General features: G+C 70.8%; 42 protein-coding genes, 3 tRNA genes and 2 pseudogenes (1 of these 47 running past the window's edge). 26 read left to right on the top strand and 21 right to left on the bottom strand.

Annotated features, from left to right (window positions below; genetic code table 11):
- The 9 genes from ACZ4WS_RS12825 to fxsT all read left to right on the top strand — a co-directional run.
- Positions 1 to 1,058 carry the 3' portion of a VMAP-C domain-containing protein gene (locus ACZ4WS_RS12825; protein ID WP_467979795.1) on the top strand. The gene continues 595 nt to the left of window position 1, outside the view, so only the last 1,058 of its 1,653 coding nucleotides appear in the window; the start codon falls outside the window, past its left edge; the stop codon is at positions 1,056 to 1,058.
- Between the two features lie 67 nt (positions 1,059 to 1,125).
- A complete protein-coding gene (locus tag ACZ4WS_RS12820; protein ID WP_467979794.1) occupies positions 1,126 to 2,205 on the top strand; it encodes an AAA family ATPase in 1,080 nt (359 codons plus the stop codon).
- Positions 2,195 to 7,222 (top strand): SAV_2336 N-terminal domain-related protein, encoded by a 5,028-nt coding sequence (locus ACZ4WS_RS12815; protein WP_467979792.1) that lies wholly within the window; start codon positions 2,195 to 2,197, stop codon positions 7,220 to 7,222. The genes ACZ4WS_RS12820 and ACZ4WS_RS12815 overlap by 11 nt, the downstream gene beginning before the upstream one ends.
- Before the next feature lie 145 nt (positions 7,223 to 7,367).
- Entirely contained in the window at positions 7,368 to 8,405 is a 1,038-nt protein-coding gene (locus ACZ4WS_RS12810; RefSeq protein WP_467979790.1) for a rod shape-determining protein, read from the top strand.
- A 25-nt stretch (positions 8,406 to 8,430) separates the two neighbouring features.
- The gene (locus tag ACZ4WS_RS12805; protein ID WP_467979788.1) at positions 8,431 to 9,984 is read left to right on the top strand and encodes a sensor histidine kinase; all 1,554 of its coding nucleotides are present in this window, start codon (positions 8,431 to 8,433) and stop codon (positions 9,982 to 9,984) included.
- Between the two features lie 525 nt (positions 9,985 to 10,509).
- On the top strand, positions 10,510 to 12,696 hold the full coding sequence (gene fxsBH / locus ACZ4WS_RS12800) for a radical SAM/SPASM protein FxsBH, inactivated beta-hydroxylase extension form (RefSeq protein ID WP_467979786.1): 2,187 nt from the start codon (positions 10,510 to 10,512) through the stop codon (positions 12,694 to 12,696).
- The gene (locus ACZ4WS_RS12795) at positions 12,689 to 13,483 is read left to right on the top strand and encodes an AAC(3) family N-acetyltransferase (protein ID WP_467979784.1); all 795 of its coding nucleotides are present in this window, start codon (positions 12,689 to 12,691) and stop codon (positions 13,481 to 13,483) included. Before fxsBH ends, ACZ4WS_RS12795 begins: the two co-directional genes overlap by 8 nt.
- A 91-nt stretch (positions 13,484 to 13,574) precedes the next feature.
- Entirely contained in the window at positions 13,575 to 14,888 is a 1,314-nt protein-coding gene (locus tag ACZ4WS_RS12790) for a TIR-like protein FxsC (RefSeq protein ID WP_467979783.1), read from the top strand.
- Positions 14,885 to 18,820 (top strand): FxSxx-COOH system tetratricopeptide repeat protein, encoded by a 3,936-nt coding sequence (fxsT, locus tag ACZ4WS_RS12785; RefSeq protein ID WP_467979781.1) that lies wholly within the window; start codon positions 14,885 to 14,887, stop codon positions 18,818 to 18,820. Before ACZ4WS_RS12790 ends, fxsT begins: the two co-directional genes overlap by 4 nt.
- A gap of 159 nt (positions 18,821 to 18,979) precedes the next feature.
- Here fxsT and ACZ4WS_RS12780 read toward each other — a convergent pair whose 3' ends face one another.
- Positions 18,980 to 19,855 (bottom strand): alpha/beta fold hydrolase, encoded by an 876-nt coding sequence (locus ACZ4WS_RS12780; RefSeq protein ID WP_467979779.1) that lies wholly within the window; start codon positions 19,853 to 19,855, stop codon positions 18,980 to 18,982.
- 212 nt (positions 19,856 to 20,067) lie between these two features.
- Between ACZ4WS_RS12780 and ACZ4WS_RS12775 the strand changes: the two genes are divergently transcribed.
- The 3 genes from ACZ4WS_RS12775 (at position 20,068) to ACZ4WS_RS12765 (ending at position 24,116) form a co-directional block, all read left to right on the top strand.
- The gene (locus tag ACZ4WS_RS12775) at positions 20,068 to 20,817 is read left to right on the top strand and encodes an SDR family NAD(P)-dependent oxidoreductase (protein ID WP_467979777.1); all 750 of its coding nucleotides are present in this window, start codon (positions 20,068 to 20,070) and stop codon (positions 20,815 to 20,817) included.
- A 297-nt stretch (positions 20,818 to 21,114) separates the two neighbouring features.
- Entirely contained in the window at positions 21,115 to 22,416 is a 1,302-nt protein-coding gene (locus ACZ4WS_RS12770; protein ID WP_467979775.1) for a hypothetical protein, read from the top strand.
- 644 nt (positions 22,417 to 23,060) lie between these two features.
- On the top strand, positions 23,061 to 24,116 hold the full coding sequence (locus tag ACZ4WS_RS12765) for a glycoside hydrolase family 5 protein (RefSeq protein ID WP_467979773.1): 1,056 nt from the start codon (positions 23,061 to 23,063) through the stop codon (positions 24,114 to 24,116).
- A gap of 121 nt (positions 24,117 to 24,237) precedes the next feature.
- On the opposite strand, the pseudogene ACZ4WS_RS12760 reads toward ACZ4WS_RS12765, so the two are convergent.
- Positions 24,238 to 24,441 (bottom strand): annotated as a pseudogene (locus ACZ4WS_RS12760) (MFS transporter); the annotation flags it as partial.
- Between the two features lie 96 nt (positions 24,442 to 24,537).
- Between ACZ4WS_RS12760 and ACZ4WS_RS12755 the strand changes: the two are divergent.
- Positions 24,538 to 24,765, top strand: coding sequence for a hypothetical protein (locus ACZ4WS_RS12755; protein WP_467979771.1), 228 nt, complete (start codon positions 24,538 to 24,540; stop codon positions 24,763 to 24,765).
- A 425-nt stretch (positions 24,766 to 25,190) separates the two neighbouring features.
- On the opposite strand, the pseudogene ACZ4WS_RS12750 reads toward ACZ4WS_RS12755, so the two are convergent.
- A pseudogene (locus tag ACZ4WS_RS12750) lies at positions 25,191 to 25,614 on the bottom strand (transposase).
- A gap of 454 nt (positions 25,615 to 26,068) precedes the next feature.
- On the opposite strand from ACZ4WS_RS12750, the gene ACZ4WS_RS12745 reads away from it, so the two are divergent.
- Positions 26,069 to 27,139 carry a DUF3500 domain-containing protein gene (locus ACZ4WS_RS12745; RefSeq protein ID WP_467979769.1) on the top strand — a complete coding sequence of 357 codons (1,071 nt, stop codon included), beginning with the start codon at positions 26,069 to 26,071 and terminating at the stop codon, positions 27,137 to 27,139.
- Positions 27,140 to 28,097: 958 nt separating this feature from the next.
- On the opposite strand, the gene ACZ4WS_RS12740 is transcribed toward ACZ4WS_RS12745, so the two are convergent.
- Genes ACZ4WS_RS12740 through ACZ4WS_RS12730 form a run of 3 tightly spaced genes read right to left on the bottom strand, consistent with a single transcriptional unit; the run spans position 28,098 to position 29,680 of the window.
- The gene (locus tag ACZ4WS_RS12740; RefSeq protein WP_467979767.1) at positions 28,098 to 28,952 is read right to left on the bottom strand and encodes a helix-turn-helix domain-containing protein; all 855 of its coding nucleotides are present in this window, start codon (positions 28,950 to 28,952) and stop codon (positions 28,098 to 28,100) included.
- 25 nt (positions 28,953 to 28,977) lie between these two features.
- Complete coding sequence (locus tag ACZ4WS_RS12735) at positions 28,978 to 29,505, bottom strand: DUF6879 family protein (RefSeq protein WP_467979765.1); 528 nt, start codon at positions 29,503 to 29,505, stop codon at positions 28,978 to 28,980.
- Positions 29,480 to 29,680 carry a hypothetical protein gene (locus ACZ4WS_RS12730; RefSeq protein ID WP_467979763.1) on the bottom strand — a complete coding sequence of 67 codons (201 nt, stop codon included), beginning with the start codon at positions 29,678 to 29,680 and terminating at the stop codon, positions 29,480 to 29,482. Before ACZ4WS_RS12730 ends, ACZ4WS_RS12735 begins: the two co-directional genes overlap by 26 nt.
- Between ACZ4WS_RS12730 and ACZ4WS_RS12725 the strand changes: the two genes are divergently transcribed.
- Together ACZ4WS_RS12725 and ACZ4WS_RS12720 are read left to right on the top strand one after the other, a co-directional pair.
- Positions 29,658 to 29,855, top strand: a complete 198-nt coding sequence (locus ACZ4WS_RS12725) for a hypothetical protein (protein ID WP_467979762.1) — start codon at positions 29,658 to 29,660, stop codon at positions 29,853 to 29,855. The genes ACZ4WS_RS12730 and ACZ4WS_RS12725 overlap by 23 nt on opposite strands.
- A complete protein-coding gene (locus tag ACZ4WS_RS12720; RefSeq protein ID WP_467979760.1) occupies positions 29,852 to 30,052 on the top strand; it encodes a hypothetical protein in 201 nt (66 codons plus the stop codon). The genes ACZ4WS_RS12725 and ACZ4WS_RS12720 overlap by 4 nt, the downstream gene beginning before the upstream one ends.
- 215 nt (positions 30,053 to 30,267) lie before the next feature.
- On the opposite strand, the gene ACZ4WS_RS12715 is transcribed toward ACZ4WS_RS12720, so the two are convergent.
- From ACZ4WS_RS12715 to ACZ4WS_RS12705, 3 genes are all read right to left on the bottom strand, one after another.
- Positions 30,268 to 30,344: transfer RNA gene (locus ACZ4WS_RS12715), tRNA-Ile, on the bottom strand.
- A gap of 164 nt (positions 30,345 to 30,508) precedes the next feature.
- Positions 30,509 to 30,581 (bottom strand) — tRNA-Asn (locus ACZ4WS_RS12710).
- A 5-nt stretch (positions 30,582 to 30,586) separates the two neighbouring features.
- Positions 30,587 to 30,659: transfer RNA gene (locus ACZ4WS_RS12705), tRNA-Asn, on the bottom strand.
- 158 nt (positions 30,660 to 30,817) lie between these two features.
- Between ACZ4WS_RS12705 and ACZ4WS_RS12700 the strand changes: the two genes are divergently transcribed.
- The 4 genes from ACZ4WS_RS12700 to ACZ4WS_RS12685 all read left to right on the top strand — a co-directional run bounded on the left by ACZ4WS_RS12700 (position 30,818) and on the right by ACZ4WS_RS12685 (position 36,538).
- On the top strand, positions 30,818 to 31,123 hold the full coding sequence (locus ACZ4WS_RS12700; RefSeq protein WP_467979759.1) for a YtxH domain-containing protein: 306 nt from the start codon (positions 30,818 to 30,820) through the stop codon (positions 31,121 to 31,123).
- A 76-nt stretch (positions 31,124 to 31,199) separates the two neighbouring features.
- Positions 31,200 to 32,654, top strand: a complete 1,455-nt coding sequence (locus ACZ4WS_RS12695) for an FGGY family carbohydrate kinase (RefSeq protein WP_467979758.1) — start codon at positions 31,200 to 31,202, stop codon at positions 32,652 to 32,654.
- A gap of 222 nt (positions 32,655 to 32,876) precedes the next feature.
- Positions 32,877 to 34,610 (top strand): ABC transporter ATP-binding protein, encoded by a 1,734-nt coding sequence (locus ACZ4WS_RS12690; RefSeq protein ID WP_467979756.1) that lies wholly within the window; start codon positions 32,877 to 32,879, stop codon positions 34,608 to 34,610.
- Positions 34,610 to 36,538 carry an ABC transporter ATP-binding protein gene (locus ACZ4WS_RS12685; RefSeq protein WP_467979754.1) on the top strand — a complete coding sequence of 643 codons (1,929 nt, stop codon included), beginning with the start codon at positions 34,610 to 34,612 and terminating at the stop codon, positions 36,536 to 36,538. Before ACZ4WS_RS12690 ends, ACZ4WS_RS12685 begins: the two co-directional genes overlap by 1 nt.
- Before the next feature lie 140 nt (positions 36,539 to 36,678).
- On the opposite strand, the gene ACZ4WS_RS12680 is transcribed toward ACZ4WS_RS12685, so the two are convergent.
- From ACZ4WS_RS12680 to ACZ4WS_RS12660, 5 genes are all read right to left on the bottom strand, one after another.
- Positions 36,679 to 38,001: an RNA polymerase sigma factor gene (locus ACZ4WS_RS12680; RefSeq protein ID WP_467979752.1), complete on the bottom strand. Its 1,323-nt coding sequence runs from the start codon at positions 37,999 to 38,001 to the stop codon at positions 36,679 to 36,681.
- Positions 38,002 to 38,217: 216 nt separating this feature from the next.
- Positions 38,218 to 40,119 (bottom strand): DNA primase, encoded by a 1,902-nt coding sequence (dnaG, locus tag ACZ4WS_RS12675; RefSeq protein ID WP_467979750.1) that lies wholly within the window; start codon positions 40,117 to 40,119, stop codon positions 38,218 to 38,220.
- Between the two features lie 46 nt (positions 40,120 to 40,165).
- Positions 40,166 to 41,431 carry an NAD(P)/FAD-dependent oxidoreductase gene (locus ACZ4WS_RS12670; RefSeq protein WP_467979749.1) on the bottom strand — a complete coding sequence of 422 codons (1,266 nt, stop codon included), beginning with the start codon at positions 41,429 to 41,431 and terminating at the stop codon, positions 40,166 to 40,168.
- A 93-nt stretch (positions 41,432 to 41,524) separates the two neighbouring features.
- Positions 41,525 to 42,886: a deoxyguanosinetriphosphate triphosphohydrolase gene (locus tag ACZ4WS_RS12665; RefSeq protein ID WP_467979747.1), complete on the bottom strand. Its 1,362-nt coding sequence runs from the start codon at positions 42,884 to 42,886 to the stop codon at positions 41,525 to 41,527.
- A gap of 50 nt (positions 42,887 to 42,936) precedes the next feature.
- Complete coding sequence (locus tag ACZ4WS_RS12660; RefSeq protein ID WP_467979745.1) at positions 42,937 to 43,845, bottom strand: sirohydrochlorin chelatase; 909 nt, start codon at positions 43,843 to 43,845, stop codon at positions 42,937 to 42,939.
- A gap of 277 nt (positions 43,846 to 44,122) precedes the next feature.
- Between ACZ4WS_RS12660 and ACZ4WS_RS12655 the strand changes: the two genes are divergently transcribed.
- Together ACZ4WS_RS12655 and ACZ4WS_RS12650 are read left to right on the top strand one after the other, a co-directional pair.
- On the top strand, positions 44,123 to 44,815 hold the full coding sequence (locus ACZ4WS_RS12655) for a SanA/YdcF family protein (protein ID WP_467979743.1): 693 nt from the start codon (positions 44,123 to 44,125) through the stop codon (positions 44,813 to 44,815).
- Positions 44,816 to 44,964: 149 nt separating this feature from the next.
- Positions 44,965 to 47,148 (top strand): molybdopterin oxidoreductase family protein, encoded by a 2,184-nt coding sequence (locus tag ACZ4WS_RS12650; protein ID WP_467979741.1) that lies wholly within the window; start codon positions 44,965 to 44,967, stop codon positions 47,146 to 47,148.
- 189 nt (positions 47,149 to 47,337) lie between these two features.
- On the opposite strand, the gene ACZ4WS_RS12645 is transcribed toward ACZ4WS_RS12650, so the two are convergent.
- Both ACZ4WS_RS12645 and cutA read right to left on the bottom strand, forming a co-directional pair.
- Positions 47,338 to 47,745: a gamma-glutamylcyclotransferase family protein gene (locus ACZ4WS_RS12645; protein WP_467979990.1), complete on the bottom strand. Its 408-nt coding sequence runs from the start codon at positions 47,743 to 47,745 to the stop codon at positions 47,338 to 47,340.
- Positions 47,746 to 47,804: 59 nt separating this feature from the next.
- On the bottom strand, positions 47,805 to 48,131 hold the full coding sequence (cutA, locus tag ACZ4WS_RS12640; RefSeq protein ID WP_467979739.1) for a divalent-cation tolerance protein CutA: 327 nt from the start codon (positions 48,129 to 48,131) through the stop codon (positions 47,805 to 47,807).
- A gap of 197 nt (positions 48,132 to 48,328) precedes the next feature.
- On the opposite strand from cutA, the gene ACZ4WS_RS12635 reads away from it, so the two are divergent.
- Positions 48,329 to 49,972 (top strand): M4 family metallopeptidase, encoded by a 1,644-nt coding sequence (locus ACZ4WS_RS12635; protein ID WP_467979737.1) that lies wholly within the window; start codon positions 48,329 to 48,331, stop codon positions 49,970 to 49,972.
- 81 nt (positions 49,973 to 50,053) lie between these two features.
- On the opposite strand, the gene ACZ4WS_RS12630 is transcribed toward ACZ4WS_RS12635, so the two are convergent.
- Positions 50,054 to 51,001, bottom strand: coding sequence for an alpha/beta hydrolase family protein (locus ACZ4WS_RS12630; protein WP_467979736.1), 948 nt, complete (start codon positions 50,999 to 51,001; stop codon positions 50,054 to 50,056).
- Positions 51,002 to 51,462: 461 nt separating this feature from the next.
- Here ACZ4WS_RS12630 and ACZ4WS_RS12625 point away from each other — a divergent pair, with 461 nt between their 5' ends.
- Positions 51,463 to 51,639, top strand: a complete 177-nt coding sequence (locus ACZ4WS_RS12625) for a hypothetical protein (RefSeq protein ID WP_467979734.1) — start codon at positions 51,463 to 51,465, stop codon at positions 51,637 to 51,639.
- Between the two features lie 281 nt (positions 51,640 to 51,920).
- On the opposite strand, the gene ACZ4WS_RS12620 is transcribed toward ACZ4WS_RS12625, so the two are convergent.
- A complete protein-coding gene (locus ACZ4WS_RS12620; RefSeq protein WP_467979732.1) occupies positions 51,921 to 52,571 on the bottom strand; it encodes an NADPH-dependent FMN reductase in 651 nt (216 codons plus the stop codon).
- 365 nt (positions 52,572 to 52,936) lie between these two features.
- Between ACZ4WS_RS12620 and ACZ4WS_RS12615 the strand changes: the two genes are divergently transcribed.
- Together ACZ4WS_RS12615 and ACZ4WS_RS12610 are read left to right on the top strand one after the other, a co-directional pair.
- On the top strand, positions 52,937 to 53,455 hold the full coding sequence (locus tag ACZ4WS_RS12615; protein WP_467979731.1) for a hypothetical protein: 519 nt from the start codon (positions 52,937 to 52,939) through the stop codon (positions 53,453 to 53,455).
- Between the two features lie 275 nt (positions 53,456 to 53,730).
- Positions 53,731 to 54,345 (top strand): class F sortase, encoded by a 615-nt coding sequence (locus tag ACZ4WS_RS12610; RefSeq protein ID WP_467979989.1) that lies wholly within the window; start codon positions 53,731 to 53,733, stop codon positions 54,343 to 54,345.
- Between the two features lie 105 nt (positions 54,346 to 54,450).
- On the opposite strand, the gene ACZ4WS_RS12605 is transcribed toward ACZ4WS_RS12610, so the two are convergent.
- The 3 genes from ACZ4WS_RS12605 to ACZ4WS_RS12595 form a co-directional block, all read right to left on the bottom strand.
- A complete protein-coding gene (locus ACZ4WS_RS12605; RefSeq protein ID WP_467979730.1) occupies positions 54,451 to 55,233 on the bottom strand; it encodes a sulfite exporter TauE/SafE family protein in 783 nt (260 codons plus the stop codon).
- Between the two features lie 227 nt (positions 55,234 to 55,460).
- Complete coding sequence (locus ACZ4WS_RS12600) at positions 55,461 to 56,108, bottom strand: response regulator (RefSeq protein WP_467979728.1); 648 nt, start codon at positions 56,106 to 56,108, stop codon at positions 55,461 to 55,463.
- Positions 56,109 to 56,197: 89 nt separating this feature from the next.
- The gene (locus ACZ4WS_RS12595) at positions 56,198 to 57,475 is read right to left on the bottom strand and encodes a sensor histidine kinase (protein ID WP_467979726.1); all 1,278 of its coding nucleotides are present in this window, start codon (positions 57,473 to 57,475) and stop codon (positions 56,198 to 56,200) included.
- Positions 57,476 to 57,671: the final 196 nt, after the last annotated feature.

Here is a 57,671-nt window from a genome sequence, read left to right as displayed (position 1 = left end):
CCACACCCGACCACCGGCCCGACGCGAAGCAACGGCTGCGTGCCCTGGTGGAGCGGGCACAGGCCACCCGGCTCACCTGCGATCCGGACCAGCTGTACGGCGACGCCGTGGGCCCCTTCGGTCCGGAGCTGCCGGGGAAGGGGTTCGAATCGCTGTGGGCAGCGGCCTGGTATGTGCTGTGCGATGTGCCGGACCCGGAGGCCGTGACCCGGTTCGCCGACCGGCTGGCGGACCTGCTGGACGCGCCCCCCGTCCGCTCCCGTGCCTCGTCGTGGGCCCCCATCCTCGTCGAGATCGACCGCAGCGGCGCGGGCGGCGACCAGGTGAACGTCGAGGTGTCCGCGTACCGCGACGGACTGCGCCGCCCGGTGGGCGCCCGCCGGCTGCCGCGGTCCGGCGTACGGGCGTACGTCCAGGAGCAGATCGACGAGGCGTTCTCCCAACTCTCCTCGGACGCGGAGGAGTTGATCGCGTTCGTGCTGCCCCGCGAGTGGCTGAACGAGCCGGTCGCGCAGTGGGCGCGCGGCGCGGACGACGACACGCCGCTGGGCTGCGCGTACCCGCTCGTCGTGACCGACCGGACGCGTCGCCGGGGCGGTGTACGGCATCAGCTGGCCCGCAAGTGGGAGGAATTGGAGGGACGGCCCGGTGCGTCCCTGCACCGCATCGACTGCGGGACCGATGAGAAGCCGACCAAGCTCCGGTTCCGGCTGCGACAGGAGGACACCCACGTGGCCGCCTTCTCCCTGCCGCCCGCCCGTACCGGGCCGCTCTTCGACGTGACCCTCACCGCCCCGGTCCCGGTGCTGCTGTGGACGCGGACGGGCTGCGCGGGCGGCCCCGAGCACGCCGGGAGCTGTGCGTTCCTGGACGAACTCACCGCCTACGTCACCGATCTCGCGCCCGCCGAACTCCCGCGCCACATCCTGGCGTTGCGCGAGACCGTCGAGGCCTCGGACGCCCCCGACCGGCACTGGGCCAAGGACGTCCAGCTCCTGTGGGACGACCCCCGCCGCTTTCCCGAACCCGCCGCCCCGCTGAGCTCGCCCGTCGCCTGAAGCCGCCTGAAGTCACGTGAAGCCGCCTGAAGCCGTGAACGCCCTCGATCCCACGGAGAACCGTCACATGCCCCTGTGGCCCGTCTACACCGGCACGAACGAGCCGCACGACGGCATCACCCAGCTGCCCCCGCCCCCGCCCTGGCGGGCCTTCGACGGCGGTCCGCCCCTGGACACCCCGGCCGACGGCGACGACAGCTCGGCCACCTCTCCCGACCGCCGACACCGCGCCCGCACCTACCAGGCCACCGAGCGCAGCGTCCAACTCGTCAACGCGGCCCTGTATTTGCGCCGTCCGCTGCTGGTGACAGGACCGCCCGGCACCGGAAAGTCGTCCCTCGCGTACGCGGTCGCCCGCGAGCTGCGCCTGGGTCCGGTGCTGCGCTGGAACATCACCAGCCGCAGCACACTGCACGACGGCCTGTACCAGTACGACCCGCTGTCGCGGCTGTACGCGGCGAGGTGGGCCGGGGAGCCGAAACGGGCGTCGGAGCCGGAGCCGGGCCCCGACTCCGGCCCCGACTCCGGCCCCGAGTCGGGATTCGCGTCGGGAATCGAGTCGGGAATCGAGGACCATCTGCGGCTCGGCCCGCTCGGCACCGCGCTCCTCCCCTACTCCCGCCCCCGCGCCCTCCTCATCGACGAGATCGACAAGAGCGACCTCGACCTGCCCAACGACCTGCTGAACATCCTGGAGGAGGGGCAGTACGAGATCCCGGAACTGGTCCGCGCGGCCCGGCACACGCCCGAAGCGCGCGTGATGGTCGACGGCACGGACGAACGGGTTCCGGTGGTCCGGGGCCGGGTGCGCTGCCGCGCCTTCCCCTTCGTCGTCCTCACCAGCAACGGAGAGCGCGAGTTCCCGCCCGCGTTCCTGCGCCGCTGTGTCACCCTGCGCCTGCGCCAGCCCGACGACGGGCACCTCGCCGGGATCGTCCGCGCGCACCTGGGCGAGCCCGACGACTACGCGCAGACACTCATCACCCGCTTCCTGTCCCGGGCGTCCGGCGGCGACCTCGCCACGGACCAGCTCCTCAACGCGATCTACCTGGCCGGCGCCTCGGGCCTGACCCCGGAGTCGCTCGACGAACTGGCGGAGGAGCTGATGCCGTACCTGAGCGAGGCGCCGGAGACCGATGCGTTCTGAGCCGACCGGTCCGCAGCTACTGGGCCGCCTGGCCGCAATCCTGGCCGAGGCGGGCGACGACGCGCGCCCGACACCGGTCGAGCTGGCCGAACTCCTGTGGCTGGCCCGGCACATGGAGGACCCGGACCGGGAGACGCAGGACGCGTCGACGACACCTGCGCCCGCCCCCGAGGGCGTACGGGAACAACCGCGGACCCCGCCCCCGCCTCCCGCCGAGAAGCCGCTCCACGAGGAGGAGCCGGAGGTCCCCGGCCCGCCGCGCGACGACAGACGTGTCCCGCTCCATCTGCCGTCCCCCTCCGGCCGGGGCAAGCCCCACGCATCGCTGCTGGCCCCCGCTCCGCCGATGCTGCGCCGCCGCCTGGAGTTGCAGCGCGCCCTGCGCCCGCTCAAGCGTCGCACCGACGCGCCCGTCGGCCGCGAACTCGACGAGCGGGCGACCGCCCACCGCATCGCCCACCTCGGCGGCCACCCCGAGTGGTGGCTGCCGGTCATGCGGCCCACCCGCGAACGCTGGCTGCGTCTGAACCTGGTGTACGACGCCGGTCCCACGATGCCCGTCTGGCGCCCCCTGGTCCGCGAACTGCACACCGCGCTCGCCCAGTCGGGCGTCTTCCGCACGGTGACGGTGCACCGCGCCCGGCCCGACGGCACGATCACGGGCACCGGCGCGCACGCCCCCGCCGACGGCCGTACCGTCACCCTGCTGGTCAGCGACTGCATGGGCCCGCAGTGGTGGGCCGGCCCGGCAGGCGACCGCTGGTACGCCACGCTCCGCCGCTGGTCCCTGCGGATGCCGCTGGCCGTCGTCCAGCCCCTCCCGGAACGCCTGTGGCGCGACACGGCGCTGCCCACCGCCCCCGGCCTCCTCTCGGCACCGTTCCCGGCGGCCCCGCTCGCCTCGCTCACCTTCACGCCGTACGACACCTCGGACGGACCTCCGGCCACCGGGACCGTTCCGCTCCCGGTACTGGAACCGGACGCGACCTGGCTCGCCCACTGGTCGACGCTGGTGGCCAGCCAGGGCGGCAGTCAACTCCCGGTCTCGGTCGCCCATTTGACGCCACGGCCCGTCCTCCTGGACGAGTCCGGGAACCGCAGCGACGTCACTCGGCTGCCCGCCGAGGAGCTGGTCCTGCGTTTTCGCGCGACGGCGTCCCCCGAGGCCTTCCGCCTGGCCGGCCACCTCGCTGTGGGCCGCCCCGACCTGCCCGTCATGCGCCTGGTCCAGGCCGCGGTGGAGCCGCGCCCACGCCCGCAGCACCTGGCCGAGGTCATCCTCAGCGGCATGCTCACCACCGTGCCGGGCCCGCCGGGTTCGTACGCCTTCCGGCCCGGCGTACGGGATCTGCTGCTGCGCAGCCTGCCGCGCACCGCCCGGGGACGCACGACCCGGCTGCTCGGCCGGATGGGGGCGTTGATCGACGAGCGGGCGGGCGTCGCGGCCGGAGAGTTCCGGGCGAGCACGCCGATGCCGTCCGGTACGGAGACGGCGGCCGAGGGCGAGCCGATCGCGACGGTGAGCTCGGAGAGCGTGCGGCGGCTGCTGGGGGCGGCGGGGCCGGGGCGCGCACCGGCGCTGGCCGACCGGTATCGAACCCTCGAGCGCCTCGGACCCAGCGGCACGCTGTTGCGGGCCGAGGACACCCAGCTCGGGGGGACGGTGGTGGTGCGGCTGCATTCGTCGCAGGCCGATGTTCCAGCTTTTCTGCGGGATGCGCGGGCCCTTTCGGCAGTGGAGCACCCGAACATCGTGAAGATCCACGACTACGGCGTCGAGGGCGGAGTGCCTTACATCGCCATGGAGTACCTGGACGGGATCGCGCTGAACTCCCTGGCCTCGGCGGGTGGTTACCGCATTCCGGCACCGCTGCTGGTGTCGCTGGGACGGCAGCTCGCCGATGCCCTCACGGCCCTCCACGAGGCCGGTGTCGCGCACGGCGGACTCGACATGACCAGGGTCCTGATCCTGCCCGACGGGACGGCCAAGCTCACGCTCCCACGGGTATCGGGGCAGGGAGCGGTCTGGAGGGATCTACGGACGCTCGGACAACTGCTCTTCCATCTGTCCTCGGGTAATCCGGCATACGCCGGTACGCCTCTCTCGCCCGATCGGTTGACCTTGCTGCCGACGCGGTTGCGTTCCTCTTACATGTCAGCCCTCCGCCTGCTGCTGAACGAGCATCTCACCGCACAGCAACAGGGCGTCTCCCTGCTCAGGGACAACGACCTCTTCAGCCAGGCTCAGTCGGAATACCCCCGGCTCAGCTACTCCCTCCTCGGCCCGCCCGAAGTCCACCGCGGCACCGAACACCCCGTCGCCACCGGCTCTCCCCAGGAGCAGGCGATGCTCTGCATGCTCCTCCTCCACCACGGCCGCAAGGTGAGCCACACGGAACTCGCCGAGGGCATCTGGGGCCGCAAGCCCCCCTCACGCGCACAGGCCCTCCTGGGCACCTACGCGTCCAGGCTGCGCAACGCCCTGGGCCCCGGCGTACTGGCCACCCTGTCCGACGGCTATGCCCTGCACACCAGCGCGGACTTCGTGGACGTGGTCCACTGCCAGCACCTGGTGGCGCGGGCGGAGGAGGAACGCACCGCCGGGAACACCGAACTGGCGCGCGCCGTCGTGGACACCGCCCTGACGCTCTGGCGCGGCACCGCCCTGGACGGCGTCCCCGGCCGCGCCGCCGACGCGGCCCGCACCCGGCTCCTCCAACTCCGCCTCTCCCTCTTCGCCACTCGCGCCGAACTCGACCTGGATCTCGGCGAGTTCGAGCGCGCCGCGAACGACCTCGCCGACCTCGTCCGCGCACACCCGTCCCGCGAGGACTTCCGCGGACTGCACATGGTCGCGCTCCGACGCCAGGGGCGCATCCAGGAGGCCCTGGATGCGTACGAGGAGTACGAGGACTCCGGCGGCCGAAGCCCCCAACTGCTGCTCCTCGGGCGCGAACTGCGCGAAGAGCTCGGCGAACTGCCGGGCGAGGAACGGCAGTCGACGTACGAGGGCGCGTACGAGGAGTCGTACGAGGAGACGCCGACCGACGACACGTCGTACAACGGCCTGTACGACGGCCTCGTCTCGGCGCTGGACGAGCTGCCGGAGGGTCCCTATCCCACGGAGGACAGGCTGCCGACACACCTCCTGTCCCCCCAGGAGGAGTCGGCCGAGGACGCTTCGCCCGCCGAGGACGAGGGCGACGGCTCGAAGACCCTCTTCCCGGCGGAGGAGGAACTCCCCGAACCGACCGATGACGGCCCCGGGGAGACGTACGGCGGCCTCCCGGACGACCTCTGGGGGGAGGCCGTCACCGCCAACCGCACTTGCGCCGTCTTCAACTTCGCCGACGGCCCGGAGACCCCCGGGACACATGCGGCGCTGGGACGCGCCCTCACCCGTCTGCTCACGGCGAGCGGCCTCGAACCGGAGGAATACCGGCTGCTCACCCATGACGAGGGCTACACCGTGCTCACCGAACCGGACGTCTCCGCTCTTCCCCTGCTCTCCGTCATGCTGGACCAACTACCGGACCGGCTCGTGGAGTTGGGCGGAACCGTGCTGCGCGTCATCTTCTGGCGCACGGGGCCGGACGGGCGCGCCGAGCGGCCCGACCCCCTGGCCGTCGAGGACGCGCTGGACCGGACGAACGCCCACGCCATCGTGGCCGTGGCGCCGTCCCTCCGGGACGAGCTGCCCCAACCGGCGCTCTCCGAAGAGAGGTTGGAACCTCTCTCCGGCCCCGATCACAGCCCGCCCACCGGCTGGTACAGCCTCTTCTTCCTGCCTCAGCCGTACGACTACGGCCCCCGTCCCGTGCCTCCGGTGCTGGGGCCCTATCCCCTGCCCGCCCAAGGCCTGTTCTCCTTCCTGAAGGGCAGGAACAAGGCGATCGTCTACGCACTCCCCAACGGCCAGATCACCGCCACCCGAACCCCGGCCGCCCAGAGCTACTACGAGGTGGACCTCACCGAGCACCGCACCGACCTGAACGTCCCCGGACCGGCCACGGGAGGGCCGCCCGTCTTCACCGGACGGGGCGAGGTGCACTGGCGGGTCACCGACCCGGTCGAAGCAGTGCTGCGCGCCCCCACCGACGTACCGCGCGCTCTGGAGCGTCACATGCTCTCGGAGCTCCGCCGGCTCACGCTCAACTATCCCCCGACGCACATCAGAGGGGCTGAGCACGCCCTCAACGACCGGCTGAGCCGCCGGTTCGTGCCCGGCTACGCCCTCCACTGGTCGGTCTCGCTCAGCACTCCGACGCCGCCCTCGGTCCCGCCGCCGCCCCACGGCGATTCGGCCGTCGCCGACGCCCTCGGGGCCGCCGAGTGTGTGATCTTCGGCTTCGGCGGTCCTCTGACGAGGCTGTACGTACAAGGGGCGGAATCCGAGGCGGTCCGCGAGCTCGCCCGGCTCGTCGTGGAGCGGCGCAACCCCGAGGACGCGCTGTCCGGGCGGTCGTTCCTGCCGCAGGACGGCCCGGTCGCGCCTCTGGAGGGATACTCCAACCCGCTCGATCTGCTCCGCGCGTTCGCGGGGCACGAACTCGCCGGAGAGCTGAACGACCGGCTCACGGAGATCGAGACCCGAGCCGCCCGCACCGCGGAGCCCAGGGACTACTCCGACCTGTTGGTCCGCACCCTGGACGCCAAGGGCGTGGAGCTGGCCGTGGTCACCGATCACGCGACGGTCGCGGCGGAGACGTACCTGCGCGAGCGCGGGCTGACCTCCTCCGTGCGCGGTGGGGTGCACGGCCGCGCCGGGAATCTCGCCCTCCTGATGCCGAACACCCCCAACCTGCACCGCGCCCTCGACCGGCTCGGGGCGCGTGCCGCCCGCTGCCTCATGATCGGGTACTCCGTGGCGGAGCGGCAGGCGGCCTACGCCGTCGGGATGCCCTTCATCGCCTTCGCCCGCGACGAGCAGGCACAGCGGCCACTGAGCGGCAGGGACGGCGCGCGGCTGCTCGTGTCGGGGCTACGCCCCCTCCTCACCGCCGCCCAGTCCCTCTGACCCCGGCGTGTCGCCAAGTCCACCCGTCCAGCCGCACCCCACCCGGCCCCCCACAAAGGGCGCCCCGCCCCCACCCCCCGCACGATGCGAGAGAGGACCGCCGCCCGGCGGAGCCCCACGGTCTGCGCTCTCGGGAGGACCTGCCATGACCGACAGTCTGGAGCAGCTGCGCCGCTGCCACTTCGCCGTCGACCTGGGCGCGGCGAGGACCCGTGTGTATGTGAAGGGTGCGGGGCTGGTCGTCGACCAGCCGAGTGTCGCCGCGATCAACACGAAGACGGGCGCACTGATCGCGGTCGGCGAGTTCGCGGAGAAGATGACGGGCCGTACGCCCGACTACATCCGGGTCATGCGGCCCGTGTCCGGCGGCACGGTCGTCGACATCGAGATGGCGCAGCGCATGCTGCGTCAGCTGCTCGGCGACAAGGTCCGCCGCACGCTGCGCCGCAAGCCGCGGCTGCGGGCCGCCGCCTGCACACCGCACGACGCGGACCCGCTGGCGCAGCGTGCCGCGATCGAGACGCTGGTCGGGCTGGGCGCGCGGAGGGTCGAGCTGGTCGACACGCTCATCGCCGCCGCCGTGGGCTGCGGACTGCCCGTCGAGCGGCCGGAAGCCACCATGGTCATGGTGTGCGGGGCCGCCGCGACCCAACTCGCCGTGCTGTCGCTGGGCTCGATCGTCACCGCCGAACGCGTCCCGGTGGGCGGCGAGGCCGTCGACCACGCGATCGTGCAGCACCTGCGCCACCAGCACGAGCTGATGCTGCCGAGTCAGGCCGTACGCCCCCTGCAGCTCGCCCTCTCCGGGAACGGGCTCACCCCGCACGGCCCGGCGTCGACGGAGATCCACGGGAGGGACGTGGCGACCGGCCTGGCCCGTTCCGTGCAGGTCGACACCGCCGCCGTACGCCATGCCATCCAGACCCCGCTGACCGCCGTACTCGACGGGATCGGCAAGGTGCTGCGCGCCTGCCCGCCCGACCTGGTGGCCGACCTCGCCGACCGCGGGATCATGATGGTCGGCGGAAGCGCTCTGCTGCCGGGGCTCGACCAGATGCTGCGGCAGGCGACGGGGATGCCGGTGCACATCGCCGAACGGCCGGATGTGTGCGCGGTGCAGGGCCTGGGCTACATGCTGGAGGGCAGGATCGAGCCGCTGGCCCTGGACCCGCTGGCGGGCTGACGCCCCGGATTCCGTGGGGCCCCGCATGACCGACCCCCTCCCGCGCCTCCCGGCTCTGCTGGAAGCCGTCCTCACCGTCGGCACCGACCTCGAACTGCGGGCCACGCTCCAGCACATCGTGAACGGTGCCGCCGAGCTGACGGGGGCGCGGTACGCGACGCTCGGGATGACCGACCCGGCGCACGACGGGCTGGTGGTGATCCGCACGGCGGGGCATCCCGCGACCGACCGGAGCCTGGTCGGGCGGACGGACGACTCCCTGGGTGTACCGATCCGCGTCAATGACGAGGTGTTCGGGAACCTGTATCTCGCCGAGAAACGCGGGGGACCGTTCACGGACGTGGATGAGAAGCTGCTGCGGGCGCTGGCCACCCAGGCCGGCATCGCGATCGCCAACGCCCGGCTGTACGAGACGGCCCGGCAGCGCGAGCGCTGGATCGAGGGCGCGGCGGCCGTCACGACCGCGCTGCTCAGAGGTGAGTCCGCCGAGGAAGCGCTGATGACCGTCGCCGAGCGGGCCAGGATCCTCGCGGACGCCTCGGCGGGTGTCATCCTGCAGCCCACGGCCGAGGGCGGCATGGAGATCGTGACCGCCGCCACGCTCGACGACCCCGGCGACATCGTCGGCACCACGATCGCGCCGGGCAGCCCCGTCCTCGAACAACTCCTCGGCGGCGAACCGGTGTTCATCGAGGACTCCGCGACCGACCCGCGGATGACGACGCACGTTCGGGCGCGCTTCGGGCCGAGCATGATGCTCCCCCTCCAGGCCGAAGGGCGGCTCATCGGCACGCTCGCCCTCCCCCGCCGGCGCGGCGACCGCCCGTACACCGCGGTGGAACGGCTCCTCGCCACACAGTTCGCCTCCCAGGCCGCGCTGGCGCTGGTCCTCGCCGACACACAGCAGCGCCGGGAGCGGCTCGCGGTCTACGAGGACCGCGACCGGATCGCCCGCGACCTGCACGACCTGGTCGTGCAACGCCTTTTCGCCACCGGCATGATGCTCGAATCCACGCAGCGGAAGAGCACGGCCGAGAGGGAAGGGGCTGCCCCGGAGGCCGACGCCGAGACCGAGAGCGGCACCGGCACCTACGCCAACACCGACGCCGACGCCGACGTGCACGCGACCCTCGGCCGGGCCATCGACGAGTTGCAGTCCACCATTCAAGAAGTCCGCACGGCGATCTTCGCGCTGCAACAGCCGCCCGCCGACGCCCCCACCACCTTCCGCGGCAAGGTGCTGCGCGAGACGGCGGGCGCGGCGGGCGTCCTCGGCTTCCAGCCCTCCACCCATTTCTCCGGCGCCGTGGAGAGCCGGATCTCGGAGCCCGTCGCCGGTCATCTGCTCGCCACCCTGCGTCGCGCGCTGGCCGCCGCCTCGCGCCGCGCCGGTGTGGCCCGCATCGAGGTCACGGTCGACGCGACGGCGACACTCCCCGACGGCCGCTCCGGCGTCCGCCTGACCGTCCGCGACGACGGGGCCAGGGACGACGTGGCCAGAAATGACGGGCCCGCGGACGACGCTTCCGGAGACGCCGGCGACGCGGGCACCACGGTCATCTGGCAGTCACCACTGTGAGCAACCGACACCCGCCGAACTGACGTCTCCCCGAGCACGGCCGGGTAACGGATTCACACGGTCAGCGGCGCTCGGATTGCGAAAACCCGAGCTCGGCGATAAGCCTGAACTCTAGGGAGAATCAGCCCTCGCGCCGGACCCAACTGCTACCCTGCGCGTCAATAGCCAGCTTTCCAACCCAGACGGAAGTCTCAAAATGAACCTTTCGGTGACGCCGGCGACGCATCGTTCCGCCGCCCCCCGACCCGTGCGCCGGCCGCACACGCCCCTGTCGGCCATCGACCCGCTCGGGACCGCCGCCGTCAGGTCCGCCGGACGAGTGACGGACATCCCCGGACGGCGTCCGGTCAAGCCGATCACTTTCGACTCCGCGCTCTAGGGCGCGGACACCTCGGCACAGGGCGCATCCGGCGGTACGACGACCGCCCGATGCGCCCTCGCTCATGCGCCGGAGCCCTCAACCGCCTTGAGTGATCAAGAAGTTGGTGGTACACGCGACCCCCCACTGGCACTACCCTTCGCCGAGTGAAGCTGCAGCAACTCGTTCTCAAGATCCACAGCAGATGCGATCTCGCCTGTGATCACTGCTATGTGTACGAGCATGCCGATCAGAGCTGGAAAGGGCGCCCGACCTTCATTTCCGAGGAAACGGTCGGGAAAGTGGCCCGCCGATTCGCGGACTATGCGCGGGCGCATAAACTCCCTTCCGTTTCCGTGATCCTTCACGGCGGTGAACCCCTTCTCGTGGGTCCCGTCCGTATGAGAAACATCTGTACGGAACTCACTCGCACTATCGCCCCGGTCACCGCGCTCGATCTCCGTATTCACACCAATGGCGTGCAGCTGAACACCCGCCATCTCGATGTGTTCAAGGAATTCGGCGTCAAGGTCAGCATCTCGCTCGACGGCGACCGCGCCGCCAACGACCGGCACCGCCGCGACCGCAGACGGCGGAGCAGTTACGACCGGGTGCTGCGCGCGATCAACCTCCTGCGCACCCCCGAGTACCGGCACCTCTACAGCGGCCTGCTGTGCACCGTGGACGTGGCCAACGATCCCGTCGCGGTGCACGACGCGCTCGCCTCACTGCACCCGCCCCGCATCGATTACCTGCTCCCGCACTCCACCTGGGACAGCCCCCCGCCCCGACCGGCCAACTCGCCCACCGCGTACGCCGATTGGCTGCTCAAGATCTTCGACCGATGGGACGGGCAGGGGCGCACCGTCGCGGTGCGGACCTTCGAGTCGGTGCTCAGCACCCTGCGGGGCGGGCCGAGCCTGACGGAGGCGATGGGGCTCGCGCCGAGCGATCTCGCGGTGGTGGAGACCGACGGCAGCTTCGAGCAGGCGGACTCGCTGAAGACGGCCTACCCCGGGGCGCCCGAGACCGGCTACGACGTCTTCCGGCACAGCTTCGAGGAGTTCGCCCGGCATCCCGGCGTCCGCGCACGCCAGCGGGGCCTCGCGGGCGTCAGCGCGACCTGCCGCCGCTGCCCGGTGATCGAGTCGTGCGGCGGGGGGCTCTACGCGCACCGCTACAGCAGCGGCCGCGGTTTCGACAACCCGTCCACGTTCTGCGGCGACCTGCGCGCCTTCGTCGACGGCGTCGCCGAGCGCATCACGGAGCACGCCCTCAGCCCGGCCGTCCGCAGCGGTGACGAACTCCGGTTCGCCCAGGACGAGTTGACCCGTCTCTCGCTCTCCCGCGTCGCGGCCCGGCACGCCGGGGAGCCGGACTGGGACGAGGTGTGGCGGGCCTTCCTGGCCCTGGACGCCACGACGGGCGGCACGCCGTACGTCGACGAGATCCTCGCCCACCCCTACCTGTACACCACGCTCAAGCACTGCCTGCACGACCGTGTCACCACCCCGGCACCGCTCGCCTCGGCGGTCGCCACGGTCGCCGTCCGCGCGCGGGCGGACATCAAGCTCGCCTGGGACCAGCCCACCCCCGAGCTGCACCTCCCGACGCTTGGAACCCTCACCCTCCCGGAGCCCGGCCGCGTCGAGGTCACGGTGACCGAGGGCCGCCTTCAGGTGCGCACGGACACGGGCGAGGAGTACGCCCCCGAGGACGGCCCCGCCGTACGGCGCCCGGACGACAGCCCCACCCCATGGCGCCCCTTACCGACGCTGGACCTCGCGGACGGCACCTCTCTCCTCCTCGACGACGCGGACCCCCTCCGCGACTGCTACCCCGTGCCCGTCGCCCCTCCGCTCAGCCCCAGCGACCTCACCGAGTTCGGCAAACGGCTGCGGACGGCGTACGAGCTGCTGGACGAGCGCGAACCCGGCCGCCGTGCCGACGTCAACGCGCTGCTCGTCACCACGGTCACCCCACTCGCGGCGGGCGCGGGGGTGCGGCTCGGTGCCCACGGCCTCGGCGCACTCGGGGTGGCCGTCGACTTCGAGCCCGAGGAGTTCGTGCGGGAACTGCCGCGCACCGGGCGCCTCGCCCGGCTCACCGCGCTGCGCGAGACGGCGGATCTGAACGTGCCGGGCAACAGGGCCGGGCGCCTGCTCGACGAGGCGAGCCGCGAACTCGGCAACGCCACGTACTGCGAGGACGACACTGCTTCGCGGACCGCCGCGCTGGAGCGGGCGGGCCGTGCCCTGGAGCGGCTGGCCGCCCTGCCCGAACGTGAACTCACCGAGACCGGCACGGCGTTGGTGAACGAACTGCGGGCCGAATGGGCGGAGTACCGTGGCTGAGGCTTCCCAACTTGCCACTCTGTTCGCGGAATTGGGCGTGCGGCCGGGCGGCATCCTGATGGTGCACGCCTCCCTCGGCGGCACCGGCCTGCGCGACACCGACGTACGGGACGCGCTGCTCGACGCGCTCGGCCCCGAGGGGACCCTCGTCGTGCCGTCCTTCTCGCCGGAGAACTCGGTCACCTCCCGGGCGTACCGGGCGCTCACCGACGGCATGTCCGAGCCGGAGAAGGCGGAGTTCCAGGCGTCGATACTTCCGTTCGATCCCCGTACGACGCCCTGTCCGACGATGGGCGTGCTCGCCGAGTGCGTACGGAGCACGCCGGGCGCCGTGCGCAGCGGGCATCCGCACACCTCCCTGGCCGGGCTCGGCCCCCGGGCCGCCGAGCTGCTGGGCGCGCACGATCCGCACTGCCATCTGGGCGAGCGCTCCCCGCTCGCCGGGTTGTACGCGGCGGAGGCCCAAGTCCTGCTGTTCCGCGTGGGGTTCGAGGTGTGCAGCGCGTTCCATCTCGCCGAGTACCGGATGCGGCCCGCGCCCGCGAGGCGGACGTACCACTGTGTGGTGGGCGAGCAGGGCAACTGGATCTCGTACGAGGATCTCAGCCTGTACGACGGGGACTTCGCGGCGATCGGGGCCCGGCTGCCGCGTGATCTCGTGACGGAACGGGAAATGGCGGGGAAAGCGGTGCTGCTCTTCGGGATGCGGGAGGCCGTCGACCTGGCGGGCGTCCAGATGTGCCGGGCGGGTGTCCGGATGTCTGGATATCGCCAGGGATTGACGTGAAACAGGCGACCCGTGCAGGCCCGCGGTCGGGAAGATTGTTGGTTCCGGCCGGTGACATCCCGTAGGGGCTCATCCGCAGGCAGGGGGGCGCGTGGACATACCTGAACGGGCATCGGACAACCGGCCTTATTTCTTCCTGAGTTACGCCCACACACCGGCCTGGGGGCCCGGCGGCGGCGATCCGGACCACTGGGTGCAGGTCCTCTTCACGGATCTGTGCGACCACATCATGGCGCTCACGGATCTTCCGGCGGGCGCGCCCGCGGGTTTCATGGACCGGGAGATGCGCTCGGGGGACGGATGGCCGGAAAAACTCAGTGAGAATCTCGCGACCTGCCGGGTGTTCGTGCCGCTGTTCTCGCCGCGGTACTTCACGAGTGAGAGTTGCGGGCGGGAATGGTTCGCGTTCAACGAGCGTATTCTGCGGGCGCGGGCCACCGGTTCCGGTGCCGTTCCCACCATCGTGCCCGCACTGTGGACGCATATCGACTATGCCCAACTCCCGGACTCCGTACGGCACATACACGTGGATCACGCCCAGTTCGGGGACCGCTACGCGGCCAACGGGATCTACGGGCTGATCAAGCTCAACCGGCTGCGCGACGAGTACGAGGAGACCGTGCTCGGGCTGGCGCAGCGGATCGTGCAGATCGCGCACGAGTCGCCGCTGCCGTCCAGCAGGCCCCGGCCCTACGAGAGCACACCGAGCGCGTTCAAGCCGCGCGGCGAGGGGCCCCGGAGCATCCATCTGACCGTGGCGGCACCCACCCGGCACAGTCTCCCCGAGCATCGCGACGCCCGTCCGTACGGCGAGGACGCCCAGGACTGGAACCCCTACCACTCGGAGTCGACCCGGCCGCTGCCCTCGCTCGCCGAGGAGCTGATCCGCTCCCTCGACTACCGGATCACGGTGTCGTCCTTCGACGACGAGGACACCGGCGAGAACCTGGTGGCCGACGACTCCGACAAGGCGGCGCCGAGCCACCCGGGGATTCTGCTCATCGACCGGTGGGCGCTCACCGACGAGGAACGGCGGCGCAGACTCAAGGCGTTCGACGCCAACGCCCGCCCCTGGGTCAGCGCGATCGTCCCCTGGAACCGGGCCGACATCCAGTGCCACGGCGACGAGGGCCGGCAGCTGACGGCGGAGCTGGAGCGGACCCTGCCGCTGATCCTCGACCGGGGCCGGCGCGCCGACTGCCGGGTCGCCGTCAACGGCGTACCCACCCTGAAGGCCTTCACCGACGTCCTCCCGGCTGTCGTCGCCCATGCGACCCGCCAGTACCTCAAGCACGCCGAGGCGCATCCGCCCGCGGGCCCGCCGATCCGCAGGCCCCGCCTGATGGGCCCCACCCACCCGCCGCTCCCCGACGGCGGTTCCGACCACGGAGGAGAAGAAGCATGACGGCCGCCCAGGACGGACGCATCATCACCTTCTACTCGTACAAAGGGGGCACCGGCCGCACGATGGCCCTGGCCAACACGGCGTGGATCCTCGCCGCCAACGGCAAGCGCGTGCTGGCCGTCGACTGGGACCTGGAGGCTCCGGGGCTGTTCCGTTTCTTCCACCCCTTCCTCGACCCCAACTCGCTCGCGGCGACCACCGGTGTCATCGACATCATCAACGAGTACGCCTGGGCCGCGACCACCGGAACCCAGCGCTCCGGCCCGTGGCACCTGGACTACGCGCGCGTCGAGCAGCACGCCATCTCGCTGACGCCCGAGCAGCTCGGGCTGCGCTTCCAGGACGGCGGTTCGCTCGACTTCCTCTCCGCCGGGCGCCAGGACCGCTCGTACTCCGCGACCGTGTCGTCCTTCGAATGGGACAACTTCTACGAGCGGCTGGGCGGCGGCCTCTTCCTCGACGCCTTACGGGACGACATGAAGGCGTCGTACGACTATGTCCTGATCGACTCGCGCACCGGGCTGTCCGACAACGCCGACATCTGCACCATGCAGATGCCCGACGTGCTCGTGGACTGCTTCACGCTCAGCGACCAGTCCCTGGACGGCGCGGCGGCCGTGGCCCGCAGCGTCGAGGACGGCTACCGCAAGCGCAAGATCCGGGTACTGCCCGTGCCGATGCGGATCGACGAGGGCGAGAAGGAGAAGGTCGACGCCGGACGGGCGCTTGCCCGGCTGAAGTTCGACGGGCTGCCCAAGGGGCTCGGCGGCGAGGAGCTCGGCACCGACGACCTGAGCGCGTACTGGGGCGCCGTGGAGATCCCGTACCGCCCGTACTACGCGTACGAGGAGACGCTCGCCACCGTCGGCGACGAGAGCGGGATCGCCAACTCGCTGCTGTCCGCCTTCGAACGGCTCACCGCGGTCATCTCGGACGGCGAGGTCACCACGCTGCCGCCGGTGCCCGAGCCGGTGCGGCTGCGCTGCCGCGACGCGTTCCTGCGGCGGCGGCCGCTGACCACCGCGACCGACGTCGTCATCGCGTACACGGCGGAGAACCGCATGTGGGCCGACTGGGCCGAGGCGCTCCTCAAGCGTGCGGGCTGCAACGTCATCCCGCACGACATCTCCACCGGGCCCGTCGAGCACCCGGACCCGGCGACGCGCACCCTGGTGCTGCTGTCGAACGCGTTCCGCAAGTCGCGGTACGCCGACGCCGTCTGGCGCGCCCTCACCGACTCCGGCACTGAGGCCCTGGGCGCCACGCTGATCCCGCTGCGGGTCGACGAGGTCCGGCTGCCGGAGTCGTATCTCGAATACAACCCGGTCGACCTGCACCGGCTCGACGAGACCCAGTGCGTCACCGCGCTGCTGAGCAGCCTGGAACTGCCCGGCCGCCCGGTCGACGGCGGCCCCTCCGGTCCCCGCTTCCCCGGCAGCACCCCGGCGATCTGGAACGCGCCGCAGCGCAACAACACCTTCACCGGCCGCAATGTCATCCTGGACCGGGTCCGCGACCAGCTCGGCGGCGGGATGTCCGTCGTGCTGCCGCAGCCGCAGGCGCTGTTCGGGCTCGGCGGCGTCGGCAAGACGCAGGTGGCGCTGGAGTACGTCCACCGGTTCATGGCCGACTACGACCTCGTGTGGTGGATCTCCGCCGAGGACACCGGCAACGTCGTCGCCTCGCTCGCCGAACTCGGCGCCCGCATCGGCGCGCCCGGCGGTGAGGACATCAACCTGGCCAGCCAGGAAGCCGTGCAGATGCTGGCCCGCGGGGCGCCGACCAAGCGCTGGATCCTGGTCTTCGACAACGCCGACGACCCGACCCGGCTCACCCGCTACTTCCCGGCCGGAGGCGGCGGGCACATCCTCGTCACCTCGCGCAACCAGGCCTGGGCGCAGCAGGGGGCGTCGCTGCCCATCGACGTGTTCCTGCGCGAGGAGAGCATCGAACACCTCACCCGGCGCGCCTCGGGCCTCACGGTCGAGGAGGCCGACCAGGTGGCGACCGCGGTGGGCGACCTCCCGCTGGCGGTGGAGCAGGCGGCGGCCTGGCTCGCCGAGACGGCCACCCCGATCGACGAGTACCTGCGCCAGCTGGCCGAACAGACCACCGAGGTGCTGGACCTCAACCAGCCCTCCGACTACCCCAAGACGGTGGCCGCGACCTGGAACATCTCGATAGCCCGGCTCAGGGAACGGTCCCCGGCCTCCGTGCGGCTGCTCCAGCTCTGCGCCTTCCTCGCTGCCGAACCGATCTCCTCCCACCTGCTCTACAGCAAGGAGATGATCGACGCCCTGAAGCCGTACGACCCCGCCCTCCAGGAGAGTCTGCTGCTCGGCCGGGTCATCCGCGAGATCGGCCGGTTCGCGCTCGCCAAGGTCGACCAGGTCAGCAACAGCATCCAGGTCCACCGGCTCGTGCAGGCGGTGATCCGCTCGCAGCTGACCGAGGAGGAGCAGCGGCAGGCCCGGCACGTCGTGCACACGGTGCTCGCGGGCTGCCGTCCCGACGGCGACGAGCCGATCGACGACCCCGAGACCTGGCCGCGGTTCGCGGTCATCTGGCCGCACCTGGCCGCCTCCGACGCCCGTAACTGCACCGAGGCCGAGACCCGCCGGCTGCTCATCGACCGCGTCCGCTATCTCTGGAAGCGCGGCGAGTTCCCCGGCGCCCAGCAGCTCGCCGAGGACCTCCTGGCGCATTGGAAGCCGATCCTCGGCGAGGACGACGTGCAGTACCTGTATCTGCGCTGCCAGCTCGGCAACGTCCTGCGCTCCCAGGGGCGTTACGTCGAGGCCCGCGAGATCAACACCGAACTCCTCGAGCGCCAGAAGCGGGTGCTCGGCGCCTCGCACCCGCACACGTACGTCACCATGTCCGGTCTCGCCAGCGACCTGGCGGCACTCGGCGTGTACGAATCGGCGGTGGAGTTCGCACGCGACGCGCATGAAGGCTTCAGCCAGATCTTCCACGAGTCGCACCGGCGCACCCTCAGCGCCGCCAACAACCTCGCGCTCGCGCTGCGCATGGTCGGCCGCTACGGCGAGGCGCGCGTCATCGACCAGGACACCTACGACCGGCGTATCGAGGTACTCGGCCCCGACCACCCGTACACGCTGGCCTCAGCGGCGCGCCTGGGCCGCGATCTGCGCGAGGTGGGCCGGTACACGGAGTCCGTATCCCTCCTCTCCCGCGCCTACGACGCCCACAAGCGGATCCTCGGCAAGGAGTTCCCCGGCACACTGAGCTGCGCCAAGTCGCTCGCCGTGTCGCTGCGCAGGGCGGGCCAGTTCGAGGACGCCCGCCGGCTGACGACGGCGACCCGCGGGCAGTACCGGGCCCAGTACAAGGCACCGACCCCCGACTCGCTCGCCTGCGATCTGAACATGGCCGCCGACCTGTTCGCCGCCGACGAGCGGGAGGCCGCACGCGAGGTCGCCCGGGAGGCACTCGCCGAGTACATGAAGGTGCCGGGCGAGGCCCATCCCTACACCCAGGCCGCGCTCAACAACCTCGGGATCTTCCACTGGGGCTGCGGCGACACGGAAGAGGCGGAAACAGTGTTCCGCCAGGTACTGGACCGGATGGGCCAGGTACTCGGCAAACAGCACCCGCACACCCTCTTCACCGGCATCAACTACGCCAACGTCCTCGCCGACCAGGGCCGCCTCCCGGAAGCCCGCAAGCTCGAGGAGAACGCGGTCGTCACCCTCCGCAAGGTCCTGGGCCCCCACCACCCCGAGACCCTGGCCATCGTCACCAACTCCGCCCTCACCCTCGCCGCCCTCGGCCGCAAGGACGAGGCCCGCCGCATGCGCGAGGAGGCCCTGGGAGAGCTGCGCACGCTGCTGGGCGACGAGAACGGGATGACACGGGTGGCTGCGGACGGCAGGCGGATCTACCGGGACTTGGAGCCGCTGGCAGTGTGACGTCCACCTTTCGGCGCCGGGCGGCATCTTTCAGCCCGTCCGGCGCTTGAGGACGAGCGCGAAGCGCGATACGGGGGTCTGGGGGCGGAGCCCTCAGGGACGGGAAGGGAAGGGGCGGCGGGGGCGAAAAGAGTCGGTACCCTCACCCGCGCCCACCGGTCACGCAGGCGAGTCCGCAAGCAGCCAACTCAGCACCTTGGGCAGGGCCCGCAACGCCGCGAAGTGCGCAGCACCGGGCTCAAGCACCGCCGTCGCCCGAGGAATCCGCGCAGCCAGCCAGGACGAGTGCGACGCCGGCGAGAAGACATCCTTCGCCCCGTGCCACAACAGCACCGGCACCCGGATATCAGCCGGGTCGAACCCCCACGCACCGGTCAGCGCCAGCGCGTCATCAACCCACCCGTACGGCGAAGTCCGCAACGCCTCCCGGTAGTTGCGCAACAGCATCGAACGAATCGCGTTGTCCGAGACGATCAACCGGTCGTCGTCGGTGAGTTCCCCCCTCAGGTCCTCCAACAGCCGTACGGGATCACGGCGGATGGCGGCGGAGCGCGGGATCAGCCGGGCCACGAACCGCTCGGGGTCGTTGAACGCGGTCCGGAACTCGTTGACATTCGACGGCGCCATCCCCGCGAACCAGTCGAGCCCCTCCGCGTTCCGCGGCGCGAGCCCGACCAGCGCCGCGGCCCGGGTCACCCGCTCCGGCATCAGCGCGGCACACGCCAGCGCGTGCGGGGCGCCTCCGGACCGCCCGGCCACCGCGAACCGCTCAAGGCCCAGCGCGTCGGCGAGGACGGCCACGTCCGCCGCGACGTCGACGACACGACGCCCCGGCTTGCGGTCGGAACCCCCGTACCCGGGGCGGTCGTAGCTGATGAGCCGGGTGCCGCGCTGGTAAAGGAACATGGGCCGCGGCCGGGGTCCGACCCGGCTGCCCGGCATGCCGTGCAGCAGGAACACCGGGCGACCGCGCGGATCGCCCGAGATCTCGACGCGCAGCAGCCGCCCGTCCGCCGTCCGCACATGGTCACGCACAGCGCTCCCCCTCCCTCGGTCCGGTGGACCGGGACAAACGCTGCCCGATCCCTGCCCACGCACCCGTGCGACGAAACGAATCCGCAGGTCAACCGAGCTTCATATCAAGCCACTTGACGGTGCTCCCGGGACCTCCGTAACGTCCCACTCTGTACGCGGATATGACCGTGATTCACATCCAAGGACGAGGACGAGGGCGAGGACGGGTGGCCATGACCCAGCGACGTGTGGTGGTGTCCGGCGGCGGTACCGGGATCGGCCTGGCGACGGCGGAGGCGTTCGCCGCGGACGGGGACCGGGTGGTGCTCCTCGGCCGACGCGAGGACGTACTGCGCAAGGCGGCGGACGCGCTGAACGACCGGTACGGGGAGTCCACGGCGACCTGGTGCGCGGCCGACCTCGCCGACCCCGAACAGGTCGGAGCCGTAAGGGAGTTCATCACCGCGGACGAGACCCCCGTCGACGTCCTGGTCGCCAACGCGGGCGGCAACGTGGCTCCTTCGCACGACGGCAGCCCGGCCTCCATCGCCGACAGCTACCGCCGCAACTTCGACGCCAACGTCCTTACCGCGGTCCTGCTCACCGAGACGCTGCTCCCCCACGTCCGCCGCCCCGGCGGCCGCATCGTGCAGCTCTCCTCGATCGCCTCCCTGCGGGGCCCCGGCTCGTACGGCGGCTCCAAGGGCTGGATCAACACCTACACGTACGACCTCGCCCAGCGCGTCGGCTCCGAGGGCATCACCGTGAACGCGGTCGCCCCCGGCTTCGTCGGCGACACCGAGTTCTTCGGCGACCGCGCGACACCGGAGTTCGTCGCGTCCCGGGTGGCCCAGTCCCTGACGGGGCAGCCGGGCCACCCGTCGGAGATCGCGGCAGCCATCCGGTACGTGGCCTCACCGGAGGCGGCGTACATGACGGGGCAGCTGCTGCACATCAACGGCGGTGCGGCGCTGGGGCGTTAGCCTCCAAGCCCCGTACCGCCCGCACCACGCGCACTGCCCGCACCACGCGCACCGCCCATACATTCCTCGGCCTCCGAGGACCGTCAGACCGGCGGCCGGGGCATCACGGTCACTTCCGGGATGGTGCCGCCGCACCGCGGACGTTCGCGCGACGAACGATGACAAACCCCCTTTCTCCTGGCCGCCTGGCCACCGCGGCACAACCCTTCGGCCGCCCGGGCGGTCTCATGTGCGGGGAACCGGAATTTCCCCTTCGTTGGCCCATCCATCTCCGACGCTTCACTCAGAGGGACCTCCATGCTCCGTGCCGCTCCCGACCGTCACCTGCTCCGCAAGACCGCCGGCGCGATCGGCGCCGTCGCTCTCGTCGCGCTGGGCGCCACGCCCGCGACCGCCGCGGACGACCCCCAGCCCGGCCTGGCCCTGAGTCCGATCTCTCTCATCGACGGCGTCAAGCCGGGCAGCAGCTTCGTCGTTCCGGTCACCTTCATGAACAGGGGCTCCACGGCGCTCGACAAGGTCTGGCTGTCGTACAACGTCACCCGCGGCCTCGCCCACACGGAGCTGCCCTCCAACTGCCTCCGCTACGAGATCCATTCCTACGACGAGGCCCCGAGCTACTCCGACGCGGTCTGCGAGTTCGACCAGACAGTGGAGCCCGGCGTCGTCTACGCACCCGAGAAGACGCTGACGCTGAAGGCTCAGGACTGGGCGCTGTACGACAAGCTCCGGGTCGCGGTCACCAGCTACAACTCCGGCGGCGACGACGGCGCCGAGGAGCCCGTACGCGGCACCGGCCCCGCGGTGAAGCTGGTCGAGCAGCCCAGCCCCACTCCCGGCGCCGGCGACGCGAACCACCCCGACTGGGACGCGGCCAACGTGGAGGTCACCGCGGACAACACGGCCGACTTCGAGGTAACCGGAGCGAAGCTGACGGGCCGCGTCGGCGACACGGTCACCCTGAACGCGAAGTTCACCAACGCCGGGCCGGGCTGGGTGCTGGGGCGCCTCGGCAAGTCGGTGACCAAGGTTCTGATCCAGATGCCCGCCGGTACGACGGTGACCAAGGCCACCGACTACTGCAACAAGGTCGGCTCCGGAAGCTACGAGTGCGGCACCAGCCAGTCCTGGGTCGACGAGGGCGACGGCGAGACCTACGCCTTCAAGCTGAAGATCGACAAGGCGGTCGCGGGAGCCAAGGGTTCAGTGGCGCTCGACGCGGAGGACCGCCCCTTCGACAAGCACAAGGCGAACGACACGGCCGCCATCGAACTCGCCGTCGCCGGTGGCGGCTCGGGTGGCGGTTCCGGTTCCACTGGCGGCAGTGGCTCGACGGGCGGCAGCGGGTCGACGGGCAGTGGCGGGTCGACGGGCAGTGGCGGGTCGACGTCGTCCACCGGCGGTTCCGGCTCCAGCGGCTCCACCACCACGGGCGGCTCCTCGACGACCGGGTCCTCGGGCTCCTCCTCCACCACCGGTGGGGACCTGGCGAGCACCGGTTCGGGTTCGACCCTGCCCATCGCGGGCGCGGCCGCCGCGGCCGTAGCCGCCGGCGCGGGCGCCATCGTGCTGGTACGCCGCCGCGCGGCCCGCCGCTGACCCCTGGCCCTTACGAGAACCCGTCCGGCACGTCGAGCTCCGCCTCTGCGTGCCGGTCGGTTCGGGTCGGTACGGAGTTGAGCTCAGTACGGCAGAACTCGCCCCGAAGGCGTCCTCCGGTCGATCTCCAGGTCACGGCGAGGGGCGGGCCGACGGCTGACGCGAATACGGATCTGACGGTTCATGACGCCTCCCCATGCCTTACGCCTGATGCCTGATACGCCCAGCCTCCTCGCCGGTGCGTCCCGGCACATCGTGCCCAGGGAGGCACCGGTTATCCCTCCGTGGCAGCAGCCGCCTCCGACCGCCGCACTTCTGCGGGAGGACGCCGCAGCGCCCTGATGGTTCAGACAAACGGCGTTACGTGCGCGAAACCTTGACGATCACTGCCCCGGGTGCCACGATTCCGGCGCCGCGATGTTTACGTAAACATCGACAGAACCCACGACCCCCGAACGTGACCGAGAGATCCGGTCACCCTCTGTTCCCGCGGATGTTTACGTAAACACCGGCAACACGGGCCGACCGACGGCGAGCCGAACCCACTCGTCCGGCGACCCGGCACCCCTCCCGACGGCCGCTCACCCCCGTGCAGCGCAGGCTCCGCCCTGCACCGAGTCGCCATCTCCTGAAAGGGCAAGCTGATGCGCAACACCCCAGCCGGCACCCGCTTCACCACCCGGCTACGCGCCGCCTTCGTGGCGATCCTGATCGCCGGGACCAGCGGCACAGCCATCGCCGGCAGCCCCGCCTACGCCGCCCCGAGCGGAGACACGGCCCAGTTCAAGGGCGTCAACTGGGCCGACCCGCGCGACAACTTCGCCGACGACCCGGTCGTCCTGTCGGGCCTGTCGCTCTCCGACACGTACGCCCAGACGTACACCAAGGCGAGCCGGGTGATATCGGCCTTCCGCGCGAATCTCGGCGCCAACACGGTCCGACTGCCCATCAACCCGTACACGGTCAACGGCAGTTACTGGAAGTCCTACCGCGGGGTCATCGACGCGGCGTCGGACAAGGGCTTCAAGGTCATCGTCTCGTACTGGGAGGGCACGGGCGCCCAGAAGGACGGCTTCATCGACGACGAGGCCACCTACTGGCCCATGTGGAACACCGTCGTCAAGGACTACAAGAACGACAAGCACGTCTACTTCGAGCCGATGAACGAGCCCCACGGCTACACCGACACCGAGTGGGCCGACATCGCCGCGAAGTGGCTGTCGACGTACCCGTCGGTCCCCCGCAACCGGGTGTTCGTCAGCGGCGCCGGATACAACGACCACGTCACCACGGTCTGCGCCGACCCGCGCCTGAAAGGCACCTACCTGTCGCTGCACCACTACGGGTTCTGGAAGAGCTACGCCACCTACGACCAGTGGGTGGCCGACCTCAAGGAGCGCATCGGCGACTGCCCGGGCCGGACCGTGGCCGACGAGTTCGGCGCCCCGATGACCACGGGTCTCAACTACAACGTGCCGACGCCCGACGACAACTACATCAACTACGTCCAGGCCGTCACCGACACCTTCCGCGAACTGAAGATGGGTTCGGTCTACTGGCCCGGCCTGCGCACCGACGACACGTACTCGCTCCAGACCCTGACCGGCGATCCCGCCCGCCCCTGGCTGGCCACCACCAACCAGTCCGGCGCCGACCGCCTCGCCTGGGGCTGGGGGCGCGGCAAGCCCGTCCAGTCCTGAGCTGAGCTGAGCTGAACCGGAGCGAACGGGAGCGAAACACACAACCGCGGCCCCTGGACCAGCTCCAGGGGCCGCAAGATCCGGCGAGACCGGCTTCTACGAGGGCGTGGCGTGTAGGTGTTCAACGGCCCGGCGACCTGCCGGGGGCGCGTACGACCAGGGCCATCAGGGCCGCGATGAGGCATACCGCGCTCAGTGTGGTCCACACCACGTCGTAGGTGCCGAACAGGTCGCGTGCGGTGGCGCCGAGGAAGGCCGAGGCACCCGCGCCCAGCTGGTGGGCGGAGTTCGTCCAGCCGAAGACGACGGGACCGTCTTCGCCGTAGCAGACATCTCGGTTGACGTTGACGTCGCAGACGCCAGTGCCGAAACCGACCCGGGCGGACTTGCCGCTGCGGCGATCGCGGTCGAGGTGGCCCGGGTGATCTGGACGTACTGGGCTGCCGCTGCCGACGTCGTGGTCGCCTGTACGTGCGGGGCGGAGAACGTGTGCGTCACGGTCACGACGATGTCGGCCGTCGCCAGGCCGGAGGCCTTCGCAATGGTCGTCCTCATCGCGGCGATCGCTTCCGCACTGATCGGGGTCAGGTCGAGGACGGCGAGAGCGAGGCGGCGCGAGCCGTTCTCCAGCAGGAGGATCCGCACGTAGAGGTCGTCGTGGACCGTGGTGAAACCGTCGAGCGGCAGGAGTGACGACGGGATGTCGATCGCGCCCGGCCGGCCCCCGCCTTCAGCCCCGCACTCGTGGCGGCGTCCGCCGTCGTGGCACCCGCGAGGGACGTCGCGGCTGCCGCCACTGCGATCGAGCTACCCAGGAACGACCGCCGGCGCAGCGGACTACCGAACCGAATGTCCTCGTTCTCATTCTTGGGAACCACGCCTTTCTCCTTAGCATTCAAGCCACACAGTCAGAATTCAGCGAATTTCCGCCATCGGCAAAGCGAAAGAAAGCACCTGGTCGAGGCACATGAGCGGGGCGGGAGGCGGGCGGCGGACGGATCGTGAGGCGCCAGGATCGTCACACCGCAAATTTAGGGCGTCAACAATTGAGGACCGTTATCTTAAGACGATCTCCTATGTGGTGAGGCGGAGGAGTCGTTTGTAGCAGCACAAGGCGGCGGGGCCGAGGAAGGCCAGGTAGTTGCGGGGCTGCGTTCGTAGCGGGGGCTGAGTCTGCGGTAGCCCGACAGCCAGGAGATGGTCCGCTCGATTGGAGTTGGTGCAGGACCGCTTCGTGCAGCCGGCCCCAGACGCCGGCCCGCGACCAGATCAGGAACCGGCGGTGAGCCGTCGACTTCGATATCCCGAAGCAGGGCGGCAGGGCCCGGCAGGCACAGCCGCTCACCAGCACGTAGATGATCGCCGCGAACAGCGGCTCATCAGGCGTGTTCTGGGTCCCGCCGCCCTGCGGGCGCACCTGCTCCTGCGGAATCAACGGCCTGGCGATCTCCCACAAGCCGTCCGGAACAATCCAACTCCACGTACCCGCCCCATACACAGACCAACGCGATCACCACATAGGACATCGTCAAGTCGAGGCTCTTTGACATTCAATCCACAGGTCTTGGAAGTACCTTCCCGTGGCGAGCGCGCAGGGCCGCCTCTCATCGTGAAACCAGACGAGAGCTACAGAGGAGTACTCCGTGACCGAACCACGCACCGACCATGAGAATCATGAAGGCTCGCGTGTCCACGGACACCGTCGCCACGAGCCCGGTTCGCCGGGATTCGCGTCGCGTCGCCGGTTTATGACGCAAGCGTTCGCGGCGGCGGGAGTCGCGGCATTCTCCACGATGTTCGCTGTGTCCCGATCGGATGCGTCGACGGATACGTCGTTGACCGCTTCGTCGGCCACGCCGTCGGCTACGCCGTCGGATGTCCCCTCGGGTGAGCCGAGCGGTTGGCCCGGAGGCGCGGGTGGCGGCGGCGCCCCGGGGGTCAAGGACGAATTCGTGGGTGTGACCACGGACGGCACCGTGATCACGGACCTCTACAGCATCCACAGGACCGGCGCGCCCACAAGGAAGATCGTGGCCGCCGCCGAGGCATGGCTCGCCTCCCTCACGGCCGCACAGCGCGAGGCCGTCACGTTCCCCGTCAACGCGTCTGATTACACCCAGGATCAGTGGCGCCTGTGGACCAACGTCGACGGGGACCGGGACGCAGGCCTGAGCCTGCAGGACATGACGACGGCTCAGCGCACCAAGGCGCTGTCGATCCTGAAGGCGGGCCTGAGTGCCCGCGGGCTCGAGAACGCCGACAAGGTGCGCCATCTCAACCTCTACGGCGGGCAGTTGGTCGACCTTACCGACAAGTTCAACGACGAGCTGTACTGGCTCACCATCATGGGAACCCCGTCGGCCACGGAGCCGTGGGGCTGGCAGTTCGAGGGTCACCACCTGGTGATCAACTACTTCGTCCTCGGCGACCAGGTCGTCATGACCCCGACCTTCATGGGGACCGAGCCCCGTGTCGCCAACTACGGCATCGACAGCAAGTACGAAGGCACGAAGAGCTTCGAGGACGAGCTCGCCGCCGGCTACGCTCTCGTGCGCTCGCTGAGCGCGGACCAGCAGTCGGTCGCGATCACCACGAGCGCCACCAGCGACAAGGACCTGACGGCCGGCGCGTACGCGGACAACGCGGTCATGGCGTACGAGGGCATCAACGCCACCGACTTGAACCACGCACAACTGGCGAAGCTGTGGAAGATCGTCGAGCTGTTTGTCGGGAACGTCGACGAGCACCACGCCAGGGTCAAGATGGCCGAGGTCAAGAAGTACAAGGACGAGACCCACTTCTCCTGGCACGGCGGCACCGACGACGACGTTCCGATGTACTACCGCGTCCACAGCCCCGTGATTCTCATCGAGCTCGACTCCCAGGACCTCGGGCCCATCGGAAAGGCGGCGGGATGGGCGGCCGGGATGACTCAGCGGCACATTCACGCCATCATCCGCACCCCCAACGGCAATGACTACGGTAAGGATCTTCTGGCCTTGCACCTGGCCCTCGACCACTGACGAGGTCGTCTCAGCGGGTGTCCTGTGAGCCTTGTCCGATGTCGGCTCAAGTTGCTTTTCGGAGGCGGTTGGTGCCGGCGGGGCAAGGGTGAACAGGCCGGGTCCAGCCTCGGTGGGGACGCCGCGGCCGACCCGGCGGAGGACATCAGTGGCGATGCCCCGCTTGCGGCCAGGGCTCTTCTTGCGGGGATCGAACCCGGTCGTCTCCCTGGCGCGTGCGGCGAGGCCCGCACGGCCTGGGAGTCCAGCACGACGGCGGTGGGGTCCTCGTGCCGCCTGCGACGGGGACGTCGGACACTGATCCCCACCGACTCCGCCGACGGCACGTGGGCGGAGTCCTCGATGGCGACGGCGCCTCACCTCGTCGGTCGCGACGTAGGACGGTGCGCTGCGGATCCAGCCGGTGCCGTCGGCCGCGTTGGTCTGCTCGGTGGTGACCAGGCCGGCCGTCGGAGCGGAGCGCGTCGCCTGTACGGGCCGAAGGCGTCCGGGGCCTGGCCGGCGTTCTCGACGATCCCGGCGCCGACCGTGACCGGCTGGACAAGGAATGGGTTCGCCGCCCTGGTCGGCAGCGACCTGTACCTCACCCACGCCGCGGACGGGTTCGGTGCGGGCAGCAGCTGGTACGGCAGCGTGCAGCCAACCGACGGCTTGGACGTCACGTTCGAGGTGGAGATGAGTGGCGGCACCGGCACGGACGGCGTCACGTTCGCGCTAGCGGCCCCGGCCACCGCAACGTCGTTCGTCGGCGCGGGCGGCGGCGACCTCTGCCTCACCGGCTGCACGTCGGTCGCGCTCGCCCTCGACACGGGAGCCGGATCCCGCGCCCGGCAGCAACGACAACCACATCGTCAGGGTCCGCCGCCTTCGTCGCCCGCGGCGGCATCCAGCTCTGACAACACGGGGCCCCCTGCGTGGTCCTCGCGACCGTGCAGGGGGCGCTTCGTCGTGTCCAGGGTCAACGCAGGGCGTCGATGGCCTTCACGATCAGGGCGCGCGCGCCGGCGCCGTACACGGCCATGCCGTGCAGCTGCTCGAAGGCCTTCAGGTACAGGACGATCTCCGACGGCTGGGTGATGTTCACCTCGGCCGACAGGAACTCCACCGATACGAGGGTGTCGTCGTACACGTGGAACGTCTCGACGGGCCACTGCAGGCGCTCGCGCGTGGCCATGGGGACGATGCCCAGCGACACCTGCGGCAGAGCCCCAGCGGTGAGCAAGTAGCCGAGCTGGGCAGCCATCGCGTCCTCGTCGCCCAGCTGGGAGTACAGGACGGACTCCTCGATCAGCATCACGAACCGGTGCCCTGGTTCGTGGATGACGCGAGACCGTTCGACCCTGGCGATCGCAGCTGCCGCGCCATCGTTGACGGGGATGCCCCGGAAGTCGGCAATGCTGCTGAGCAGCGCGGCCGCGTACCCCTCGGTCTGCAGCAGGCCCGGGACCATCGTCGATGAGTAGATCCGGAACAGTCTGGTGTCGCGAAAGAACTGCACCACGCTGTCCTGCAGTTGCTTCATGCCGCGGCGCACCTGGTGCCGCCACTCGCTGTACATGGACTCGGCGTTCAGCGACTGGGTGACCAGGTCTTCCGCCTGCTCGGTCGCGGCGCAGGCGTTCGCCCATGCCCGTATGTCGTTGGCCGAGGGGGCGGTGACGGCGTTCTCGATGCGTGAGGTCTTGGAGTGGTGCCAGCCGCACCGGCCGGCCAGCTCGACGACTGTCAGCCCGGCGTTCTTTCGGAGGTCGCGCAGCCGGAGCGCGACGACTTCGCGCGCGGCCTGGGCAGACGAGGACGGGGAGATGGGCATGAGCTGGCCTGTCCGGTGCTTCCTGTCAGTGGATCTCGTACTGGTCGTGTGGGGTGGCGCGGGCCCACACCGCCTCGAACGCCTCGGCGCACAGCTTGGCGGCGCCCGGGTCGCCCGTGATCTCCTCATCGGTCCAGGACCCGTCACCGGCGAAGTGGTTCCAGTGGACCCACTGCTCGTCGAAAAGCCAGAAGTCGTTGCCTGGCAGCGCGATGTCGGATGCACGCCGGCGTGGCAGCCACCGCACCTGCTCGCCCGCAGCGACGTTCGTGAACGTGCCGTCGTGCAGGAACTTCGTGTACTCGCTGACCGGCTCAGACACGATCCGGGCTCGGCGCACCACGATGCCGCGGCCCACGGTCTCCTGAATCAGGTCGAGCCACGGCCGCCACCACGACTCACGATCGGCCGGGTCGTGGCGGAAACCGTTCCTCCACTCGGCGAACGGGCCCTCTTCGTAGTCGACGGCATACGCGTCGCGCATCTCCAAGTGCACTGCTGAGCGCGCGCAGTTGGCGATCAGCTCATCAAATGTCGGCACGCTCGACGGCATCGCGCGCCTCCCTGATCATGTGCACCATCCTGGCGGGGATACGGATCACTGCCTCGCCTTCCGGGATTCCTGTCGCGTGGCCCGGCACCTCGAACGCGGCGCATTCCGCCTCCAGTTCAGGTCCCGGCGTCCACGCCAGCGGAGGCACGCGGATGACGACCATGGACCCGCCCATCACACTCGAACTCCCTCTCAGCGAACCAGCCCCGGCACCGGGCTGCGGCGTCTGCGAGGCCCTAGCCCGGCAGCGGGCCGAGTACGCGGCCGCAGGGAACCCGTCGCGGGCGACGGACTGCAGTGTCGAGATCCGCAACCACCCCCACCCGAAGCACGCCGGCAGCGCGTCGTGAGCGGCGTCAAGCGGGAGTGGCGCGACTCGGGAAGCGCGTCCGGCCACACGCAGACGGTCGCCGACAACGGCACGTACAACCGCATGCAGACCGCGTACCGCGCCTTCATCGAGCACTCCACCGCGTGCGCCGACTGCGGGCACGGGGAGACGCGGCGCCCGGAGGCGGACCGGCTATGGAGGGCGTACCGCACCTAGCCCCCGCCCGTCCCTGCACCCCGTGAGCTCTGGGGGCGGGCGGGACCAGGCCCCGGCCGGACGCCGATCCGGCCGGGGCCGCTCCATGTCGTGATCGTCCGTCTCTCGGGCCAGCAGCGGGCCGGCTAACGATCTCCAGAGACGCAAAACGCCCCTCGCTCAGCGAGGGGCTGACGCACTGTCGCAGGTGAAAACGTTCCTGCTGTGACAAGCGATGGTGGGGCGGGTGGGACTCGAACCCACGGCCGGCGGATTATGAGTCCGCTGCTCTAACCGGCTGAGCTACCGCCCCATACGGCGTGTCGCGCACATTTGTGCGCGCCGTCTGCCGCAGCATAGCCGCTCATACGATCTCCTGCCTCGGATGGTCGGCATCCACGACCATGAGGACTTCGGCGTGCCCTGCGCGGTTCCCGCGGACATGAAAAAGGACCCCTGAGGGGTCCTCTTCCGTTGCTCTCCCGACTGGACTCGAACCAGTAACCTGCCGGTTAACAGCCGGCTGCTCTGCCAATTGAGCTACAGGAGATCGAGCTCCCCCGACTGGACTCGAACCAGTAACCTGCCGGTTAACAGCCGGCTGCTCTGCCAATTGAGCTACGGAGGATTGCTTCGTTGCATCGAACGCACCTACCTGGGTATTCGCCAGGGGGCGTGCGCTCGCTGCGACACATACATTAGCGCAAGCAGGGGGGTGCTCCGCCAATCGGTTCCCCCCGCGACCGACGCCGCACCACAGACCTACGCAAGGGAAGGGTGGCAGCCATGCGCTACAAGCTCACGTTCGTCGTCGGACTGGCCCTGGGTTACGTGCTGGGCACACGTGCCGGGCGCGAGCGCTACGAGCAGCTGAAGAAGTCCGCGCGCCATGTCGCGCAGAACCCCGCGGTGCGTAACACCGCAGAGTCCGCCGCCCAGCAGGGCCGCGAGTTCGCGGGCAAGGCGTACCACGTGGTGAGCGAGAAGGTGGGCGACAGCGTCCCCGACTCGGTGGCCGCGCGGGTGCGCTCCCTGCGCGAGCGGAACCCCAGCAGCAGTGGCGAGGACGACTGGGGAACCAGCAATACCTGACTCCCCCGTGCAGCGCGGCTGACTCCCCGGTGCAGCGCGGCACACTCACCTCTCGCGGTACGGCAGAATTTCCGCCATGGGGATAGTCGCCGGGTTGGACAGTTCGCCCGATTTCACTCGTATCGTCGTCTGCGACACGGACACGGGTGCCGTGCTCAGGCAGGGGTATGCGCCGCATCCGGTGGAGAGCTCTGAGGGCGGCGGGCGTCCTTCCGATGTCGATCCGCAGGCATGGCTGCTGTCCCTGGGAGAGGCGGCCGGCGGCGGGCTGCTCGAAGGGGTGCAGGCCATCGGTGTCTCCGCGCAGCAGAACGGGCTGGTCCCGCTGGATGTGCAGGGGAACACGGTGCGGCCGGCGCTGGTCGGCGGTGACAAGCGGGCGCAGGTCGCCGCCGCCGATCTGGTCGACGCGCTCGGCGGGCGCGAGGCGTGGGCGCAGGCCGTGGGCTGCGTGCCGCAGGCCGCACAGCCGGTGACCAAGCTGCGCTGGCTGAACAAGACCGAGCCGGAGTCGGCGCTGCGGACCACGGTCCTCATGCAGGCGCACGACTGGCTGGTGTGGCAGCTGCTCGGGCGGCCCGCGCGAAGGACCACCGACCGGGGCGGGGCCTCCGGGACCGGGTACTGGTCGGCGGCGACCGGCGCCTACCGGCCGGATCTCGTCGAGATGGCGCTCGGGCACCAGGCCGCGCTGCCCGACGTGCTCGGCCCGTCCGACGCCGCCGGTACGACCCCCGAGGGGCTGCTGATCTCCGCGGGGACCGGCGAGACCATGGCGGCGGCCTTCGGGCTCGGGATCGGGCTCGGGGACGCGGTCGTGTCGCTGGGCGCCTCCGGGTCCGTGATGGCCGTACATCCCGAGGCGCTGGTGGACTCCTCCGGCATGATCACCTCCCTCGCGGACGCGACCGGTATGCATCTGCCGGTCGTCACCACGCTCAATGCCGTACGGGCCCTGCGCGGCGCCGCCGAACTGCTGGGCCTGTCCGACCTGGAGAGCCTGTCCGACCTGGCGATGAAGTCGACGCCGGGCGCCCACGGGCTCGTCATGCTGCCGTATCTGGAGGGCGAGCGAACGCCGAGCCTGCCGCACACGGCGGGGACGCTGGCCGGGCTGCGGCGGGAGTCGATGCGGCCCGAGCATCTGGCGCGGGCCGCCTTCGAGGGCATGCTGTGCGGGCTCGCGGACGCGCTGGACGTGCTGCGCGGGCGGGGTGTCGACGTACGGCGGATCTTCCTGCTGGGACCGGCCGCCGAGCTGCCCGCCGTGCAGGCCGTGGCGCCCGCGCTGTTCGGCGCGCAGGTCGTGGTACCGCAGCCAGCGGACTACGCGGCGCTCGGCGCGGCCCGGCAGGCGGCCTGGGCGCTCGGCGTCTCACAGGGCACGCTCGACCCGCGGACGCCGCCCTCCTGGCAGGGTGCGGCCGCGCAGGTGCTGGAGCCCGGTGAGGAACTTGCCGTGGGACAGGCCGTACGACAGCAGTACGTATCCGTACGTGAACAGACGCATCCGGGGGCATTCCGGGCGTGACGCGCCCCCATCGGCGTAGGTCCGAGGACTGAGGTCTGACCCACTCTTGGACCGCACTTGGGTTAATCAGTTGAGGTAACACGGGGGGAGTGTTCGACGATGGGGGGTGGTGCACCACCGATCGCCCGCCGATCACCCACCGATCGCCGAAGGAACGGCGATCGATTGGCGATCGATCGGCGATTGATCGCCCTGCCGTCGACGACGACCCGAGAGACCCGCGTGCTCATACGACTCCTTCGGACCTACCTCAGTCCGTACAAGAAGCCCATCGCCCTGCTGGTGGTGCTGCAGTTCCTGCAGACCTGCGCCACCCTGTATCTGCCCACTCTGAACGCGCACATCATTGACAACGGTGTCGTGAAGGGGGACACGGGTTACATCCTGTCCTTCGGCGCCGTGATGATCGCCATCTCGCTCGCGCAGGTCGTCTGCAACACGGGGGCCGTCTACTACGGCGCCCGTACCGCGTCGGCGGTCGGCCGGGACATCCGGGCCGCCGTCTTCGACCGCGTGCAGTCCTTCTCCGCACGCGAGCTCGGCCACTTCGGGGCGCCCTCGCTGATCACCCGCACCACCAATGACGTCCAGCAGGTGCAGATGCTCGCCCTGATGACGTTCACCCTGGTGGTCTCGGCGCCGATCATGTGTGTGGGCGGGATCATCCTGGCCCTCGGCCTGGACGTGCCGCTGTCCGGGGTGCTGGTCGCCGTGGTGCCGGTGCTCGGCATCTGCGTGACCTTGATCGTGCGCCGGCTGCGCCCGCTGTTCCGCCTCATGCAGGTCCGCCTGGACACCGTGAACCGGGTGCTGCGCGAGCAGATCACCGGCAACCGCGTGATCCGCGCCTTCGTGCGCGACGACTACGAGAAGGACCGCTTCCGGGGCGCGAACACCGAGCTCACCGAGGTGTCGCTCGGCACCGGGCGGATGCTGGCGCTGATGTTCCCGATCGTCATGACGGTGGTGAACCTGTCGTCCATCGCGGTCGTCTGGTTCGGCGCGCACCGGATCGCCAGCGGTGGCATGCAGATCGGCGACCTGACCGCGTTCCTCGCCTACCTCATGCAGATCGTGATGTCCGTGATGATGGCCACCTTCATGTTCATGATGATGCCGCGCGCCGAGGTCTGCGCCGAGCGCATCCAGGAGGTCCTGGCCACGGACAGCAGCGTGGTGCCGCCGACCGCGCCCGTGCTGGAGCTGCGGCGCCACGGCCACCTGGAGATCCGCGAGGCCGGCTTCCGCTACCCCGGCGCCGAGGAGCCCGTGCTGAAGGGCATCGACCTGGTGGCGCGGCCCGGCGAGGTGACCGCCGTGATCGGATCGACGGGCAGCGGCAAGTCGACGCTGCTCGGGCTCGTACCCCGGCTCTTCGACTCCACCGACGGTGAAGTGCTCGTCGACGGCGTGGACGTGGCGACCATCGATCCGAAGCTGCTGGCCAAGACGGTCGGCCTGGTCCCGCAGAAGCCGTATCTGTTCGCGGGCACCGTGGCCACGAACCTGCGGTACGGCAATCCGGACGCCACCGACGAGGAGCTGTGGCACGCGCTGGAGGTGGCGCAGGCGAAGGGCTTCGTCGAACAGCTGGAGAACGGCCTGGACTCGCCGATCGCACAGGGCGGCACCAATGTGTCGGGAGGTCAGCGGCAGCGGCTCGCGATCGCCCGCACCCTTGTCCAGCGCCCGGAGATCTACCTCTTCGACGACTCCTTCTCCGCGCTCGACTACGCGACCGACGCGGCGCTGCGTGCGGCGCTCGCCGAGGAGACCGCCGAGGCGACCGTGCTGATCGTCGCCCAGCGGGTGTCGACCATCCGGGACGCCGACCGGATCGTGGTCCTCGACGAAGGCCGGGTCGTGGGCACAGGGCGTCACCACGAACTGATGGCGGACAACGAGACCTACCGGGAGATCGTGCTCTCCCAGCTGACGGAAGCGGAGGCTGCCTGATGGCCGGGCCTATGGGGCGGATGATGGCCGGGGGCGGCCCCGATCAGCACTCGATGGATTTCAAGGGGTCCGGCAAACGGCTCCTCGCGCAGTTCAAGCCCGAGCGCGGCACGATGTACACGATGCTCACCTGCGGTGTGCTGAGCGTGGGGCTGTCCGTGGTGGGCCCGAAGATCCTGGGCAAGGCGACCGACCTGGTCTTCGCCGGGATCATCGGACGGCAGATGCCGTCCGGCGCCACGAAGGCCGAGGTCCTCGCCTCCATGCGCAAGCGCGGCGAGGGCGGCATGGCCGACATGCTCTCCGGGACGGACTTCACGCCGGGCAAGGGCATCGACTTCGGCGCCGTCGGGAACGTACTGCTGCTCGCGCTCTGCACGTTCCTGGTGGCCGGTCTGCTGATGGCCGTGACCACCAGGCTCTCGAATCGGGCGATCAACAAGACGGTCTACCGCCTGCGCGAGGACATTCAGGCGAAGCTGTCGCGCCTTCCCCTCTCGTACTTCGACAAGCGGCAGCGCGGTGAGGTGCTCAGCCGCGCCACCAACGACATCGACAACATCGGCCAGACCCTTCAGCAGTCGATGGGCCAGCTGGTCAACTCGCTGCTCACGATCATCGGCGTGCTGGCGATGATGTTCTGGGTGTCGCCGCTGCTCGCCCTGGTCGCGCTGGTCACGGTCCCCCTCTCCTTCTTCGTCGCCACGCGCGTCGGCAAGCGCTCGCAGCCGCACTTCGTGCAGCAGTGGCGCACCACCGGCCAGCTCAACGCGCACGTCGAGGAGATGTACACCGGGCACACGCTGGTGAAGGTGTTCGGGCGGCAGGAGGAGTCGGCGGCGCAGTTCGCCGAGCAGAACGAGAAGCTGTACCAGGCCGGGTTCAAGGCGCAGTTCAACAGCGGCATCATGCAGCCGCTGATGATGTTCGTGTCGAACCTGAACTATGTGCTGGTGGCGGTGGTGGGCGGACTGCGCGTCGCTTCCGGCTCCTTGTCGATCGGTGACGTACAGGCCTTCATCCAGTACTCCCGGCAGTTCTCCATGCCGCTGACGCAGGTCGCGTCCATGGCGAACCTGGTGCAGTCCGGGGTCGCCTCGGCGGAGCGCATCTTCGAGCTGCTGGACGCGGACGAGCAGGAGGCGGACCCGGTGCCGTCCGCCCGTCCCGACGAGCTGCGCGGGCGCGTGGCGCTGGAGAACGTGTCCTTCCGGTACGACCCCGACAAGCCGCTCATCGAGGATCTGTCCCTGAAGGTGGAGCCCGGGCACACGGTCGCGATCGTCGGCCCGACGGGCGCCGGCAAGACCACGCTGGTCAATCTGCTGATGCGGTTCTACGACGTCACCGGCGGGCGCATCACCCTCGACGGGGTCGACATCGCCTCGATGTCCCGGGACGAACTCCGGGACGGGATCGGCATGGTGCTTCAGGACACCTGGCTGTTCGGCGGCACGATCGCCGAGAACATCGCGTACGGGGCCTCGCGGGAAGTCACCCGCGGGGAGATCGAAGAGGCGGCGCGTGCCGCTCACGCGGACCGGTTCATCCGGACGCTGCCCGACGGGTACGACACCGTGATCGACGACGAGGGTTCGGGGGTGAGCGCGGGTGAGAAGCAACTGATCACGATCGCTCGGGCGTTCCTGTCCGACCCGGTGATCCTGGTCCTCGACGAGGCGACCAGTTCCGTCGACACCCGTACCGAGGTGCTCATCCAGAAGGCGATGGCGAAGCTGGCGCATGGGCGTACGTCGTTCGTCATCGCCCACCGTCTGTCGACGATTCGCGATGCCGACACGATCCTGGTGATGGAGAACGGGTCCATCGTCGAGCAGGGCGCCCACGCCGAGCTGCTCGCCGCGGACGGGGCGTACGCCCGCCTGTACAAGGCCCAGTTCGCGCAGGCTGTGGCTGAGGTGGACTAGGTTTTCGCCCCCGGCGCCCCTGCCCTTCCCGTCCTGGGGCTCCGCCCCAGACCCCGCTCCTCAAACGCCGGAGGGGCTGCAAATGGCGGAGCCGCCAGGTACGGGATGGGCAGGGGCGGAGGGGGCGAACAAACCCTCCCTCAGTCCAGATAGCCCCGCAGCTGGTCCGCGAACGCGTGGTCCCTCAGTTTGTTGAGGGTTTTGGACTCGATCTGGCGGATGCGCTCGCGCGTGACACCGAAGATGCGGCCTATCTCCTCCAGGGTGCGGGGGCGGCCGTCCGCAAGGCCGTAGCGGAGCTGGACGACCTTGCGTTCACGCTCGCCGAGGGTGGAGAGCACCGCCTCCAGATGCTCGCGCAGAAGCAGGAACGCGGCGGACTCCACCGGAGACGTCGCATCGCCGTCCTCGATCAGATCCCCGAGGGCCACGTCGTCCTCCTCGCCCACCGGAGCGTGGAGGGAGACGGGCTCCTGGGCGAGACGCAGGACTTCGCTGACGCGCTCGCTGGGGAGGTCGAGGTGGGCGGCGACCTCTTCAGGGGTCGGTTCATAGCCCCGCTCCTGGAGCATGCGGCGCTGGACACGCACGACCCGGTTGATCAACTCGACCACATGGACCGGCACTCGGATCGTGCGGGCCTGGTCGGCGAGCGCCCGGGACATGGCCTGGCGGATCCACCAGGTGGCATACGTCGAGAACTTGTACCCACGGGCGTAGTCGAACTTCTCAACGGCCCTGATCAGGCCGAGGTTTCCCTCTTGGACGAGGTCGAGCATGGTCAGACCCCGTCCCACGTACCGCTTGGCGACGGAGACCACGAGCCGCAGGTTCGCCTCGATGAGGCGGCGCTTGGCCACGCGGCCCATGACGACCAGTTTGTCCAGGTCGAGGGCGAGCTGACTGTCCAGGTCGGGGGTGAGGCGGAGCTTCTCCTCGGCGAAGAGGCCGGCCTCGACCCGGCGGGCGAGCTCGACCTCCTCGGCCGCGGTGAGCAGCGGAATGCGTCCGATCTCGCGCAGGTACTGGCGGAACAGGTCGGAGGAGGGGCCGCCGGTGTCGGCGGTGCGGCTCCTGGGCAGTTCGACGGGCTCGGGGGCCTCGGCCTCGGCTTCGACCTCGGCGACCTCGGCGACCTCGGCGGCGCCGACGGGCGGCTCGTCCAGCTCGGGCCGCGGCGCCTCCGGCTCCGTCTCGGGGTGGTGCGCGGCACGGCTCTGCGGGGGTACCGCCGCGACGACGTCGGTCTCCGCGTCCGCGTCCGTGGTGTTGTCGGTCTGGGTGAGGGTCTGGGTCTGCACGGGGGCGACCTCCAGGAATGTCGCTTCTGAGGCGTGCGGCAGCGGTACGTCGGGGATGGGGTCGACGGCCTCGCCGCTGTCCATCCCGTAGTCGTTTAGCGGAACCGCGGGGATCGGGGACCCGTCGCGTACGGGTCGGCCGCGCTCCGAGGACTCAGGCACCGGAACCCAGTGTGGAGTACGACACATCGCCGCCACGAGGGGCGTGCGGTGACTTTTTGCGTCGGTCCGTGACCGCGCGGTTACTTTGACGTACGAGTGCGCAGCTCACCGGGCGCGAAACCCTTTGAAGGGCGTACGGGATTGGCATGTGCGCCTGGGCCGTCCAGCCTCAGTGCGCCTGAGCCCCCAGCCTCAGCGCGCCTGGGCCGTCCAGCCTCAGAGCGCCTCCGCGCCCCGCTCGCGCAACGCCTGCTCGTACTGCTGGAGCACCCACAACTCGTTCTGCACGGCCGCCAGCTGGGCCGGGTCCCCGTGGGCGCTCAGGCGGGACAGGGAGCCCTGGACGTCCCGGATACGGCGGTCCACGGCGCGGCGGCGGACCATCACGAGCTGGTCGCCCGCGTACGTCTCGTCGACGGTCTTGCGCATGATCGCCTCGACGGCCAGCTCCGTGACCATCGCGCGCACCACGTCGTCCGGGGCGGCCTCGCGGACCCGGACCAGATACTCCTGGGGGTCCTGGACGCCGTACTCGGCGCCGCCCGCCTCCATGATCGCCGTGCGTACGGCCGCGTACGGCGGGGCGGTGAACTCGTCGATCCCGTACGCGTCGAATGCCGGGGAGACCAACTCGGGCCGCTGGAGGGCGAGTTTGAGCAGCTCGCGCTCGGTGGCGAACACCGGGTTGCGGAGGTTGAGCGCCGGGCCGCCGGTGGGGGTCTGCACGGCCGCGTACGTCTGCTGGGACCGCGGCCCGGTCGGTGCCGGGCCCTTGCCGCCGCGGTCGCGGGACCAACGGGCCAGCTGAGCCACCCGCTTGACCACGAACTGGGTGTCGAGGATGCCGAGCATGCCCGCGAGCTGCACGGCGACCTCGTGCTGCGCGCCGCTGTTCTTGATGCGGGCGACGATGGGCGCCGCCTCGTCGAGGGCGGCGGCGCGCCCCGCCGGGGTCTCCAGGTCGTAGCGCAGGACGATCTGGCGGAGTGCGAACTCGAAGAGCGGGGTGCGGGGTTCGACCAGGTCGGCGACCGCCTCGTCGCCCTTGGCGAGGCGCAGCTCGCAGGGGTCCATGCCGTCGGGCGCGATGGCGATGTACGTCTCGGCGGCGAACTTCTGGTCGTCCTCGAAGGCGCGCAGGGCGGCCTTCTGGCCGGCCGCGTCGCCGTCGAAGGTGAAGATCACGCGCGCCGAGCCGTTGTCCATCAGCAGGCGGCGGAGGATCTTGATGTGGTCGCCGCCGAAGGCCGTACCGCAGGTGGCGATGGCGGTGGTGATCCCGGCCAGGTGGCAGGCCATGACGTCGGTGTAGCCCTCGACGACGACCGCGCGGCTGGCCTTGGCGATGTCCTTCTTGGCGAGGTCGATGCCGTACAGGACCTGGGACTTTTTGTAGATCGCCGTGTCGGGCGTGTTCAGGTACTTCGGCCCGTTGTCCGACTCGTAGAGCTTCCGTGCGCCGAAGCCGACGACCTCGCCGCCGATGTCGCGGATCGGCCACATCAGGCGGCCGCGGAAGCGGTCGATGGGGCCGCGGCGGCCCTCCTGGGAGAGGCCGGAGAGGACCAGCTCCTTGTCGGTGAAGCCCTTGCCGCGGAGGTAGCGGGTGAGGTGGTCCCAGCCCTGGGGGCTGTAGCCGACGCCGAAGTGCGCGGCGGCCGACTGGTCGAAGCCGCGCTCGGCGAGGAACTTGCGGCCCGTGTCGGCCTCGGGGCTGGTGTCGAGCTGCTCGATGTAGAACTGCGCGGCGGCCTTGTGGGCCTCGACCAGGCGGATGCGCTCGCCGCGCTGGTGGGAGGGGTTGTACCCGCCCTCCTCGTAGCGGAGGGTGATGCCCGCTTGCCCGGCGAGGCGCTCGACCGACTCCGAGAAGGTGAGGTGGTCGACCTTCATCACGAACGTGATGGTGTCGCCGCCCTCCTGGCAGCCGAAGCAGTGGAAGAGCCCCTTGCTCGGGCTGACCTGGAAGGACGGGGACTTCTCGTCGTGGAAGGGGCAGAGACCCTTGAGGTTTCCGCCGCCCGCGTTGCGCAGCTGGAGGTACTCGGAGACCACGGCGTCGATCGGGACCGCGTCCCGAACAGCCTTCACGTCCTCGTCGTTGATCCTTCCAGCCACGCGTGAATTCTACGGTGGTGGTGTGACAGTCGAGCGCCGCCGTCCGTCAGGGGAGCAGGCTGTCCAGTGGAACGTGCGGGTCGGCGAGCACCTCGGTGTCCACCTGGGCCCGGGATCGGATCAGCTGTTGGATCGGCTCCGTGACGTCCCACACATTCACGTTCATCCCGGCCAGCACCCGCCCGTCCTTCAGCCAGAAGGCGATGAAGTGCCGCTTGCCCGCGTCACCGCGGATCACCACTTGGTCGTACGTCCCCGGGGGCGCCCAGCCCGAGTACTCGAGCCCGATGTCGTACTGGTCGGAGAAGAAATAGGGCACGCGGTCGTACGTCAGCTCGCGGCCCAGCATCGCGCGGGCGGCGGCCGGTCCGCCGTTGAGGGCGTTGGCCCAGTGCTCGACGCGCAGCCGGGTGCCGAAGAGGGTGTGGTGGAAGGCGGCGACATCACCGGCCGCGTAGATGTCGGGGTCGGAGGTGCGCAGCCGCTCGTCGACCGCGATGCCGCCGCCGTGCGCGCGGCCGGCGATCTCCAGGCCTGCGGCCTCGGCGAGCCCGGTGCGCGGCGCCGCGCCGATGGCCGCCAGCACGTCGTGCGCCGGGTGCTCCTCGCCGTCGTCGGTGCGGGCGGCGAGCACCATGCCGTCCTGGCCGACGATCTCGGTGAGCCGGACGCCGAAGTGGAAGCGGACGCCGTGCTCGCGGTGCAGCTCGGCGAAGACGTTGCCCAGCTCGGGGCCGATGACCGCGTGCAGCGGGGTCGGCTCGGGTTCGACGACGGTGACCTCGGCGCCGTACTCGCGGGCCGCGGCCGCGACCTCCAGGCCGATCCAGCCCGCGCCCGCGATCACGATGTGCCCGTTGTCGCGGCCGAGGGCGGCGAGGACACCCTTGAGCCGCTCGGCGTGGGCGAGGCGGCGCAGGTGGTGGACTCCGGCGAGATCCGTGCCCGGGATGTCGAGCCTGCGGGGCTCGGCGCCGGTCGCGAGGAGCAGCTTGTCGTAGTGGACGAGGGTGCCGTCGTCGCCGAAGCGGACGGTCTTCGCGGTGCGGTCGATGGCGTCGACGGTCTGGCCGAGGTGCAGCTCGACGTCGTTCTGCGCGTACCAGGCGGGCTCGTGCACGAAGACGCTGTCGCGTTCTTCCTTGCCGAGGAGATAGCCCTTGGACAGGGGCGGGCGTTCGTAGGGGTGGTCACGTTCGTCGCAGATCAGTATCACCCGGCCGGTGAAGCCCTCCGCTCGGAGTGTCTCGGCCGCCTTCGCGCCGGCCAGACCTCCTCCGACGATGACGAATGTCTGATCCGCGTCGACCACTTGATGCCTCCTCGTAAGGATGTCGCCACATGCGAGCGTCCCGCACGGAGCGTGATGCGGGAAGAGGGAGTGGCCCGATCAGGCCACGCAGGGTCACGCTCCGCCGCCTCCATGGGATCGCGTGGTGAGCCTGAGATGCAGGGAACGCGCCGAGGCGTCCGAGAGCGAAGCAATCTGGTCGACGATCACGCGCTTGCGGGCGCGGTCGTCGGGCGCGTGGTCGAACAGTGCGCGGAACTGCGGGTCCAGGCCGTCCGGCGCGCGGACGGTGAGCGCCTCGGCCAGCTCGGCGACGACGATCCGCTGGTCGGCACGGAGCCGCTCCTGTTCGGCGCGCTGCATGACGTACCGGTCGGCGACCGCCTTGAGGACCGCGCACTCGTGGCGCGCGCCGCGGGGGACGACGAGCTCCGCCGCGTACCGCGTGAGCCGCCCGCTGCCGTACGTCGCGCGCGTGGCGCCCTCGGCCGCCAGGCAGAAGCGCCCGATGAGCTGGCTGGTGGCGTCCTTCAACCGGGCCTGGGCGACGGCCGATCCGTCGTACCCGTGCGGCCACCACTCCTGGTCCAGGAGCCGGTCGAGGGCCTCGGACAGCTCGGCCGGGTGGGTGTCCGCGGGCACGTACCGCCCGATGGCGACCGCGAAGATCTCCTGCCGTTCGGGCTCGGCGTGCAGACAGTTGGGGTCGATGTGGCCCGCGTGCAGACCGTCCTCGACGTCGTGCACCGAGTACGCCACGTCGTCCGACCAGTCCATGACCTGGGCCTCGAAGCAGGTGCGGGTGCCGGGGGTGCCCTTGCGGACCCAGTCGAAGACCGGCCGGTCGTCCTCATAGACCCCGAATTTCGGCGACTTGGGGTCGGTGGGGTGGGCGCCGCGCGGCCAGGGGTACTTGGTGGCGGCGTCGAGGGCCGCGCGGGTGAGGTTGAGTCCGACGCTGACGAGCTCGTCGGTCTCGGTGCTGGTGACAAACCGCTTCGGCTCGATCCTCGTCAGCAGCCGCAGCGACTGCGCGTTGCCCTCGAAGCCGCCGCAGTCCTCCGCGAACTCGTTCAGCGCCTGTTCGCCGTTGTGTCCGAAGGGCGGGTGGCCCAGGTCGTGCGAGAGGCAGGCCGCCTCGACGAGGTCGGGGTCGCAGCCGAGGGCGGCGCCGAGCTCGCGGCCGACCTGGGCGCACTCCAGGGAGTGCGTCAGACGCGTACGCGGGCTGGCGTCCCAGGCCTGGCTCCGGGTGCCCGGGGTGACGACCTGGGTCTTGCCCGCGAGCCTTCGCAGGGCGGCGGAGTGCAGCACGCGCGCGCGGTCGCGCTGGAAGGCGGTGCGGCCGGGGCGCTTGTCGGGCTCGACGGCCCAGCGCTCGACGGCGGACTCGTCGTAGGCGAGCTGACCGTGGGGCGTGGCCTGGTCGTCGTGCGTGATGTGGTCTTCGGATGCCTTCGGTGCAGTGCCTTCCATGCCCCGACAGTAAACGCAGGCAGTGACAAACGGGACGCAAGCGGCTGGGTTCAGGCCGAGGCCAGCGCGCGCTCCGGGGCGGGCTCGGGGGTCGCGACGGCCTGGTCGTAGCGGTGCAGGACGAGGCGGGCCATCGCCGGGTGGTCGCCCAGCGGCTCGGCGGCGAGCCAGGGGGCGGCCTCGGCGCTCTGCGTGGCGAAGCGGCCGGGGGCGGTGAAGTACGAGGCGACGGCGATCCGGTGGCGGCCGCGGGCGCCGAGGGCGCGCAGGGCGGCGGGGACGGTGGGTGCGGCGGCGGACGCGTAGGCCGGGACGACGGGGACGCCCAGTCGCTCGGCGAGCAGGTGGGCGGTGCGGCGGGTGTCGACGGCCGCGTCGGGGTCGCGGGACCCGGCGGCGGCGAGCACGACACCGCTCGCGCGGCGGGCGGTGTCGCTCATCCTCGTCCGCCAGCCGGCCTCGACGAGCCGTGCGTACAGCGTCTCGACGAGCAGCGGGTGCGGGCCGAGCGGGGCGGCGACGCGGGTGCGGACGTGCGGGGCGGCGGCCGCGGCGTCGGGGATGTCCTGCTTGACGTGGTAGCCGCGGCTGAGCAGCAGCGGTACGAGGACGGCGTCGCTCTTGGCATCGAGGGCGGCGAGCGTGTCGGAGAGCAGGGGCTCGTTCAGCTCGATGTGCCCCAGGTGCACGGACAGGTGGGGGCGCAGCTCGCGGATCCGCTCGATCAGGGTGCGTACGGTGCTCAGCGTGCGCGGGTCGCGGCTGCCGTGCGCCACGAGGACGAGCGCGGGCGGTGCCGGGCGGCGCGTGCCGTTGAGCGAGACGAGGCTGAGCTGGCTGCCGAGCTGGCTGGTGATCGCGTTCATGAGTTGCGCCGTACTGTCGAGGTGGGCGCCACGGAGCGGCTGGCCACCGGGGCGATGCTGGGACTCGTCGCGAAGAGGGTTCGACGCCGTCATGGAGTGATCCTGGCGGCAGGAGGTTGCGACACCGTTGCGCGGGCATGACGGGTGTTTTCCGGGGGTTCACGATGGGACGTGCGGGGTGTGTGAGCCTTCGTGACCTGCGGTGACGGATCCCCGAGTGAACCTGGTCACTTCGTGGCCGCGAACCGGAACGCCTTACGGTGCGTCCCCATCTGTCGAATGCCGACGCCACACGACGCCATACGACGCCATACGACGCCATACGACGCCATACGACGCCATACGACGCCACCGCTGGGGGACACCGATCATGCGCCTGCCGCGCCCGAGCATCCGTAGACCGTCGTTCCCGCGCACGCGCCGGGGGCAGCGGCGGGCGGTGCAGGGGCTCATGCTGCTGTGCGTGCTCGCGCTGCTTCCGGCGACCTGGATGTACGTGGTGACCGGCGACCGGCTGCGCACGACGGCGGACGTCCCGCGCGCCCAGGTCGCGGTGGTCTTCGGCGCGGGCCTGTGGGACGGCGAACCGTCGCCCTACCTCGCCCACCGCCTCGACGCGGCGGCGAAGCTGTACCGGGACGGGCGGATCGAGGTCGTGCTCGTCACCGGGGACAACAGTCGCAAGGACTACGACGAGCCGGACGCGATGCGGGCGTATCTGACCGAGCGGGGGGTGCCCGACCGGCGGATCGTCAGCGACTACGCCGGGTTCGACACGTGGGACTCGTGCGTGCGCGCCAAGAAGATCTTCGGCGTCGACCGGGCCGTGCTGATCAGCCAGGGGTTCCACATCCGGCGGGCGGTCGCCCTGTGCCAGGCGGCGGGTGTCTCGTCGTACGGGATCGGGGTCGACGCCAAGCATGACGCCACCTGGTACTACGGGGGTGCGCGGGAGGTCTTCGCGGCGGGGAAGGCCGCGCTGGACGCGGTGTTCAAGCCCGATCCCCGGTTCCTGGGGCCGAAGGAGTCGGGGGTTGCTCGGGCGTTGGGTGCGGGGCGGTAGGGGTTGGATCGAGTGGCGTACGAAGAGGCCGACGTGCTCGCCGGGGCGGACGCCCTCACGGCGCTCTTCTGCCGGCCGGGAGGTCCCCGTCCCGGCCGCGTAACGCTCCCCGCCCCGGCACGTAACACGCCCGACGCACGCTGAGCGGTATGAACACCACCGCGACGCCCACTCACTGCCCGTACTGCGCCCTGCAGTGCGGGATGAATCTGACGCCCACGCCCGGCGGCGGCGTCGAGGTGAGCGAGCGCGCGGACTTCCCGGTGAACCGGGGCGCGCTGTGCGGCAAGGGCCGTACGGCGCCCGAGGTGCTCTCCTCCCGGGTACGGCTGGCCTCCCCGCTCGTCCGGAACGCGGGTGTTCTGGAGCCCGCGACCTGGGACGAGGCTCTCGCCCGGATCACCGAGGGGTTGTCCCGCACGCGCACGGAGCATGGCCCGGACGCGTGCGGGGTCTTCGGCGGGGGCGGGCTGACGAACGAGAAGGCGTACGCGCTCGGAAAGTTCGCCCGTGTCGTCCTCGGCACCTCGCAGATCGACTACAACGGCCGCTTCTGCATGTCGTCCGCGGCGGCGGCCGGAATCAGGGCATTCGGCCTCGACCGGGGACTTCCCTTCCCACTGGAGGACATCCCGAAGACCGGCTGTGTGATCCTCGTCGGCTCGAATCTCGCCGAGACGATGCCGCCCGCGCTGCGCTATCTCACGGAGCTGAAGGAGAACGGCGGCACCCTGATCGTCATCGACCCGCGCCGGACCCGTACGGCCGACCAGGCCGACCTGCATCTGGCACCGCGCCCGGGTACGGACCTGGCGCTCGCGCTGGGGCTGCTGCATCTGATCGTGGCCGAGGGGCGGACGGACGAGGAGTACATCCAGGCCCGTACGAGCGGCTGGGAGGAGGCGCGGGCGGCGGCCATGGCGCACTGGCCCGAGTACGTGGAGCGGATCACGGGGGTGTCCGTTCCACAACTCCGGGAAGCCGTAAGGCTGTTCTGTGAGCCGGAGACCGCCATGGTGCTCACCGCGCGCGGGCCCGAGCAGCAGTCCAAGGGCACCGACACGGTGGGCGCGTGGATCAACCTGTGTCTGGCGACCGGGCGGGCGGGGCGTCCGCTGTCCGGCTACGGCTGTCTCACCGGGCAGGGCAACGGGCAGGGCGGACGCGAACACGGCCAGAAGGCCGACCAGTTGCCCGGCTACCGCAAGCTGACGGACCCGGCGGCGCGCCGCCATGTGGCCGAGGTGTGGGGCGTGGACCCGGACTCGCTGCCGGGCCCGGGGCGGAGCGCGTACGAACTGCTCGACGCGATGGGCACGGACATCCGCTCGCTGCTGCTGATGGGCTCGAACCCGGTGGTGTCCGCGCCCCGGGCCGCGCACATCGAGGAGCGGCTGAAGTCGCTGGACTTCCTGGCGGTCGCGGACGTCGTCCTCTCCGAGACGGCCGCCCTCGCCGACGTCGTCCTCCCGGTCACCCAGTGGGCCGAGGAGACGGGCACGACCACCAACCTGGAGGGGCGTGTCCTGCTGCGCCGCCAGGCGATCACCCCTCCCGACGGCGTACGCAGCGACCTCGACGTCCTGCACGAACTGGCCGCCCGCCTCGGCGTCGAGAAGGGCTTCCCGTCGGACCCGGAGGAGGTCTTCGAGGAGCTGCGCCGGGCGAGCGCGGGCGGGGCGGCGGACTACTCGGGGATCACGTACCGCCGCCTGGCGGAGGAGAACGGGGTGTTCTGGCCGTGCCCGGCGCCCGACGTCACCGAGGACTGCGAGGACGCCGCGCTGGACCTGCCGCCGGACGACCCGGCGGGCGACGGCGCGCCGGCCGTGCTGCCCGAAGACCCCGGCAGTGACTCCCCGGACGCGCCGCACCCCGGCACGCCCCGCCTCTTCCTCGACCGTTTCGCCACCGAGGACGGCCGGGCGTGCTTCGTCCCCGTGTCCCATCGGGCGTCCGCCGAGGAGCCGGACGACGAGTACCCGGTGCTGCTGACCACCGGGCGGGTGGTCGCGCAGTACCAGTCGGGCGCGCAGACGCGCCGGGTCGACGAGCTGAACGCCGCCGCTCCCGGGCCCTTCGTGGAGATGCATCCGCGGCTGGCGGAGCGGCTGGGGGCGGCGGAGGGGGACGCCGTGGCGGTGGTGTCACGGCGCGGGCGGGCCGTCGCACCGGCGCGGATCACGAACACCATCCGCCCCGACACCGTGTTCATGCCCTTCCACTGGCCGGGCGAGGGCCGGGCCAACACCCTGACCAATCCGGCCCTCGACCCGACCTCGCGGATGCCGGAGTTCAAGGTATGCGCGGTGCGGGTGGAGGCGGTGAACTAGGGGTATCGGTCCGGGGGTTGGGAACTGCTGTGGCTTGACTGAGTTCGAGCGCGTTCTGACGTGCATGAGTCCTCACCTGTACTGACAAGGCCCCGTGGCTTCCCTCCGGCCTGATCCGCCGGACAGGCCCTAGCGGTTCCGGGGCGGGCGGCGAACCACCGTTCCAGAGGGCGGCGGCGAACCACGCGGTCACCGGGCGTGCCAGTCCCCGCTCTCGATGAGCTTCCCCCGCGCCCGCAGCCGTGCCGCGACACCCGGCGCGGCCACGTACACCCACGCCCGCACGACCGCCCCGTCCGCGAGGGCGACGTCCCGCGCCACCCGCTCGTACAGGTTGCGCGGATCGCCCGGCACGTACTCCTCCAACCGGTCGAGCGCCCTGAGCAGCTCCTCGTACGCCTGAGGCAGCGCGGTCACGACTTCCCCGCTCACCACTTCCCCGGGTTCCTCGACGGCGTACGGATACCCGGGGCCGTCGTACAGCGCGATCCCCCGCATGCGCCCCGGCTCCTCGGACTGCGTACGTCCGCGCAGGAACAGGTCGTGGTTGCGCTCGCCGGGACGCAGGGTGCCGTAGACGAAGAAGGGCAGCCGCACCTCGTTTGCCTCATCCACCTCGCCCACCCCGTCCGCCCTGTGCACCCCGTCCGCCTCGGTCAAGAGGCCGTCTCCTGCTCCAGCCACCGGAGGTAGTCCGCGCTTCCCCGGACGACCGGGGTCGCGATGATCTCGGGTGTGTCGTAGTCGTGCGCGTCGCGCAGGTACGCCTCCAGCGCGTCGTAGCGGGCGCCCGTCGTCTTGAACAGCACCTGCCACTCGACGGCGGTCTCCACGGCCCCCTTCCACCGGTAGACGGAGGTGACCGGGCCGGCGATCTGCGCGCAGGCCGCGGCCCGCGCCTGAACCGCGCCGCGGGCGAGCGCCTCCGCCTTCTCTGCGGCGTCGGTCGTGGTCAGCACGGTCAGCCAGTCGGCCGTGGCCATGATCGTCTCTCTTTCGGTCCTTCACGGAAGCCCTCACACAGGCCTTTGCAGAAACGATTCTCACCCCTCACACACCCACACACATCCGCCAGTACGCGCTCTGGACATGCCATGTCATGGACCTTTAAATCTGAGTCAACTTCAGCGCCGCCCCCACACGCCCCCCACGCGCCCCAGGCGCCTTTCCTAGGAGACCGATGAGCCGGACAGGACATATCCGAGGTTCCCGTCTCGCCACCGCGGGCATAGCCGCGGCCGCCACCGGCCTGCTGGCCGCCGCGCTGACCCCGACCGCGAACGCGGCCGACCTGCCGAGCCGGACCGCCGCCCTGAGCAACGCCGCCACGGCCCTCGTCGACGAGGCCGCGCGGCTGGGCCTGACGTCCGCCGAGGGCACCAGCGTCCGGGACGTCGTCATCGACGCGGACGGCAGCCAGCATGTGCGGTACGACCGCACGTATCGCCAACTCCCCGTACTGGGCGGCGACCTCGTGGTCCACCTCGCACCGAACGGCTCCTACCGTGGCGCCAGCAGGGCCACCACCGGCGACCTCGCCGTACCCACCATCAAGCCCGCGCTCTCCTCCCCGAAGGCCGCCGACCTCGCCGCCGCCGCCCTGCGCGCCGCGAACCTCGGCGAGACGCTGAAGAAGGTGACGGCCAAGCCCCAGCTGGTCGTCGACGCCCTGCACGGCGCGCCCAAGCTGGCCTGGCGGACGGAGACTTCGGGCCAGGACTCGCTCGGCAATCCGGTCGGCCGTGTCGTCCTCACCGACGCGCGCACCGGCAAGCAGATCGACGCCTGGGACAGCATCGAGACGGCGACCGGAGACGGGAAGTCGCTGTACAGCGGCACGGTTCCGCTGGCGACGACCCTGTCCGGATCGACGTACCAGCTCAAGGATCCGACGCGCGGAAGCACGTACACCGGCGACGCGCAGAACAAGACCGACACCTGCATCCTGACCATCTGCGTCAGCCGCGCCCCCGCCGTCGTGTTCACGGACACCGACAACCACTGGGGATCCGGGGCGGCTTCGGACCGCTCCTCGGCGGCCGTCGACGCCCAGTACGGCACCAACACCACCTGGGACTACTACAAGAACGTGCACGGCCGCAGCGGCATCGCGGGCGACGGCAAGGGCTCGTACAACCGGGTGCACTACGGGACCAACTACAACAACGCCTTCTGGGACGACAACTGCTTCTGCATGACGTACGGCGACGGTGACGGGACGACGTTCGGTCCGCTGGTCGCGCTCGACGTGGCCGGTCACGAGATGTCGCACGGCGTCACGTCCAAGACCGCGGCGCTCACGTACTCGGGAGAGTCCGGCGGGCTCAACGAGGCGACCTCGGATATCTTCGGCACCCTCGTCGAGTTCTACGCGGCCAACTCCTCCGATCCCGGCGACTACCTGATCGGCGAGAAGATCGTCCGCTCGGGCTTCGGCAAGACGGCCCTGCGCTTCATGGACAAGCCGTCCAAGGACGGCAACTCGGCGGACTGCTGGAGCAGTTCGGTGGGCAACCTGGACGTCCACTACTCCTCCGGCGTCGCGAACCACTTCGCGTATCTGCTGGCCGAGGGCAGCGGCGCGAAGACGGTCAACGGGGTCAGCTACAACTCCCCGACCTGCAACGGCGCGACGGTGACGGGGATCGGCCGGGCCAAGCTCGGCAAGATCTGGTACCGCGCCCTCACCGTCTACATGACGTCCTCGACGAAGTACGCGGGCGCGCGGACGGCGACCCTGAGCGCGGCGAAGGATCTGTACGGCGCGGGCAGCACGGAGTACAACGCGGTGGCTGCGGCTTGGTCCGCGGTGTCCGTGAGCTGACCCGCGGTCTGGGGGTCGCGAGCTGATCCCGGGGTCTGGTGATCGTGAGCCGACCCGGGGGTCGAGTGGTACGGAGGGAGGTCATGCCGAGGAGCCGCTGGCGGGAAGCACCCCCAAGTGCGTTTGCAGAAAGCGCACTTGACGCCACAGCAGCTTCTCGGCGATGGCCGTACCCATCGCCTGGTGGCCGATGCCGGGCAGGAGGAGCACCTCGTGCGGGCGTCCGGCCGTGCGCAGGGCGTCGGACAGGCGCAGGGTGTGGGCCGGATGGACCTTGGCGTCGGCCAGGCCGTGGACCAGGAGCAGCGGCCGGGTGAGCCCTGGTGCCGCCCGCAGCAGCGAGTACTCCTCGTACCGTTCGGGGAAGTCGTCGGGATGGCCGAGGACCCGCTCGCGCCAGTGGGCGTCATAGAGCCGCTGGTCGGCGACTGCCGCTCCGGCCACCGCGGCGTGGAAGACGTCCGGGTGGCGCAGTACGGCCAGCGCCGCGAGGGAGCCGGCGAAGGACCAGCCACGGATGCCGACCCGCCCGAGATCGAGTTCGGGGTGGCGGCGGGCCGCTTCGTGCAGGGCGGTCACCTGGTCCTCGAGCACCGGCCCGAACAGGTCGCCGTGGACCTCGCGTTCCCAGTCGGGTCCGCGCCCCGGCGTGCCGCGCCCGTCGGTCACCAGGACCGCGAAGCCCTGCTCGGCGAACCACTGCGCCACCAGGCATCGCCAGTCGAGTTCGGTGGTGACCCGCTGCCTGCCCGCCCCGCCGTAGGGGTCGAGCAGGACCGGTAGCCGCCCGCTGTCCGGACGGTGCCAGGAGGGGAGGTGGAGTGCGGCGCGCAGCTCGCGCGGGCCGAGAAGGAGCCGGGTCGCGGGTACGTCGAGCACCGGCCGTTCGGCGAGGGACGCGACCGGGACGGTCGGCTGCCCCTCCCGCAGGACGGCGGTGCGTCCGCCCGGCCGGTCCGCGCACCGGGCCACCCGCACCAGGGTCCCGTCGCGCCGTACACCGGTGTGCACGCCCGGCTCGACGCTCAACCGCCGGATGCCGCCCGGTGGGGTCGGGGCGCGGATCGGTCACCGGGCCCTCGGTCGGCAGCCGCCGGGCCCGGCCTCCGGCGGCGTTCACCGTCCACAGCCCGCCGTCGAGCGAGAACGCGATGAGGCCCGCGGCCAGGTCGGTGGCGTAGGCCCCGATCCCGGCGGCGGCCTGCTCCGGTGCGTCGAGCAGCGTCACGGGATCGGCGAGCAGTCGCTCCGTCCCTGAGTCGAGGTCGAGAGCCCACAGACACGCCACCGGATCGTCACCGGCGCGGCTGCGCAGGAACAGCACGGCCGCTCCGTTCGACGCGACCGTGAACTGTTCGGGGACACCCAGAGTGAAGCGCCGCGTGCGAACGAGCTGAGCAGGCAGAGAAACCGTTGTCACTCCGGACACCCTGCCCCCGGCACACGCATTGAAACAAGTGTTCGATACGCTCCTCTCCGGGTGCGTTTCCGTGGCACTGAAAGGCTCCTTGGGCGACTGGCGCCGCAAGACCTTGCGGACGCGCACCGCGATCCTTGGGAAGATCCTTCCGTCCGTCGGCGATGACGAGTACGGGACCAAGTACTTCACGCTCTTGTACGAGATGGCCGTGCCGGCGGCCGAACTCGACGACGCTCGGGGCGAGTAGCGCTGGAAGGCCGCCCGCCCAGCGGGTTGTGGCCGCACTCGCTCCAGGCGGCTGCCCCGTGGCAGGGTGACGGACATGATGTCGCTGGGGGCGTCCAGTTCGATGCGGCTCCATCGCCCGCGCGGCACGATGGCCGCGGTTCCAGCCTGAACGGCCCCGCTCCTCAAACGCCGGACGGGCTAAGAATCAGCCCGTCCGGCGTTTGAGGAGCGGGGTCTGGGGCGGAGCCCCAGGGGACGGGAATGGGTAGGGGCGGAGGGGGCGAAAACAACCCCCACCCCCTACCCACCGTACGGCCGCCTCCCCTTCGCCTCTCTCAACGCCAGCGCCCACCACGCAAGTTGGTCAAGCATCGTCTCGACGGCAGCCGCCGGACCGACAGAGTCACGAGGCCGGCCCTCCCCGTCGAAGACGGCACCCGCACCGTGGAAAGACACGGTGTCCCGCACCGTCACGGCGTGCAGCTCGGCGAAGACCTGCCGGAGGTGTTCGACGGCACGCAGCCCCCCGGAGAGCCCGCCGTAGGAGACGAGAGCGACGGGCTTGGCGCGCCACTCGGCGTAGTGCCAGTCGATGAGGTTCTTCAGGCCGGCGGGGAAGGAGTGGTTGTACTCAGGGGTGAGGACGACGAACGCGCCGGCGCCGGAGAGGGCGGGCGTGACCTTCGCCAGCTCGGCGGCCACCGAGGGGGACGGAGAGTGCGAGAGCGTCATGGGAAGCTCGACCGAGGCGACGTCTACGACCTCGGGGACGAAGTCGTCGCGCTCACGGATCCGGTCCAGCAGCCAGTCGGCGACGACGGGACCGAAGCGGCCCTCACGGTTGCTGCCGATGACCACGACGACCCGCACCGGGGTCTCGGACGCCTGAACGGGGACGGTGGAGGCGGTGGAGGCAGTGGAGTCCGTGGACTCGGCTGTGGCTGTGTTCATGACGCACAGCCTCATACCTCAACCTTTATCGAGGTCAAGATGTCGAGGTCAAAGTCGAGATCAATGTCGAAATCGAGTCGCCGTCCCGGAGCCCCGGCCGCGACCCCGGTCACCCGTTCACACCCGCACCCCGCGCTCTTCCGGCTCTCTTCGGCGACACACCAGCCACACGCCGGTGACCTGCCGGAATGCCATCGAGGCAGCCCCCGGGAACACCTCATCTGACACCCATTCACATCAATTCTGACGTTCCATCAGGAAGCGCGCGCGGTCATGTGCCACTTACCTCAGTAAGGCAGGGGCACGACCGACGCAGCGACACTTGGGGGTGTCGCGGGCCGCGCCCTCTCGGAGGAGCAAGCACGATGCGACGTACCGCCCGCCTGCTGACCGGTACCGCGCTCGCCGTCGCCGCCGCGGGCCTCGCCACCGCGCCCGCGTACGGCGGGGACACGGAGCACCTGGAGGTATTCCCGTCCACCGTCACCCCGGGCTCCGCCGTCACCGTGAACACGGCGGCGTGCGGCGCGGACGGCTCGGCGGAGGGCAACGCCAGCGCGGTGGGCGCGGGCACGTTCACGCTCGCCCCCAGCGCGCACGAGGGAGACGCGATCGGACAGTTCCGGGTGCCGCCGAGCGCGCAGCCGGGGACGTACGAGATCGTCGCGAAGTGCTCCGGCGGGCGGCAGGTCACGGGCGACCTGATGGTGACCCTGACGTCCACGCGCGCACAGATCCAGCCACGCGGAAGTGTGAAGACGGGGGTCGGCGGCGCACTCGGCACCGACACCGTGCAGACCGCGGCGGGAGTGGCGGCCCTGGCCGTCGCCGCCGCGGGCGGTACCTGGCTCCTGCATCGCCGGGCGAGAGGCGACGGGATCTGACGGACACCCTCCGCTGTCCGTCCACCGGTACCGCCGTCCCCTCCCCCTCCGTGGCCCGACGCCCCTCGCGGCCCGGAGGGGGACGGGACCCAGAGAGAACGGGACCCCGAGAGGAGGCTCACGTGCGCCGTCCCAGCGAGCCCGGCCAGGCCTTCAAGACCTTCAAGACCGAACAGACCAGATGGACCAGACAAGCCAGATGGACCAGAGAAGTCAGACAAGTCAGGCGGGCCGGACGGGCCGGACCGGCCAGACCGGCCGGCCATGTCGGCAACATCGCCATAGCATCCGTCACCGTCGTCGCCCTCTGCTCCGGCGCGTGGCTGCTGCGCAGCGGCGCCGAGACCCACCCGCCGCCCCAGCCGTCCGCCGCCCAAGCGGGCACCATCAGGTCGCCGGGCGCCGCCGAACAGGCCACCCCCGCGCTCCGGCATTCCCCGCCCGACCGCATCCGCATCCCCGCGATCCGCGTGAACGCCCCCTTGATGGGCCTCGGTCTCACCCCGCAGGGCAGCCTGGACGTCCCGCCCGCCGCGGAGAAGAACCTCGCCGGCTGGTACGAGGCCGGCACCACCCCCGGCGAGACGGGCACCTCCATCGTCGCCGGACACGTCGACAACGCCGAGGGACCCGCCGTCTTCTACGACCTCGGCGCCCTCAAGAAGGGCAGCGCCATCGAGGTGGAGCGCCGCGACGGCTCCACGGCGGTCTTCACCGTCGACGCCGTCGAGGTCTACGACGCGCGGAACTTCCCCGACGACAAGGTGTACGGCGCCGCACACCGCCCCGAGCTGCGCGTCATCACCTGCGGAGGCGGCTACTCCAGGACGACGGGGTATCAGGGAAACGTGGTGGTGTTCGCCCATCTGACGGGGAGCCGGGTCAGCTGACGGGGAGCGGGACCGACTGACGGGGAGAGCCGGACCGGCTGACCGATCACGCTGACACAGCGACGCCCCGCCAGCCCCGCTGGCCCCGCTGGCCCCGCCACCGCACTACGCGATCCACTGCTGATACGCCAGGTTCGCCACCAGCGCGAAGACCACCGTCAGCAGCACGACCCGGACGAATCCGCTGCCCTTCTTGAGCGCGGTGCGCGCCCCGACGGTGCCGCCGACCAGGTTGAAGACGGCCATCAGTGCGGCCAGTTGCCAGTGGACCGTGCCCTTCCAGGCGAACGTGGCGAGGGCGCCCGCGTTGGTGCAGCAGTTGACGATCTTGACGGTGGCGGAGGCGGTCACCAGATCGAAGTGCAGGAGCGCGGTGAGGGCGAGCACGAGGAACGTACCCGTGCCGGGGCCGATCAGCCCGTCGTAGAAGCCGATGCCGAGGCCCGCGAGCCCGATCGCGGCGAGGACGCGGCGCGCGGAGACGGGAGCGGTGGAGGACGCCGTACCGAAGGCGGGCCGGAGGATGACGAAGGTTCCGACGCCGAGCAGGACGACCATGACGACCGGCTTCAGCACCTCGGTGCTCAGCCCGGCCGCGACGAACGCCCCCGCCGTCGAACCGGCCAGTGCCGCGAGCCCGATCCGTACGGCCAGCCGCACATCGACGGGCGCCTTGCGCGCGTACGTCACCGCCGCGCCCGTCGTGCCGACGATCGCCACCGCCTTGTTCGTGCCGAGCGCGTACGCCGCCGGGGTGCCGCTCGGCAGCCCGAGCAGCAGCGCGGGGAGCAGGAGCAGCCCACCGCCACCGACGACCGCGTCGATCCAGCCCGCCGCGAGGGAGGCGAGGCAGAGTACGGCGACCATGGTCAGGGATATGTCGGGCATGATCGGGACCCTATGGACGAGGTAGATGTGCCGTCCATGAATCCCTGGAGAGTTGAGGGACTTCTGAGCTTCGCCGGACCCTCGCGGGACCTTCGCGGGACCTTCGCGCTCAGAGTGCGCGGGCGCCGACGATCGCGGGCACCGGCGCGGCCTCCGGTGGCAAGTACAAGGGCGGCGGGGGCCCGGGGGGTCCGGGCGCAGCCACCGCCGGTGCCTGAGTCTCAGCCTCAGCCCGTCGTCTCCAAGTAACGCAGCACCGCCAGCACCCGCCGGTGACCGGTGTCCGACGGCGGCAGGTCGAGCTTCACGAAGATGTTGGCGATGTGTTTCTCGACGGCCCGTTCCGAGACGGTGAAGGACGCGGCGATCGCCTGGTTCGTACGGCCCTCGGCCATCAGCGCCAGAACCTCGCGCTCGCGGGGCGTGAGCGTGTCGAGGGCACGGGCACGGCGGCTCGCGCCGAAGAGCTGCGCGACGACCTCCGGGTCGAGGGCCGTACCGCCCCCGGCGACCCGCCGCATGGCGTCCACGAACTCACCTATGTCGACGACTCGTTCCTTGAGCAGATAGCCGAACCCGGAGGGATCGGAGAGCAGTTGGGTCGCGTACGTCGTCTCCACGTACTGGGAGAAGATCAGCACCCCGGTGCCGGGGTGGTCCTTCCGCAGTCGTACGGCCGCCCGGATCCCCTCGTCGGTCTGCGTCGGCGGCAGCCGGATGTCGACGACGGCGACGTCCGGACGGTGCTCGGCCACCGCCGCCAGCAGGGCGTCCGCGTCCCCCACGGCCGCGGCGACCTGCACGCCCCGCAGCTGGAGCAGCTGAACCAGCCCGTCACGCAGCAGGGCGGAGTCCTCGGCGATGACGACGCGCATGGGGCTCCCGTTCAAAAGGGGTCAGTTCAGTAAGGCAGCTCGACCGTTCAGTAAGGCAGCTCGACCGTTCAGTAAGGCAGCTCGACCGTTCAGTAAGGCAGCTCGACCGTGACCACCGTAGGCCCTCCCGGCGGGCTGTCGCAGGTGAGCGTGCCGTCGACGGTCCGTGCCCGGGTGAGCAGCCCGGTCAGACCCGATCCCGCGCCGATCACCGCTCCCCCGCGCCCGTCGTCCCGGACGCTCAGCCGCAGCAGCCCGTCCCGGGCGGTCACGGTGACCGTGGCGCCGCTCGCCCCGCTGTGCTTGGTCGCGTTGGCGAGGAGTTCGGTGGCGCAGAAATAGGCGATCGACTCGACCGCCGGGCTCGGGCGGGCGGCGATGTCGGTGGTGACCTCGACGGGCAGGGCGCTGCCGGCGGCGAGGGTGGCCAGGGCGGTGTCCAGGCCCTGGTCCAGTATCGGCGGGTGGATGCCCTTGACCAGGTGGCGCAGGTCGGCGATGGCCTGCGTGGCGTTGCCCTGGGCGGTGTCGACGACGGCGAGCAGCTGTTCTTGCCCGGCTCCCGTGCCGATCAGCTCGCGAATCATCGTGAGGTGCATCGCGAGGCCGACAAGCCGGGCCTGTGTCCCGTCGTGCAGGTCGCGCTCGATCCGCCGCAGGGTCGCCGCCGCGTCGTCCACGGCCTGGGCGCGGGTCTCCTCCAGGGTGCGGATACGCCGGTCGGCGGCGTCCGGGCCGAGCAGCACGGTGAGCAGGGCCCGGTGCGGGCCGAGGGCCAGCCGCAGCAGCCAGGACGCGGTGGCGAGGAGCAGCAGTCCGAGGGCCACGGGGATCAGCCAGCGTGGCCAGGAGTCGACCTGGAACCCGAAGAACTCCAGCGACACATGCCGCTCCGTGCCGTCGCTCGCCCGCACGGTGCGGTAGTTCCACTGCTTGACGAGCGGGTGGAGGGTGAGCAGGACGCCGTACGCGTATCCGATGACGACGGCGACGTACCCGAAGACGGCCGTGTACGGCGTCACCAGCGCGCATCCGACCGCGCGCCAGCCGCTCCGGTCGCTCAGCAGGGCCCGCCGCCAGCCCAGGATCCCGGCGCCCTCGCGCCGCGCCGGCTCCTCGATCTCCAGCCCCAACAAGAGCCGTGCGAGCCGGCGTTGGAGCCTGCCCAGCGCGAGGGCTCCCCTCACGGTGAGGGCAATCAGCCACAGTCCGAATGTGGTCACGGAGAGCACTCCGCCGACCGCCAGGCCCGCCAGGGTGAGGACGAATCCCACCAGGGCGAGCGGGAAAGCGATCACCGCGTAGAGGAGCGCGGCGAGGGCCTGCCGCCCGAAGGGGAATCTCAGCGTGGCGCGGAGGCGGTTCATGGGATCAACCTAGGGTCGGTGGGGTGAGAGGGGGGTGTGGCGGGTTCGGCAGCGCGGGACTCCGCCGCGGAGGGGGAGTTGAGCACCGCGGCCGCGGGGGGGGGGGGGGGGGGGGGGGGGGGGGGGGGGGGGGGGGGGGGGGGGGGTCGGGGGGGGGGGGGGGGGGGGGGGGGGGGGGGGGGGGGTGTTTGGTTTT

Source organism: Streptomyces sp. NPDC029292 (assembly GCF_055569295.1).
The sequence above is the reverse complement of the archived record's forward strand: the minus strand, read 5'-3'. Positions and strand labels throughout refer to the sequence as shown.

Coding starts and splice junctions, on each gene's coding strand:
- ACZ4WS_RS12685 (WP_467979754.1), top strand. CDS start 34,610: ATGGCCGGGCCTATGGGGCGGATGATGGCCGGGGGCGGCCCCGATCAG.
- ACZ4WS_RS12775 (WP_467979777.1), top strand. CDS start 20,068: ATGACCCAGCGACGTGTGGTGGTGTCCGGCGGCGGTACCGGGATCGGC.
- ACZ4WS_RS12595 (WP_467979726.1), bottom strand. CDS start 57,475: ATGAACCGCCTCCGCGCCACGCTGAGATTCCCCTTCGGGCGGCAGGCC.
- ACZ4WS_RS12695 (WP_467979758.1), top strand. CDS start 31,200: ATGGGGATAGTCGCCGGGTTGGACAGTTCGCCCGATTTCACTCGTATC.
- ACZ4WS_RS12770 (WP_467979775.1), top strand. CDS start 21,115: ATGCTCCGTGCCGCTCCCGACCGTCACCTGCTCCGCAAGACCGCCGGC.
- ACZ4WS_RS12730 (WP_467979763.1), bottom strand. CDS start 29,680: ATGGGCGGGTCCATGGTCGTCATCCGCGTGCCTCCGCTGGCGTGGACG.
- ACZ4WS_RS12605 (WP_467979730.1), bottom strand. CDS start 55,233: ATGCCCGACATATCCCTGACCATGGTCGCCGTACTCTGCCTCGCCTCC.
- ACZ4WS_RS12615 (WP_467979731.1), top strand. CDS start 52,937: ATGCGACGTACCGCCCGCCTGCTGACCGGTACCGCGCTCGCCGTCGCC.
- ACZ4WS_RS12815 (WP_467979792.1), top strand. CDS start 2,195: ATGCGTTCTGAGCCGACCGGTCCGCAGCTACTGGGCCGCCTGGCCGCA.
- ACZ4WS_RS12810 (WP_467979790.1), top strand. CDS start 7,368: ATGACCGACAGTCTGGAGCAGCTGCGCCGCTGCCACTTCGCCGTCGAC.
- ACZ4WS_RS12600 (WP_467979728.1), bottom strand. CDS start 56,108: ATGCGCGTCGTCATCGCCGAGGACTCCGCCCTGCTGCGTGACGGGCTG.
- cutA (WP_467979739.1), bottom strand. CDS start 48,131: ATGGCCACGGCCGACTGGCTGACCGTGCTGACCACGACCGACGCCGCA.
- ACZ4WS_RS12655 (WP_467979743.1), top strand. CDS start 44,123: ATGCGCCTGCCGCGCCCGAGCATCCGTAGACCGTCGTTCCCGCGCACG.
- ACZ4WS_RS12620 (WP_467979732.1), bottom strand. CDS start 52,571: ATGAACACAGCCACAGCCGAGTCCACGGACTCCACTGCCTCCACCGCC.
- ACZ4WS_RS12725 (WP_467979762.1), top strand. CDS start 29,658: ATGACGACCATGGACCCGCCCATCACACTCGAACTCCCTCTCAGCGAA.
- ACZ4WS_RS12765 (WP_467979773.1), top strand. CDS start 23,061: ATGCGCAACACCCCAGCCGGCACCCGCTTCACCACCCGGCTACGCGCC.
- fxsT (WP_467979781.1), top strand. CDS start 14,885: ATGACGGCCGCCCAGGACGGACGCATCATCACCTTCTACTCGTACAAA.
- ACZ4WS_RS12635 (WP_467979737.1), top strand. CDS start 48,329: ATGAGCCGGACAGGACATATCCGAGGTTCCCGTCTCGCCACCGCGGGC.
- ACZ4WS_RS12820 (WP_467979794.1), top strand. CDS start 1,126: ATGCCCCTGTGGCCCGTCTACACCGGCACGAACGAGCCGCACGACGGC.
- ACZ4WS_RS12660 (WP_467979745.1), bottom strand. CDS start 43,845: ATGACGGCGTCGAACCCTCTTCGCGACGAGTCCCAGCATCGCCCCGGT.
- ACZ4WS_RS12650 (WP_467979741.1), top strand. CDS start 44,965: ATGAACACCACCGCGACGCCCACTCACTGCCCGTACTGCGCCCTGCAG.
- ACZ4WS_RS12740 (WP_467979767.1), bottom strand. CDS start 28,952: ATGCCCATCTCCCCGTCCTCGTCTGCCCAGGCCGCGCGCGAAGTCGTC.
- ACZ4WS_RS12665 (WP_467979747.1), bottom strand. CDS start 42,886: ATGGAAGGCACTGCACCGAAGGCATCCGAAGACCACATCACGCACGAC.
- ACZ4WS_RS12805 (WP_467979788.1), top strand. CDS start 8,431: ATGACCGACCCCCTCCCGCGCCTCCCGGCTCTGCTGGAAGCCGTCCTC.
- ACZ4WS_RS12700 (WP_467979759.1), top strand. CDS start 30,818: ATGCGCTACAAGCTCACGTTCGTCGTCGGACTGGCCCTGGGTTACGTG.
- ACZ4WS_RS12735 (WP_467979765.1), bottom strand. CDS start 29,505: ATGCCGTCGAGCGTGCCGACATTTGATGAGCTGATCGCCAACTGCGCG.